A 57,671-nucleotide genomic window follows, 5' to 3' on the forward strand; every position below is an offset into this window, starting at 1 on the left:
ATCTCGTTTTTATTATGATAAAATATTTATAATAAAATGAGCTTATATTAATAAAACATTCTCTTCAGAAATAATCGAATTTTCTGAATATTGTATTGACTTGTCATGAAAGTTTCAGTATATTAAAAAGCATACTTGGAGAGAAGCTCTATTATAATTATTAAGAAAATGGAGGAAATGGGATGAAAAAGAAATTGGCGTTTTTGTTTACCGGTATGCTGCTGTTGTCTGCCTGTAGCGCGGCACCGAAAGGATCAGGCTCTGATACGTCGGGCTCGACTGGTAGTGGCAATACTTCCGGTGATACGATCAAGTTGGGGATGAATATGGAATTGTCCGGTGCAGTCGCTGCATACGGCAACCAAGAAAAAGAAGGCATCGAGATGGCGGTAGAAGAGATCAATGCTGCCGGCGGAATCGATGGGAAAAAGATCGAACTAATCACCAAAGACAATAAATCGGACAGTACAGAAGCAGTCTCAGTAACTACCAGCTTGACTACAAAAGATGGTGTCGTTGCGATTGTTGGGCCGGCAACTTCTGGGGCAGTCAAAGCGTCTCTGCCGACTACGACTAAAGTCAAAGTACCTTTGGTGACACCTTCTGGGACGGATGACTCTATTACAGTTCAAAATGGCAAAGTACAAGAATATGCTTTTCGGACTTGTTTCCAAGATAGTTTCCAAGGAAAAGTACTGGCAATCTATGCCCATGAAACGCTGAAAACGGATAAAGCAGCGATTTTGGGAGATAATTCCAGCGACTATGCCAAGGGACTGACCAAAGCTTTCAAAGATGCCTATGAAGGAGAAATCGTCGCCGAAGAGAATTTTACCAAAGGAGACAAGGACTTCCAGGCGGTGCTCACCAAGATCAAAGATAAAGACTTCAATGTTTTGTATCTGCCAGGTTATTATGAAGAAACTGGTTTGATTACCAAACAAGCCCGTGAAATGGGTATCGATGTGCCAATCCTGGGGCCAGATGGATTTTCTGATCCGAAATATGTTGAAATCGCCGGTAAAGAGAATGTGAATCAAGTCTATTACGCTTCTCATTTCTCCACCAAAGTTGATACCAGCGAAAAGGCAAAAACCTTTATCGAGGCTTTCAAAAAGAAATATGACAAAGAACCGTCGTCTTTCAATGCCCTTAGCTACGATGCTGTTTATATGGTAAAACAAGCCATCGAAGATCAAGGGTCCGCTGATTCAGCAGCCATCACAAAAGGGTTGTCAGAGCTGAAAGATTTCGAAGGTGTAACCGGAACAATGACCATCGATAAAGAACACAATCCGGAAAAATCTGCTGTTGTATTGGGTATGCAAAACGGTGAGGAAACAACTGCCGACGTGGTTAATCCTTGATAAATACAGATTGCAAAGGTGGAGCGTCCGTAACGGGCGTTCCTCCTTTTAGGCTTTGAATGAAAGGGCAGTGACGCTATGGAAATGATCGTACAGCAACTGGTGAATGGGCTATTTCTAGGTTCAATCTATGCTTTGTTGGCATTGGGCTACACGATGGTTTACGGGATTATCAAGCTAATCAACTTCGCACATGGTGAAGTCTACATGATTGGTAGTTTTATCGGCTATTTTATTTTGAATTATAACGCGAAAATCGGCTTCTTTCCGGCGATGCTCATTGCGATGGCTGCCTGTGCCTGTCTGGGAGTTGTGATCGAATTTTTGGCATACCGGCCGCTGCGTAAGGCGACACGGATTTCTGCCTTGATTACAGCCATCGGAGTTAGCTATTTGCTACAGAATTTGATGACCTATTTCTTTAAATCGGATGCACGGCCGTTTCCGCAGGTTATTGCACTGAAAACCTATGATTTAGGTATCCTTAAAGTCAGCAATATCCAGCTGATTATTTTATTTGTTTCTCTGCTTTTGATGGTTCTATTGCAACTGATTATTCAAAAGACCAAGATGGGAAAAGCGATGCGGGCTGTCTCAGTGGATGGCGATGCCGCCCAATTGATGGGGATTAATGTCAACCGAACGATTTCCTTCACCTTTGCCATCGGTTCTGCGCTGGCGGCTGCTGGTGGGATGTTGATTGGCTTGTATTACAACTCTATCGATCCTATGATGGGGGTTGCGCCGGGGTTGAAGTCCTTTGTCGCTGCGGTATTGGGAGGAATCGGGATCATTCCTGGTGCGGCACTAGGGGGATTTGTTATCGGGCTGATTGAGACTATTGCCACAGCGTTGGGCTTTTCAGCTTTCAAAGATGCCTTGGTATATCTGGTTTTAATCATCATTTTGCTGGTACGTCCAGCAGGTATATTGGGTAAGAATGTCAAAGAGAAAGTGTAGGTGGCAGTCATGAAAAAGACATTAAAATACAATCTAATCTGGCTGGCACTGATCGTCGGCTGTTACTTTATTTTATTTATGCTCTACAATCTGGGAATCATTGATCTGTTTTTGGACAATGCCATCGTCAATATTGGAATCAATGTGATCTTGGCGGTAGGATTGAATTTGATCATTGGTTATTCCGGTCAATTTTCATTGGGACATGCAGGATTTATGGCTATTGGTGCCTATGCGGGCGCAATTTTGGGTATGCAACTGCCCACATATGGTGGCTTCTTTTTGGGCATGCTGGCCGGCGTCGTAATTTCCGGCGTTGTTGCATTGGCCGTTGGGATACCAACGTTGCGGTTGAAGGGAGATTATCTGGCGATTGCCACTTTGGGAGTTGCTGAAATCATTCGTATTTTGATTGTCAACATGGACGGAATCACTAATGGACCGGCAGGGATTTTTGGAATTCCGCAATATACGACATGGGAAATGGTCTTTGCCTTTGCTGCATTGACGATTCTGATTGTGGTGAACTTTATTCACAGTGGGCCGGGACGAGCGGTTCTGTCAGTTCGAGAAGATGAAATTGCAGCGGAATCCATGGGTGTTAACACTACAAAATACAAGGTAATGGCTTTTGTGATTGGGGCCATGACTGCCAGTGTGGCGGGCACCTTGTTCGCCGGTTATAAGCAGTCAGTTTTTCCCGGTGACTATGGCTTTATGAAATCAGTGGATATTCTGATTATTGTGGTATTCGGTGGCATGGGTTCGACTACCGGTGCTGTTTTGGCAGCAATTGTGCTGGGGGTAATGAACACGTTGTTGCAAGATACCGGCTCTCTTAGAATGATTATCTATGCGCTGGCTTTAATCGTAATTATGATCTTCAAACCTGGAGGACTCTTAGGTACTTGGGAATTTTCCGTAAAAAGGCTCTTCCATAAATTTACTAAGAAAGGAGCGGATGCAGATGCCTCTGTTGACCGTTAAAAATCTGACGAAAAACTTCGGCGGCCTGGCAGCCGTCTCCCATGTGAATCTAGAACTGGACACAAACGAGTTGGTTGGACTGATTGGACCAAATGGCGCCGGTAAGACGACGCTATTTAATCTATTGACTGGCGTATATGAGCCTTCCAGTGGGGATGTCTTGTTTTATAATCAAGGAAAAGAAGAACGACTCAATGGCATGAAACCTTATAAAGTAGCTACTGCCGGATTATCCCGTACCTTTCAAAATATTCGTCTCTTTAAAGAGCTGACTGTGATGGACAATGTCTTGATTGCCATGAATGCCAAGCATAAAGAAGGTTTTTTCAGTAGTATTCTGCGTCTGCCGAAGTTTTATAAAACAGAGGCGAATTTGCGGCAAAAAGCGCTGGAATTGTTGGCAATTTTTGGCTTGGAAAATAAAGGAGAGACCTTGGCAAAGAATCTTCCTTATGGGGAACAGCGGCGTCTGGAAATCGTACGGGCATTGGCAACCGATCCCAAACTGTTGTTTTTGGATGAACCTGCAGCGGGAATGAATCCACAAGAAACTGCCGATTTGACACAGCTGATTCGCAAGGTCCAAAAAGATTTCCAGATTACTATCCTGTTGATTGAACACGATATGAGTCTGGTGATGGAAGTTTGCCAACGAATCTATGTTTTGGAATACGGGCAATTAATTGCTCACGGGACGCCAGATGAGATCAAAAACAATTCTCGAGTTATCGAGGCGTATTTGGGAGGCGAGATGTGATGTTGAAAATTCAAAATCTAGCCGTTCATTATGGTATGATTCAGGCGGTCCACGACGTTTCCTTTGAAGTCAACCAAGGTGAAATCGTGACCTTGATTGGTGCGAATGGTGCCGGCAAAACAACAATTCTGCGAACAATTTCCGGACTAATTCGACCTTCACAAGGATCGATTACTTTTGAAGACAATGAAATCACCAAGACAGCACCGCAAAAAATTGTAGCTAACGGGTTGTCACAAGTCCCAGAAGGCAGGCATGTTTTTTCCGGCCTATCGGTGATGGAGAACCTGGAGATGGGGGCGTATCTGCGAAAAGACGGGGAGATAAAGACAGATTACGAGCAGGTATTCCAAAAATTTCCCGTCTTGAAAGAGCGGAAAAATCAAGATGCAGCCACATTGTCCGGCGGCGAACAACAAATGTTAGCCATGGGACGGGCCCTCATGTCTAAGCCCAAACTATTATTGTTGGATGAACCATCGATGGGATTGGCACCAATTTTCATCAAGGAAATTTTTTCTATTATTCAGGAAATCAATCAACAAGGAACAACAATCTTGTTGATCGAGCAAAATGCCAAAATGGCATTGTCAGTGGCTGACCGCGGATATGTGTTAGAAACAGGAAAAGTCGTGCTTTCTGGTACCGGACAGGAGCTATTGGAATCTGAAGAAGTCAAGAAAGCTTATTTAGGAGGGTAAACCATGAGCGTACGTGATTTTATGACTAAAAATGTGATCGCCGTCAGTCCCACAACACCGATTTTCGATGCGGTAGATCTGATGAAAAAAAACGACATCCACCGGCTGCCAGTTTTGAAAAACGATAAGTTAGTCGGGTTGATTACAGAGGGGATCATCGCAGAAGCCATGCCCTCAAAAGCGACCAGCCTGAGTGTCTATGAAGCCAACTATTTGCTAAACAAAACAACGGTGGCTGACGTTATGGAAAAAAAGGTGCTAACAATTGCACCGGATGATCTTTTGGAAGATGCGATTTATCGCATGCGTCAAAATAATGTAGGGGTTCTGCCTGTGCTGGAGAAAGATCAGTTGGTGGGGATGATTACCAATAACGATATTTTTGATGCTTTTCTCAAAATCACCGGCTACAATGATGGCGGAGCTCGTGTCAGCCTACAGATTACTGAAGATCACAAGGGAATTTTGGCAGATATTGCCCGGCTGCTTTCTGACAATGATCTGAGCATATTGACAATTGTTGTTAATCGCATGGAACTGACCACCATTGTCGAGATTCAAGTCGAATCTCGCAATACCGAAAAGATTCGGGAATTACTCACTGGTGCCGGGTATTTGGTGATTGATGTAGTATTGACCAAAGGCTGAGGTTAAAATATTGAAGGAAACGACAGAAGACTTCGAAAAAATGAAGGCTTCTGTTTTTTGTTTCGTGCCCGACAAAAGATTGCTACAATAAGAGTAAACTCAATAAGTTAAACTGGAGAAAATCGTCGCCTGCGGGGTGTCTGCTGAGGAAAAACCGACAATCAGCAAGGGCTGCACCTCTCTGTTGCGGCAACAAAAGCTGGCGCAGCAAATTGGTGCGACGAATTTTTTGGTATCTGTCATCGAAAGGAGGTAGTCTGATGCTGACGATAGGAAGTCGTCTAAAATCATTGCGGCAGCAAAGAGGCTGGTCACAACTAGAGGTTGCAGAAAAGCTGCGAATTTCTCGCCAAAGTATTTCAAAATGGGAGCTGGATAAGAGTTTACCGGATGTTGGAATGCTAAAAGAGTTAGCGATGCTCTATGACTTTTCTCTAGACGAGCTGCTGCAGCTACAGGAGGAACGTATCATGGCATTGAACAACTTGAAAACAGAAGAGCTGGTTGCAGACAGCGGGAAAATTTTATGTCGAGATCAGGCACCTACTCAAGAGCAGCAAGATTTTCTGGCAACTGAAATTTTTGAACCCATTGCCACCAAACTTTTGCCGGAAAAGATTTTGTGGCAGACAGTTTTGCTAGCAGTACCAGTGGGCGTGAGCAGTAATTTATCCAGTGACAAGGCAGTGACAAAAAAAGCGACCCACAGCTATCAAAAACTTTTCGACTACGATAATGGCATCTATTTGTTTATGACTGAGAGCGGTTTGTGGCGAACGACAGCAGTGGACTGGCTCGAGACAAGCAAACTGATTGGCGTGCCGTTTTCAGCGATGGATGTGTTGGTCATTGCTCCTTTCTTTGAGGCAAGACTCAAACAGGGAAACTTACCGGGGCTTTTCTATGGGAAAACAGATGGGGGATATGACATGCTGGCTATCAGTAAGCAAGCCTCAGAAAATTTGGCGCGCCTCTTAAAAGTGTTAGATCCCAAACAGCACCTTTATCATTCTTATCAAAATCATTCAACCACAGAGATCCTCAAGCTGTGGCGTAAAAAGAAACGACTGCCAACGGAATAGCGAAAAGCAGTAAAGAAAAGCAGTAAAGAAAAGCGTAAACGACGGGAATTTTGAGGAAAGCGAAAGAGAATTTTTCGTAAGAACAACAATGATCACAGAAGGAGGGTACGTATATGAACCTCATCAGTTTCAAAGAATTTTTAGCGAGCAATCAGATGTTGTCAAAAGAGTGGGGAGAGTGGATGCTGTCTCATATCGGGGATTTAGATCCTGATCTTCGGGACGAAGGCATTTACAGTGGCTGGTGTCGCTTGTTTGAAGAAAGACGAATCCCACTTTCGCTTCGGAAGGAACTTTTGGCTCAGGTTTTGAATGATGAGCTGTTGTTCACTGACATTGATCAAAGGAAGGGCAACGGCGTGTTTATTCGAAGCTTTACCAGTCTCTTTTTGGCAGTGGTTTTACGCTTTCGAAAACGAGATGGATGGCCAGATGCATCCGAACAGCGGCAAATCATTGAGGCTGCCATTCTTTATTATCAACAGGAAAAGGATAATCGCGGGTTTGTTTCTGAGTATGGTTGGGCTCATTCGTTTGCTCATGGGGCCGATTTGTTACAAGCTGCGGTATTGTCTCCAGCATTTGAAAAACAAGATATTGTCGGGGTATTGAAGGGACTTAAACGAGGATTGGTGGAAGTCGAGGATTTTCTGTTTGGTGAAGAGGATCGAATGGTCAAACCCTATCTTGCACTTTTAACCAGTGGACAACTGACAGATGTGGAATCTGGGGAGTGGCTACAGGTGTTGCAGGCAGCCGTTGAATCCAGAGAAAACGACTTTAATCTCTGCTACACCAAGTTTTGCATGTGCCTTTCTTTTGAGTTGGTCTGTCAGGACTTGAATTTTCCTGTGACACAGGCACAGATTACGACAGCCATGAAGCAATTTTATCAGAAGTATCAGATCGTGTAGTCTGGCAGCTAGTTATGTTATTTGCCGAGAAAGTGATCAGTGAGATTTGAGGAGGAAAAAAGCAGATGGGTTATTTGATGGAACTGCGCAAAGTGATTGGCAATCGAGTGGTAGTGACTGCCGGTGTCTCGGTGATTCTTGTCAATTCTCAAAAAGAGGTGCTGTTGATTCATCGCAAAGACAATAACTATTGGGGATTACCTGTGGGCTCGATTGAAATCAATGAAGATCCTCGTAGTGCTGCGATACGTGAATTACGCGAAGAAACAGGAGTTCAATTGAAAGAAGATAGTCTGGAGCTGGTACAAGTTTTTGGTGGACCGGACTTTTTCTATAGGTATCCTAATGGGGATCAATGCTCCAACGTCGTGATTAGTTATTATGGAAATGCCGGCGATATACAGCTAGTGCAGGAAACTTCAGAAACGGATGCCGCTCACTGGTTTACATTTGAAAAGCTACCGTTAGAAATTGCGTGCCACGAAAAGATAATTCTAGATTATTTTCAATCTTATCGGCTACCAAAGCTTTACCAAAAAATGTAAGGCTAATCCTTAAAAAAAGTCGCAATGAAGTTTTTCTGCAAGTGAAAGGCCTGGTTGCGTTATTCTCGTGCTTTTTTTTGATGGCTGTGGTAAGCTAGTTAGGCGGAATCAATGGCAATAGCCGATTAAGTCGCGAGGTTATCAGATTATCAGTACGAGGTGAAGACCATGTCTAAGAAAAACAAAGATATCGAAGTGCGGGTGGAAGAGACCAAGCGCACCATTAAAGGTACCGACTATACCGTCAATCAACTATTGATTGGCAAAAAAATGATCGGTGAAGTAATGACAGTAGGACCTAAAGAGCATGAAGCGTTCTTGGGAGAAGAGGACTTGGGGGCTTACAAGACTGTCGAGTTGGCGGTAGAAGCGATTTTGATGCAGCATAATCTGCATGATTGAACCTCAAAGGAATTATTTGAATAAAAAAATGACTTTCTTGTAAAAAAATTGAAATTTACACTTGCAATCAAAAAAGGTTTTTAGTATCATAATGAAGTCGGGTTGAGATAACACATGCGACCGGCTCAGATGGAGGAGTAGCGAAGAGGCTAAACGCGACGGACTGTAAATCCGTTCCTTCGGGTTCAGTGGTTCGAATCCACTCTCCTCCACCATTTATTGGGGTATAGCCAAGCGGTAAGGCAAGGGACTTTGACTCCCTCATGCGTTGGTTCGAATCCAGCTACCCCAGTTGCAAACTCTCTGTTAATGGCAGAGAGTTTTTTTGTGCTGTTCATAACAATAAATAACCATGGCGACTTCGATTAAGACAAGGAATCAAGTAAATTATTAAGTAAATATCACTAAAAAAACTTTGACGACTATTCTTGCAGGCCTTATACTGGAAAATGAGTGTAAGGACTTACAATAATTGAAAAAAGGTGGGAACTACAGATGGCAACAGTTCGAGCATTACACAATGATGCCTATCAAGATTATTATCTGGTAGAAAACAAAAACGGTATTAAATTGGCTCTTAGTCCCTTCGGAGCCCGGGCATTGGATTTGATTGTACCGGTAGAAGGCAAAGAAATCGATATCTTGGTGGGCCCGAAAGATTTGGCAGGTTATCAAGAAAATCCCTATTACAATGCAACGATTGGACCAATCGCCGGTCGAGTGGCGGGCGCATCTTTTCAGCTGAATGGCGAAACCTATCATACCGAGGACAGTCAATCCGGCAATACATTACATGGTGGCTTGGCAGGTTATGACAAGCAAACATTTGACGCTACGCCATTTCAAGAAGCAGGGGAAGCGGGCGTGGTATTTACTTTCACTGATCCAGATGGGGCCCACGGTTTTCCTGGAAATGTCAAAGTGAAAGCCACTTATCGTTTGACAGATGAAAACGACTACCGCTTCACATTTGAAGCAGAGACGGACAAGCCAACCATCTTCAATCCGACGAACCATGGCTATTACAATCTAACCGGCAGCCCAGAAAATACGATCGATGAGCATACCTTGCAGATCCGCGCTTCCAAAGTGGGGGAGACCAATGAGGATGTGACAACGACAGGAAATCTATTAGCAGTAGCTGACACAAAATTTGACTTTTTGGCTGGTAGAAAAATCGGGGAGACCTTGTTGGATGACTCATTTGTTTTTGATGACAATGACGGTGTTGTTTTGACGTTGACGGCACCGGATGGCAAGATTGCGCTGGAATTACAAACGACAGAACCTGCAGTTGTCATTTATACAACTCGTGATGCCGAAGCCGGCCTGGCCTTTAAGAATGGGGTGATGTCACAACATGCGGCTGTGGCTATCGAACCCCAGTCCATCCCTGGGACAGAAGCTTACCCACAATTTGGCAGTATCTTGTTGGAGCCGGGTAAACCTTTCTTGGCTGAAAGCCGGTTTAAATTGAAATTCTGATGATTCTCAGAGGGAGCAGAAAAAAATTTTATTTTTCTGCTCTTTTTTTATTGACCTTTATCGATTACAAGTGTAAGCTCATTTGTGTAAGGAGCGATTACGTTTGTAAACAAAGGGGGTGCGACATGGAAAAGACGATCGATACGACAGTTGAGGCAGTGAAAATCTCGGATTCAGAGTGGGAAGTGATGCGAGTCTTGTGGACATTGGGTCAAGCAGATGCCCAGCAAATCGCTGATATTCTGGGACAAACGATGGATTGGAAGCTGGCAACAGTCAAAACGCTTTTGGGACGCTTAGTGAAAAAAGATGCGGTCCGCACTGAGCCTTGTGGGAAGAAGTACATTTATTTTCCAACAGTCGGGGAAGAAGCAACGATGAAAAGTGCCACTGAAAATCTCTTCGCCCACATCTGTGCGAAAAAAGTCGGTATGACGATCGCCGACTTGGTCCAAGAAGCAGAACTTACGGCAGCAGACATCGCAATGATCCAAGAAGCGTTGGCTGAAAAAACACCGGCAGCCGTGATCCACTGCAACTGTGTTCCAGGACAATGTGAGTGTCGGGAACACCAAACAACAAGCTCGAATATGAAATCATAATCATAAAATGGAGGAATTTATTATGAAACAAACATTTTCAATCAAAGGCATGAGCTGCCAACACTGTGTAGCTCGAGTAGAAAACGGCATCAATGAATTGCCGGGAATCCAAAAAGTGAAAATCAATTTAAAAAAAGAAAACGGCGTCGTCAAATTTGATGATAGCCAGGTTTCTGCAGCTCAAATCGCGACAAAAGTCACAGAAGCCGGCTATCCTGCTGAGGTGATCTGATGACTCAGGCACAGACAGCAGGTGAAGAAACGCAAACACAGAGCTTTGTGATTACCGGCATGACTTGCGCCAACTGTTCAGCCCGTGTAGAAAAGGAACTGAATCAACAGCCGGGGGTTCTTTCTGCGAATGTCAATCTGGCGACAGAAAAAGCAACTGTTTCTTATACCGATTTGACGGCTGAGGAGCTGATTGCTTGTGTGGAGCAAATCGGCTATGGGGCCATCTTGGACGATGAAAACCATCAGAAGCAAGTGGCAGAAGAAAAAGCCCGCCATTTACGGAATATGAAGCGGGATTTGATTGTCAGTGCTATTTTGGTAGCTCCATTGATGATTGCTATGCTGCTGATGATGGCAGGTGTTCATCAGCCACTGGTTATGTTCTTTCATGAACCATGGGTACAGCTGGTGTTGGTGACACCGATTCAGTTTGTGGTGGGGATGCGCTTTTATAAGGGTGCCTATCACGCGATTAAAACCAAAGCACCAAACATGGATGTGCTAGTGGCAATGGGGACCACGGCGGCCTATCTGTTGAGTGTCTACAATGGCTTTTTTGCTGGTAAACCCCATGAACTTTATTTTGAATCCAGCGGCATGATTATTACTTTGATTCTGTTGGGAAAATACTTGGAGACTTTGGCTAAGACGAAAACTTCTAATGCAATCAAGCAATTGATGGGGCTCCAGGCAAAAACTGCCAGCGTTTTGCAGGCGGATGGCAGCAGTGTTGAGCTGCCATTAGAACAAGTTACCGTTGGCATGCAGCTACTCGTGCGGCCCGGAGAACAAATTCCAGTAGATGCTGCGATTCTTGATGGTCGAACATCTGTCGACGAAAGTATGCTGACAGGAGAGAGCTTACCTGTTGAAAAAAGTGTCGGTGATACGATTTTCGGCGGTACGGTAAATACAACGGGTACAATCAAGATCAAGGCGCTGAAGGTCGGTAACGAAACCGTGCTGGCCCGGATTATTCGCATGGTAGAGGATGCGCAAGGATCAAAAGCTCCTATCCAACAAATTGCCGACAAGATTTCCGGAATTTTTGTACCAGTAGTGTTGATTGCAGCTCTTGTGACACTGATAGCTACCGGTTTGATTGTCGGGAATTGGCAGGTGGCATTGATTCACAGTGTGGCAGTTTTGGTTATTGCTTGTCCTTGTGCCCTTGGATTGGCTACTCCCACAGCCATCATGGTAGGGACTGGGCTTGGTGCCAAAAACGGTATCCTGATCAAAGGTGGTCAGGCGCTGGAGACGGCTTCACATATTTCCAGTGTCATTTTGGATAAAACCGGTACCATCACTGTCGGAAAACCAGTCGTGACTGATTTACAGCTGAGTGATCCCCATCTTCTGGGAGTAATTGCCAGCTTGGAAAATCAGTCAGAGCACCCATTGGCACAGGCGATTATCGCGTATGCTGAGGAACAGGGGACCGCTTTACAAGAAGTCGGCAATTTTGCGGCAGTTCCTGGTTTTGGGATCACTGGACAGGTTGCAGGTGTGAACTATCGCTTAGGTACACGGAATTTTGTGAAAGATGCTGCAGAAATTTCAGCTTATGATGGGGCAATCAGTCGTTGGGCAGAAGAAGGCAAAACACTGATGCTTTTAGCGGATGAGCACAGTGTCTTGGGGGCCATTGCTGTTGCTGATCAGATTAAAGAGACCTCAAAAGCAGCTATTGCTCAGTTGCAGCAGTCCGGTGTTGCAGTCTACATGTTGACCGGTGACAATGCCAAAGCAGCGCAATATATTGGCAAACAAGTAGGAATTCCAACAGGCCATATTTTTGCGGAAGTTCTACCTGAAGACAAATCGGAAAAAGTGGCACTGTTGAAAGCAAAAGGTGAAGTCGTCGGCATGGTGGGGGATGGAATCAATGATGCACCTGCCTTGGCTCTGGCGGATATCGGAATTGCTATGGGAAATGGCACGGATATCGCCATGGAAACCGCGGATGTTACCTTGATTCACAGTGATTTGACTTATGTTGGCAAGATGATCGAGCTGTCGCAGGCGACGATTCGTAAAATCAAACAGAACTTGTTCTGGGCCTTTATCTACAACACCATTGGTATTCCTTTTGCCGCGTTAGGCTTTTTGAATCCGATTGTTGCGGGTGGTGCAATGGCTTTCAGTTCAGTCAGCGTATTGTTGAATTCTCTCAGCTTGAATCGCAAGAAACTTTGATGTTGAAAAATTCATTTTGTGGGAGAAATGCTCACAAAATGAATTTTTTTTACTTAAATGATACGATTGGATAAAGGAAGTTATCTAAATGAAGGGTGTGAATAAAATGTCCGATAGTAAAAAACAAAATCCATTAGGAAATGACTCACGGGATTCTCAAATGAACCATCAAGAGATGTCCAAGATGGATCATAGTCAGATGGATCATAGTCAGATGGATCACAATCAAATGAATCACCAAGATATGAGTGAAATGGATCACAGTCAGATGAATCATCAAGATATGAGTGGGATGGATCATCAAATGATGGGCCATGATATGAGTCACATGGGCCACGACATGGGGGGGATGGATCATTCCATGCATATGGGAAACTTTAAGCAGAAGTTTTGGCTTTCCCTGGTGCTGGCGATTCCGATTATTGTATTGTCTCCGATGATGGGAATTAAACTGCCATTTCAATTTACCTTCCCAGGTTCGGATTGGATTGTTTTGATCTTGGCGACAGTCCTCTTCTTCTATGGAGGGCAGCCGTTTTTGAGTGGTGCCAAGATGGAGTTGAAACAAAAGAGTCCTGCCATGATGACGCTGGTTGCAATGGGGATTTCCGTTTCGTACGTTTACAGTATCTATGCTTTTATTGCTAACCATTTTCTTCATGGCGAGCACGTCATGGACTTTTTCTGGGAATTGGCGACACTGATTGTCATTATGCTTTTAGGGCATTGGGTGGAGATGAATGCCATTTCTAATGCCAGCAATGCGGTACAAAAACTGGCGGAATTGTTGCCGGATAGCGTGACGCGCATCACTGCTGATGGCGGGGAAGAAAAAATTTCCTTGCAAGCTGTTAATGAGGGGGATCGTCTAATCGTCCGTGCCGGCGACAAAATGCCAACGGATGGTGTCATCGAAGACGGTGAAAGTACCGTAGACGAATCTGCTGTGACCGGCGAATCCCGTGGGGTCAAAAAGCAGGTGGGCGATAACGTCATTGGCGGCTCGGTGAACGGCAATGGCACGATTCGAATCAAAGTGACAGGCACTGGTGAAAACGGCTATTTGGCAAAAGTGATGGAAATGGTCCGCCGTGCCCAATCAGAAAAGTCTAAGTTGGAGGGATTGGCGGATAAAGTTGCAAAATGGCTCTTTTATGTTGCCCTTGCAGCCGGGATTACAGCTTTTGTTGTCTGGCTGATTGTCGGGGATTTGCCAACTGCGATGGATCGTATGGTGACGGTATTTGTAATTGCTTGTCCCCATGCGCTGGGATTGGCGATTCCATTGGTGATTGCTCGCTCCACTTCGATCGCTGCTAAAAATGGCTTGCTGCTGAAAAACCGCAATGCTTTGGAAAATGCCCATGACTTGGATATGGTGTTATTGGATAAAACCGGAACATTGACGGCCGGAACCTTTGCCGTGACCGGATTCGAAAATTTTTCTACCACTGAAAAAGATCAAACGCTGTTGTCTTGGATTGGTGCTTTGGAGTCTTCAGCAAACCACCCAATCGCTACTGGGATTATGAAATATTTGGAAGAGCAAAAAATACCCCCCGCTGCCGGCTCCAATGTGAAAAATATCGCCGGTGTCGGTCTTTCTGGTGAAGCAGACGGGCATCAGCTAAAGATCATCAATGAAAAGGAACTGACGCGTTTGTCAATAACCGTTCCTGCAAAAAAAGCAGCGAGCTATCAAGAACAGGGAAACACTATCAGCTATCTTCTGGTAGATGATCAGCTGGCAGCTTTGATTGCCTTAGGGGACCAGATTAAACCGGAAGCTAAGACGTTTATCGCAGCTCTTAAAACGCGTGGTATCGAGCCGGTGATGTTAACTGGGGATAATCAGCACGCCGCAGAAGCTGTTGCAAAATATCTGGGCTTGGATAACTTTTATGCTGAACTCCTCCCAGACGGAAAAGAAGCCATTGTTGCCAAGCTGACCAAAGAAGGCAACCGCGTGGCTATGGTTGGCGATGGAATCAATGACGCACCTAGCTTGGCTCGTGCCACGATTGGAATCGCGATTGGTGCCGGTACAGATGTTGCCATTGATTCAGCTGATGTGGTGTTGACGAATTCCAATCCGGAAGACATTCTGCACTTTCTCGATTTAGCAAAACAGACCCGCAGAAAAATGATCCAAAATCTCTGGTGGGGAGCCGGCTACAATATCTTCGCCATTCCGTTAGCCGCAGGTATTTTGGCCCCTATTGGAATTATCTTGAATCCGGCTGTCGGCGCGATTTTGATGTCATTGAGTACCATCATTGTTGCCATCAATGCGTTGACTTTGAAGATAAAAAAATAGCTGTCTTTCTGAGCTGTGACTGACTACAGTATTATAAGAAAAGTAACTTAAGCTGTCAGTGACACTGAGAAATCAGAAAGTAGAAGAGAGGCGGACAGTTCCATTTTTGGGGTTTCTATAAGCCATATCAACTTTAAGGAAGCAGACAAGCGTTCTTTTTAGCCGTGAGATTTTTCTCAGTTGGCTGTGGTGAAAAGGTCGGTTTATGATATAATGTGAACGTTGAATAAGACCGCGGCCTTTTAAAGAAAGGATCGCACTTGAGCCGGATACCTGTGTATTTCGGTATCTGCAGACATATTAGGAGTGACCAGAATGGAACTGAAAAAGTTGGAAGTGCCCACAACGTCGATCACTGAAGTTAAAAAATCACCGATGGATGTTTTTGATCAGGCTCGTCAAGCGGGAACCGCCGTCTATGTTTTTAATCGCGAAAAGGTCGCAGGGGTCATGCTGACACAGGAACAATATGAGAACCTCCTGCAAGAACTCCACAATCGACCAGAGCCAGAAGAAACTCAGATTGAAACAGTCGACGGACTAGACGACTTTTTGAATGTCATGAGAGAAGCATTGATCACCGGCTCAACTGTTTCAGCGAAAAACCTGGATGAACGAATGGTGGCTTTAGGATTTATTACTCGAAAGACCGGTTTTGGCGGGGTCGTGGATATGGTGAATGAATTGAAACAGACCGGCAAAATCGTCTATCAGCTAAGAAAGAAACACGAAGGTAAAAATGTGGTAGCAGAAGTGATTGGTGAACAGGATAATCAGACGACGATGTTTGATAAGCTGATTATCAAAAAGATCCATTTAAAAGAAGTTTGATAAGTAACCTAGGAGCTGCTGTGACAATAGTTGAGTCACCCTCCTCTGAAACGTATACGGTCAAACGTGAGACGCAACGAAAAGCTGACGATCTTCCATTAAAATCATTGGATGATCGTCAGCTTTTCATTGCTAAAAATTCCAAACATAGACTTTTCTAGATTTCATGAAGGAAAATCAGCGTCATTCGTTTTCTCTCTTTCCCTGTGTGGTCATGTTCTCTCTTTAGATTAAGACACAATGATTGTCACAAAATTCTTCATCCGTTTACTCTTTATTCACTATGATTACATATAGTATGATACTTACAAATCCAACAAGTGTCTGCTGACTTTTATCGTCATTTACATGAAAAAACTCCTTTCGATACGATGAGCGGTTGGTCGCCACTTACTAGTATTTCGAAAGGATTTTTTATAGCCAAAGCTATTTCATCCACGTATAGAAATGCCCAGTTGGCTTTTTTCGCAAGCTTTACGCCCGAAATTGACTAAAGTCATAAAAAATACACACTTAAACTTCACAGTAAAAGTGTGTATGGAAATCATATCTTCTGTTTTTGATTTTAAACTCTTCAGTAATTATTCTATTTACTAAACCATTCGGGATTTATTATATCGTTTAAAGCTTCTATTCCATCAGCACTTAAGAAAGGATACATTATACTCCAGGCTTGTATTAGAAAGTTATCTTCTGTGGTCTTTTTGAGAAGTCCAAACTGAACCCAATATATGCATGAGAGTAAAAGTGTATCTATCAGACGATTATATTCTCCGATGTACTGTTCTTCTTTTACTAGACCAGCTTCATTTAATACAAGGATTGTTTTCTCCAACAAAGACTGATTTTCATTGAGCGTTTCAAACTGCATATTTTGAATAGTTGATGATATTTCTGCAAATTGTGTGTAATGCCAAAAATAAAAAGCATTTTCCTGCACAGTTTTTTGCATATCCTCAAAGAAAAAATTTAGTTCTTCTAGAGTTTTCGGTGCATTTTTCACTCGTGTATTAGGTGTTTCAGTAAGGAGTGCTTCTATTATGTCTTCTTTCTTCTTGAAGTAATAAGTAAGATTTCCTTTGCTGATATTAAGCACATTAGCTATGTCTCTTGTTGAAACGTTATTGTACCCACGTTCGTTAAAAAGCTTCTTTGCTACACCTAATATTTCTTTTCGAGTATCATTTCTCATATATTTACCTCTGTTTTTATTTAGTTGAATAGTCTGCTATTTTAGTTTTTCCAAATAAAAGAACTATTAACAAAGCGATAGCTGGAAATACAGACATTAATAAAAACATTATACTATATCCAAAAGCCCCCGCAAGTGCTCCAGAAATTACGGCTCCCAAAGCAATACCAGCGTCTACTCCAAACAAGAAAGTCGATGTGGCTACACCTCGTCTTTCTGTTGACACAGAAGAGACCGCCATTGTTTGAAGCGTCCCCATAATTGTACCAATCCCCAGGCCTCCAAAAATTCCCGCGAGACAAAACATAGTAATATTTGTAGAGAGAGAAATAATAATCAGCGTCATTACGACTCCTAATAAAGATAATATAGATGGTAAGTAAAATCCTACTTTATCAATAACTTTTCCAACAACTGGTCTGCTGATAATTGTAACAATAGCATATACTGTAAAATAGAGAGAAATATTTTGAACACCTTGAGCTTGTCCATGAAGAGCAATAAAAGTTGTTACTGATCCAAATGCACAGTTAACAAGAAGCATAAGACCAGATGGCAGCAAGGCTTTTCTGTCAAACATATTAGTAAAGCTGAATTTTTGCTTATGAGCGACTTTGGTTTGTTTTGGGTAATGTTCATAGAATGATAGGAATATTGCTAAAATGGTACATCCACTAGCAATGATAATTACAGGTAACATTCCAATATTTTGAACAATTGCAATAGCAAGAGCCGGTGCTACGGCTACCGCAAGAGAAGAGGTAAGGGCGAAATAGCCGATGCCTTCAGCAAATCGCTTTTTTGGGATGACATCTGAGGCAATGGTTGATGTTGATGTTGAGCTAAGTCCCCAACCAATTCCATGTAATAAACGGATTGCTAAAATCACACCCACAATAGGGAAAACAGCATAAGCAATTGTGCTGGCCGCCATTATTCCGATACCAGATATAAGTATTGCTTTAAATCCGAATTTGTCTAAGAGTATGCCAGTAAAGGCTCTGATGATCAAAGCAGAAGCAGTAGCAAAAGTAGTAACAAGTCCGGTTAGGAAGTCTGCTCCTCCCAAGGAAGTGACGTACAAGGGCATGGCTATACTTATCATGTTGAACCCGGTAAATATAGCCATGTTTATTATCGCAATAAGTATAAAATCTCGTGTCCATATTTTACTGCTAGATTCTAATGATGATTTGTATTTTTCCATTGAAAATACCTCCTAAATATATCTATAGCCTATCGTATAATGGTTTTAGTACGATAGGGCTATTATAGCCCTATCGTACTAAAAAGGTCAATCAGATAGTGGCGGATTATTTCCAAATACAATCACTACTAACCGTGATACAGGCTATGGGAAGTGTGACTTAAGTAATTTCCAAGTACTAAACAGCGTATGTTTAACTACAATGAAAAGGATACGGATGAGGAAAATTTGTGACATTCTTGATGCCTTAGTCCAAAGAGAGAACACTGCCATTCCTGTAAAGAAAAAAAGTGAAGGGCGCTGACTTGACTTGGCTTGATGAAATCTAGGAAAGCCTACAGTTGAAATTTTTAGCAATGAAAAGCCGACGATCTTCCAATGATTTAATGGAAGATCGTCGGCTTTTGGAATCTCATGTTTGGTGTTCTTCGGTTTGTTGGCTGGTGACCCAACTATTATCACAGCTCCTATAGTCTGATTGGGTCCGGTTTTTCCTATGATTGCAACAATCAGCGGCCGTTTTTATGAACACTGATTTTTCGATCGTCTTTGGAGATCCTGATGTTCAAGAATGCGGCCCAAAAGATGCCGAACAGCTGCGGGATTAGATACAATAAGGAGAGCCCCAAAACTAACCAAGAAGGATTGAAGGGCTGGTAGTAAAAATGCCATTCAGGATGCTGATGTTGTAAGACAAGCGAAATCAAGGTACTGACGATATTGCCTAAAACCCACAGTCGTAGTTGACCTGAAGCTTTGAAATAAAAGCCCAGTAAAACGGCTAAAACCAGTGAAAAGAAAAAGCCCAGTACAGATTGAAAATATGTGTCCAGCCAAAGAGATAGGTAGACAAAAGGGATAATAGATAACATTAAAGGTAGCCGATATAGTTGCTTGTTCATAGAACACCTCCTGAATATATGTTATTTCATTTTCATTTTACGTTCATTTATCAAGGGAAACAATGCAACTGTACCGATTTCTTTTTTATATGAGATTTTTTTTAGTTGATTCTTTTAAAAATGAAAGATAACTGTTCTGATTTAACCGAGAACTGTTTCGGACATTCGGTTATAATAGATGGACGTTTAAAATCATGAAGCAGGAGGAACCCCAGAGCGAGATGAAAGCACTTGAAAAACAACCGTTAAAAACAAAAGTAAATTACGATAAATTGTTATTGGGATTAGTTGAAAATTGGCAGAATAAAAAACAGCGACCTAAGATTTTGATCCATAGTTGTTGTGCACCTTGCAGCACCTATACCCTGGAATTTTTGACGAGCTATGCCGACGTTACTATTTATTTTGCAAACTCGAATATCCATCCAAAAGCAGAATATCAAAGACGTTTATTGGTGCAACAGCAGTTTGTCGAAGACTTTAATAAACAAACGGGTCAACAAGTAGGCTTCATTGCTGCTGATTATAAACCAAATGAATTCGTTGCCTTAGTTCGTAGAAGCCAGCTTCAGGATGAGCCTGAAGCTGGCAAACGCTGCAGCGCCTGTTTTCAAATGAGACTGGACTTGGTGGCAGAAGCCGCGGTTGCGCTGGGGTTTGATTATTTTGGCAGTGCCTTGACGATTTCGCCAATGAAAGATGCCCAATTGATCAATGAGATTGGGCTGGATATCCAAAAGATATATGATGTAGCTTATCTGCCTTCCGATTTTAAAAAACGGGGGGTTATCAACGGTCGATTCAAATGTGCAAAGAATATGATATCTATCGCCAATGTTATTGTGGTTGTGTATTTGCCGCCAATCAACAAGGCATTGACCTCAAGAAAGTCAAAGAAGAGGCAGAAGCATCTTTGGCAGAAGTGGCAAATCAGCCTGAATCTGATCCCGTGGATGCTTAGTCCTTATTTTGATCGCAGTTATTTACAAAAGCCGGATAGAAAACGCTGCTTTGCGTTTTCTATCCGGCTTTTACTTTTTCGTTGAAGGAAATTGTGATAGGATGTAGGATAAACAAACGTCTGTTACGCTGTGAATAAAGCAGCCAGAGTGCCATTGGCGGCAAAACAGATTTTTTGAGAGGAGTTTTTCGATGACGAATATGAATGAACGTTTTAATAAGCAAGTCTATAAAATTGCGGTATCACTCATCCGACAATTTGATGAGCGTGTTTCCGGGATTGAAGGTATGTTGAAACTGACTTTGGGAGAGCCGGATTTCAATACGCCGGAGCATGTCAAAGAAGCTGGGCGTCAGGCGATTACCGACAATTTTAGTCATTATAGTGGCATGGCAGGCTTGACAGATGTTCGGGAAGCGGCTGCTTTTTTCATGAAGGAAAAATATGGTTTGACCTTTGATCCTCAAAAAGAAGTATTGGTGACCGTCGGGGCAACAGAAGCCATCTCTGCTTCATTGCTGGCAATGCTGGAAGCTGGCGACAAGGTGCTATTACCCGCACCAATTTATCCAGGCTATGAGCCGGTAATCACTCTGGCAGGCGCAAAACCAGTCTATATTGATACGACTGACAACGGGTTTGTATTGTCACCAGAGCGCTTGGAAGCTGCCTTGCAAGAACATGGCGAGCAGGTCAAAGCAGTTATTTTGAATTACCCCAGCAATCCTACAGGGGTAACTTATAATCGGCAGCAAGTGCAAGCAATCGCTGATGTTTTGCGAAACTATCCGGTATTTGTCATCAGTGATGAAGTGTACAGTGAGTTGAGTTACGATCAGACCCATGTCTCCATCGCAGAATTCTTGCCGGAACAAACAGTGATGATCAATGGCTTATCCAAATCCCACGCCATGACCGGCTGGCGGATTGGCTTTATTTTTGCGCCGGAACAGCTGACTGCTGAGATTATCAAAGTCCACCAATATCTGGTTACTGCTGCTTCAACAATTTCACAAAAAGCCGCGGTTCGTGCTTTGGTGGAGGGCTTGTATGATGCAGATGTGATGAAGGAAGAATACCGGCAACGTCGCGATTTTGTCTACGGAGAAATGACGCAGATGGGCTTTACGGTAGCCAAACCATCAGGCGCTTTTTACATCTTTGCCAAGATTCCAGAAGGCTTCAGCCAAGATTCGATGGCCTTTTGCATTGATTTGGCAGAAAAGAATAAATTGGCTGTTATTCCGGGAATCGCTTTTGGTCCGGAGGCAGAAGGCTATGTCCGTATCAGCTATGCAGCTGGCATGGAAACACTACAAGAAGCAATGAAGCGACTATCAGACTATCTGAATCGCCAACAATAGTCAGCAGACTTTTTTTGGTAGCTTGAAGAAGTGAAAGCGCGGTTAAACAGGCGGCAGCTATGACAGCGTCACAAATTGGCTGTGTACTGAGGGCAGAAATCACGCCGCCAAGTAACCGCTTTTTCATGATTTACAGCAGCTGCAGTATTGGAAAATGGTCGATTATTGAACTATTTTCATTCTGCCAGAATCGTGTTCTCGCTATGTTTTCACAGCTTATGAAACAATTTTGCTGTTATTTACGGAACTTATCCACAAAGGCGTATTTAGTAATCCATGCCTGTTTGTGCGCCTAAAAAAACCGAACCAAACGCATATTCCAACAACTGGGAAAGAATGTGCGGCTGATTCGGCTTTTTTTATGGTAGAAAACTTATTTTACTTATTCAAATAGGCGAATAAGCCAGCGATGGTTTTGTCACTGAGTTCGATTTCTTTTCCGTCCACCAAAGCTTTGGTCACGCGGTAATTGTCTTGCAAGTCAGGGACTTCTTTGTATTGGGCTGCGACAAAGTCACTGGCCTTGTCATAAGTTGCCACTGTTTCTTCGTCACCGATGGGAATGTAATGGATCTCTAACATAATCATGACCTTCTTTCTTTTTGATAGTCTCAGTATACGACTTTTTTTCGGATAAGGGTTGCCGGAGCACTTGCTGGATTGTGGGTTACCATCGTAGGTTAAGTTTGATAGAATTGAAGGTGACGTGGGGTTCACACAGGAGCAAAAATGTAGAGAAACGGGGCACAGTAAATGAAAATTTTTTTGATTGAAGACGATGCTGCCTTAGCAAAAGTGGTCAAAGAGGCGATTGCGAAATATGGCTTTACCGTCACTGCTGCCCAAGATTTTGCAGACTTGACAAAAGAGTTCGCCCAATTATTACCGGATTTGGTGCTGATGGATATTAATCTCCCCTATTTTGACGGGTTTTACTGGACCAGGGAATTGCGTAAACTTTCCAATGTGCCAATCATTTTTTTGTCCGCCCGAGATCATCCCATGGATCAGGTGATGGCGATGGAATACGGTGGGGATGATTATTTAGTGAAACCTTTTGCCAATGAAGTACTGATTGCCAAAATTAAAAGCCACTTACGACGAGCCTATGGTGAATATTCTGTTGCCGGTGAACGGATCTTCAACTATCGAGAGTTGCAATATTTTCCGGAGCGCTTTGAGATTCGTTATGGTCAAAAGCGTGAACTTCTAACCAAAAAAGAAGGGGAATTGATGGAGCTGTTGATCCAAAACGCGCCTACGATTGTGAAGCGAGAAACGTTTTTGATGAAATTATGGGACGATGAACGCTTTGTCGATGACAATACGTTGTCGGTAAACATGGGCAGGTTGCGAAAAAAGCTTGAAGATATGGGACTTGTAGGTAAAATTCACACGCTGAGAGGGCAAGGGTATCAGCTGGACTGGGGGGAAGAGTGATGAGGCTGTATTGGAAAACTCATCGATTGCAGTTTCTGCTGGTTTTTGGTGTTCAGCTGTTCATAGTTTTGATTTTAGGATTGGCAAAATGGGAGAATTGGCGTCTATTAAGTTATTTGCTTTTTTTGGGTTTGGTGCTTTTAAGCGGCTGCTTTTTCATTGACTATCTGCGAAAACGCCACTGGTACGATTTTCTATCCGGCAAGACCCGCACGATTTTGCCCGGAGATACCGATGGTGAGAGCCAAATTATCAGCTACAAAGTAAATGGACTATTGCAGCAACAAGAAGACCAGCTGATGCAAAGTACCCGTGCCCGGCAGCAGCAGATTACTTTTATGAATTTGTGGACCCACCAGATGAAGACGCCCATCAGTGTATTGGAAATGATGGCACAAGAAAACAAAATGGATTCCGTAGAGGTTTTGAAAGAAACCCAGCGACTGAAAAGTGGCTTGAATTTGGCTTTGAACGAAGCGCGCTTGAGCGATGGCTTTGGTGGGGACTTTGTTTTGCAACAACTCTCCTTAGCAACAATCGTCAACAAAACTGTGAACCAGCAGAAGAATTTCTTTATACAGCATCAAGTATTCCCTGAAGTCAGAATCCAGCCAGGTCTGCAAGTGATTTCTGATGAAAAGTGGCTGCAGTTTTTGATTGAGCAGCTGTTGATCAACAGTATCAAATACTCACTGCCACAAAAAAGCGTTTTGCTAGAAGGCGCGGTTTATGATGGCAGTGTTGTTTTGCGGATTATAGATCGCGGAATCGGTATTCCCGCGGGGGATCTGCCCCGGGTCAAAAGGCCTTTTTTTACTGGAGAAAATGGTCGTAAGCAAGGGGAAGCCACCGGAATGGGGCTCTATTTAGCAGATCGAGTAGCTTCTGAATTGGGTATTGATTTTGAAATCACTTCTGAGGTGGGAATTGGAACAACAGTGACATTGGTGTTTCCTGACAGGATAGTAGACGCCGCTGACTAAAACACAAATTCTATAGCGCAAAGATTGCAGCTATTAGCCGAAAGATTCCTCAAAGAATTGTCGACTTCCTTGTTAGAAGTTCGCAACATGAGGCATGTTTTTCGGCTTTTTTATCGTCAAAAAATCCGCTTTGGCTAGTTTTAATAAAAGCGCAGCTGTTTATAACTGGATATGAAAGGCTGGCTCTTTTACCAGTTGTCTTACGAAATTGTAAGAATCTCGTCAACTTAACAAATAGGTAAAAAGGCTGTCCCTTGATAGACTGGAGTCAAAGAATAACTCATCAACCAACAGGATATTGATTGCTCAGTTTCCTATTATCAACTAGAGAAATTCAATAGTTCTCAACAGTAAACTCAAGGAGGAAAGTGCCATGGCATTATTAGAAATCAAGCAGTTGGTGAAAAACTATGACGGCGAAGTTACCGTCGAAGTCTTACGAGGAATCGATTTAAAGATTCAAAAAGGGGAGTTTGTTGCCATTATGGGACCATCAGGTAGTGGCAAGACGACCTTATTGAATTGTGTCGCGACCCTCGATCAACCAACATCTGGCAGTATTGTATTGGAAGGAGAAAATCCTCATCAGTACAACAAGAATCGTTTGGCAGATTTTCGCCGGACCAAGTTGGGCTTTGTCTTTCAGAATTATAACTTGTTGGCGCCGCTAACGGTGATTGAAAACATCGTGTTGCCCTTGACATTGGATCGGGAAAAGCCCGCTGTAATGCTTAAAGAAGCCGAGCGTTTGATGGGGGAATTGGGGATCGCCCACCTGAGAAACAAGCGAATTTATCAGCTTTCCGGTGGGGAGGCACAGCGAGTGTCCATCTGTCGGGCATTGATTCATGACCCTAGTCTGATTTTGGCGGACGAGCCCACGGGAAATTTGGATTCCAAATCAGCCAATTCCGTGATGGAGCTCTTGACGACTATGAATAAAGAACGTCAAGTAACGACATTGATGGTAACTCACGATGCTTTTTCGGCAAGTTTTTGTAATCGAGTTATTTTTATCAAAGATGGCCGCTTTTATAATGAAATCTATTTAGGCGATGACCGAGAAGAATTTTATCAAAAAATATTGACTGTTTTGAGTCACTTGGGAGGGCGGTCTCATGAGCTTCTTCAAGCTGATTATTAATAACGTTCTCCGTTCTGCTCGTACCTATGGCAGCTATTTTTTAGCCAGTACGTTTTCGGTCTTCGTCTTTTTCACATTTGCCATGCTTACTTTCCATCCGCAAATGGCCAACGGAATTAACGGCTCCAGTGATAACGTAAGTCAACTGGCTAATCTGGGAATGGCTGCTAGTCAGGTGTTAATCGTTTTGCTGTCTATTGTGTTTTTGTGGTATTCCTTTTGGACATTTGTGAAAGCCCGCAAACGAGATTTAGGCATTTATTTGATGTTGGGAATGAAGCCTAAAGACTTGCGGAAAATTCTCTTTGGCGAAAATATGCTGCTGGGTGTCGCCTCCATATTTACTGGTGTCAGTTTGGGAGTCTTATTCACCAAAGTTATTTTGATCGTCATTCAGAATTTGCTGGGGATTACAACGGGCTTGGCTTTTTATTTTCCTGCAAAAGGGATTCTACTGACGATTAGCATTTTTCTTCTGCTGTATTTATTCATTAGTACGGTGATGACCTTTCGCATTGAGACTGAAAATCTTAACCAACTGGGAAAAAGCGATGAAACTCCGCAACCATTGCCGAAAACCCATCCTGTATTGGTGGTTCTGGCCTTTGTTGCTTTGGTAGCCGGCTACGGATCATTGTGGGCGTTTGTCCACAATATTAACGGCTATGCACTGACTTGGATTTTAGCTTGTGTTTTGCTGACGGTTTTTGCGACCTTCTTATTCTTTCATCAAGTGGTGGTCTATTTTTATAAATGGGCACAACACCGAGGTTCTTACTGGCAGGGGGAAAAGCTGCTGGGAATTGCAGAAGGCATTTATAAAGCCAAGGAAAATGCTACCATGTATGCGCTGATTGCCTGTACCGCTTCTGTCGCCTTGGTAGGAATCAGTGTAACCAGTGCGTTAGGCAGTTCTGAGACCGGTAGTCGCAATTCGGTTTCGGCAGCTTATGTTTTGGATGATTCTGTAGATAACGACGGGGATGGTCAAGCTTCTTTGGAAATGGGAGAAAAAATCGTTGATACCATCAAACAGGCGGGACACGAGGTGGTCTATGAAATCGCGGATACTTACCCGACCCAGTATTTTCCAAAAGGAATTGATGAAGAAGACGGTACCTATATGATTTACGCCATGAAAGCCAGTGATTACAATCGGGTAGCAAAAGCGCTGGGAGGACAAGAACTGCATCCGGCAGTCGATGAGTTGATTTCACCAGCTTCCAGTGCAGCGGAACAGACAGAAATCAAGAACAAATCGGCTGCTGAGCGTCAGGAATCCATGACAATTCTGACCCGCGGCAACCAGAAAAAGCAGCTCACAGTTACCCAGGTGCCGACCCGCTTTCGAATTGCCACCATGTATCGCTTTTTGGTAGCACCTGACGAATTGGTGGCTGACTTTGCAGTTCCAGAGGAATATTACGGGAAGACAAGGTTCCAGATTATCGATTTCAAGGAATGGCAATCAGATGAAGAAGTCAATCAAAAGATTTTGACCCTGTTAAACGAGCGCCAAGAGCAATTTACGTCTAGAATGAAGGAAATAGAAAGTGATGATACGCTTTCGACAAAAGCACGAGAAGCAGCCTATGAAAAGAATTTTTCAGAAAACTATATCAGCTATCAGTCTCGTTTCGAAGTGTGGCAAAGACAGCGGCAGGACAACGGCTTAATTTTGATGATTGGTGTTTTGTTGGGTGGCGTTTTCTTTATCTTTACCGCTTCAATTATGTATTTCCGCTTGTTTGGTGATCTGGACAAAGAAGGTCGGTACCATCGTAGTCTGTATCAAATCGGTCTTCAACCTAAGCAACGCCATCAAATTGTGACTAAGCAGATGATGGGGATGTTCTTTATTCCAATGATCGTGGCTACCTTGCATTCAGCAGTTGCCTACTGGGGAATCGTCCAATTGGCTTCTTTGAGTATTTGGCATTACTTTTTCATCATCATTGCCTGCTATGTCGCTTTGATGGCTGTCTTATTTTTGATCTGTCGTTGGCGTTATCTTGTCCACTTAGACAATCGCGCGGAAAACCCGCAAGCCTTTTAACAAGAAGCACTTCCTTTATGCTATGATTGACGCAACATAAAATAGGGGGGATTACGATGTTCATCGGTATGAATTTGTTGGTCAATTTGTTGTTTTTTGCACTGGGATTTGTGATTCTTTATTGGGTCATCCGTCTGGCGGTGCGAGATGCTTTGAAGGATGTGGAAGGACAGAAAAATTCGTTGAAGTAAAGCACGCAGGTCAAAGGACTGGCGGCTGGAAAACGGTCTATTCTATGAAAATAGCTATTAGAAAATAGCTGTGATTTTCCTTCGTGAAAGGAACAGGTCTTATCATACGTACAAAGGGTCGTCACCATTTGGCATGTGTGACAAATAACAGACAAGTAACTTCCGGTTCTTTAATGGAAGTTACTTGTCTGTTTACTGTGTCTCACGTTTTGAGTATTTTACTACTGGACAATTTACGAAATCTTTACAGGGCTTTATCCAAACTTTACATACTTTTGGCGATAGTTTTACATCCTGTTGCTAAACTGGGTTTGTAAGTTAAAGCGTACCACTGATACAGGTGCAACCATATTTTTACAATCTGGCAAGGAGCGTAAAAGGCAAATGGGAAATGGTTGCCGTGTCATCAAAGGTACTCGTTACAAAAAAGGAGAGAGCAAAGTGAAATTGAAAAAAATGGGTATGATCGTACTGGCCGCAGGATTGTTATTAGCCGGTTGTGGCAACAATGAAAGCAAAGCAGATACCAAAACCGGGGATACCGCTAGCAAGGGTGGCAAAGTGGAAATCTTAGCAGTTGGCTCAACAGCCTTACAGCCGCTGGTAGATGCTGCTCGTGAATCATTTGAACAAGAAAATACCAATTATCAAATCACCGTGCAAGGTGGTGGCAGCGGTACAGGGCTTTCACAAGTAGCTTCTGGTGCGGTACAGATTGGCAACTCGGATGTCTTTGCCGAAGAAAAAGAAGGGGTACCGGCGGCTGAATTAGTCGATCATAAAGTGGCTGTAGTAGGAATGGCACCGGTAGTCAACAAAGAAGCTGGCGTCAAAGAGTTGACCAAACAGCAGTTGGTAGCTATCTTCACCGGCAAGGTTAAAAATTGGAAAGAAGTCGGCGGCAAGGATCAAGAAATTGCCGTCATCAATCGAGCATCCGGCAGTGGTACCCGTGCGACTTTCGAAAAGTGGGCATTAGACGGAGCGGAATCTGTTCAATCACAGGAGCAGGATTCTTCAGGAACCGTGAAAAAAATTGTTGCAGAAACACCAGGGGCCATCAGTTATTTGGCATTGTCTTACTTGGATGATTCTCTTCAAAGCTTGTCGATTGATGGTGTGGCACCGACTGCAGAAAATATCGCCACCAATGATTGGAAAATCTGGTCTTATGAACACATGTATACCAAAGGCGAGCCAAGCGGTGATGTGAAGAAATTCTTAGATTACATGCTGGAAGATACGGTCCAAACAGGGCCTGTAAAAGATCTGGGCTACTTGTCGATTAAAGAAATGAAAGTTGAACGCGCAGCAGATGGCCAGGTCAAAAATCTTTAAGCTGCCATTGAAGACGCTGTGATAATAGTTGAGTCACCGTCCTGTGAACCGAACAATATCAAACGTGAGACCCCAAAAGCCGACGATCTTCCAATGATTTTAATGGAAGATTGTCGGCTTTTCACTGCTAAAAATTTCAAAGGCTGACTTTCCTTGACACGTATGGTCATGTTCTTTCTTCGGACTAAGACATCAAGATGGTCATAAATCTTTCCCATCCGTATATTTTTTATTAATTGTGGTTAAATATCCGCTATTTAGCACTTGGAAATTACGTAGGTCACATTTCCTTGCATGCGGCTCACCATTGGTAGTGCTGACTTCGCAGTAGGGTGACTAGATTTATTCGTTGTTAAAAATTCAAACGCTGATTATTGCTTAGCGATACCATTCCGGCTTGTCTCCAGCAGTGCCTGGTTTATCCACACCTAGGGAACTGCCGATGTGTAAAGCTGGGTCCGAAATGAGGTTTACAATCAAATCGGCAACACTTGCTCGTGAAACTTCAGTCCCTTTAAAAGGAGACCCTTTTTCTGTCAGCTCGTAATCAATTTCTTCTTTGTTGCTCAGCCAGGCTGGGCGAATGATTGTATAATCCAACCCCGATTCTTCAACGATTTTTGCCGCAGCAGCGTAAGTTTCCAGATAGCCGCCATCCAGCATCTGATGATTCCATTTCCCGTAGTTGCCAGGAACTTCATCGTAAATTCCCAAAGTTGAAATCCAGATCAAGCGTTTGACACCTGCTTGTTTCATAGCAGTAGTTACGACTTTTGCTTGGGTTTCGATAGTATCTCCTGCCAGATTGGCGTAGACGATGTCGCTTCCTGGTAAAACTTTTGCCAGGTCAGCAGGATTATCGGCACTTCCTTCGATGACGGTTGTTTGCGTCTTTGCGCTGTGCTCCATGCGAGAAGCGTGACGTAAAAATAAGGTCTGCTCTAGGTTTGGCACTTCTTTGGTTAGACGAGCCTCCACAATCTGGGCGATTTTTCCGTGAGCACCTAAAATTAAAATTTTCATGACAACTTCCTCCTTGTGATGAGACGAATGTTCTTCTTACGCATTGGTTATACAACTGAGAAGGTAGAAAATGAAACCATTTGACTTCAAAAATAGGAAGTCTGCGACAAACTCTGCCTTCTGTCGTCTTTCACTCATTCAAGAGTACGAAGCGCCACATGAATATAGCTGGTGGAAATTTGGCACTTCTTTGCCAGCTGATAAGACCAAACAGCCGAAGCCTCTGTTGTGTCGACTAAACAAATAGTCGTCTACAAGGAGGCTTCGGCTGTTTCAGTTCATGGATAGGGAGCAATTGTCGCTACTTACTGGTGAGGCACATTTCGCGGCAAAAGGACAGTAAAGCGCGAACCCACACCGGGATGACTGTCTAATTTGACACTGCCGCCTAGAGATTCGGTGTAATCTTTTACGATTGCTAAGCCCAAACCAGTACCACCAGAATGACGGGCGCGAGCTTTATCAACACGATAAAAGCGCTCAAAGATTCGTGCTTGGTCCTCTTGTTCAATCCCAATTCCCTGGTCCTGAACACTGAGCTTCAAGGCACCTGTCGGAGTTTCTTCCCAATGAAGAAGTACTTCGCTTTTTTGCGGAGAATACTGGATGGCATTTTCCACTAGGTTTTTGACAATGGGGTAAAACAATTCCCGACTGGTGTACCAGGTTTCCGGAGCGTCCCCTTCAAAGCGCAGCTGAACCTGTTTTTCCGCTAACAAATGCCGAAAACTTTCCTGCAGCTGTTCAAAGATCGTCGCTAACTTCAAGGGCTGCAGTTCATAGCTCGGCGGGTTATCGGTTTTAGACAATTGAATAATTTCTTTAATCAGACGCTCCAAACGCCGGGCATCCTGTTGCATGATTTGCAAAAATTCGCGGGTGGTGTCAGGGTCTGCCATTGCGCCATCCAGTAATGTCTCCGTGAAGCCAATTAGTGAAGTGACTGGCGTTTTTAGTTCGTGAGAAACATTGCCCACGAAGTCTTTCTGCATTTTTTCCAGTTGACGAATGCGAGTCAGATCATAAGAAATCCCCATCAACTGTTGCTGCTCGTTGAATAGACGCAAATTGATATCCAGTACTTTTTCTTCTGGTAACTTCAATTTCAGTTCTTCTTGTAGTACGGGCTGTTGCGGGCTTACTCTGTAAATCAGTTGAATCAAAGAAGGGTCCTTGATAATTGCCGCAAATTCTGAAGGCAGTTGCAGCTTTCCGTAAAGTCCCAATTGTTCTTTCATCGTAGGATTCATCATGATTAGCTGTTTTTGATCATCTAAAATAAAGACGCCAATCATCAATTCATTTAACAAGGTGTGCAACTGATTTTCAGTAGCTGTGTAAGCTTGGTAGGTCTCAGTCAGCTGTTCACTGAGCTTGTTGATGGTTTGATACAACTCTTGCCATTGAGGCGAAGTCTGCATAATCAGTTCAGTCTTTTCCGGTTGAGCTACCATTTTTTTTAGGACAGGCAGGATTTTTTCAATTGGCCGATTTTTCTGTCGTAAAAAATGCAAAATCAACAGTGTAATCAGTAGGCAGAGGACACTATAGACGACAAAGATAGAGCGGCGTACCCCGCCAGATGCGGCCATGAAGCCAGCCGTGGGTTCAGCGATACGGAGAATCTTGTCTAATTGGCCGTCTACTGTAATCGGGAGTGCCACATACAATAGTTCCTGATCCAACGTATCACTTTCTCGTAAGGAGACGCCCAGTTTGCCACCTTGCAATACCGTTTTGACTTCCGGTCGATCACTACGAGTGCCTTGCAGGGTTGGATCAAAGGTATCGTGAAGGATGTTTCCCTTCCCATCCAGAAGGGTCACTCGTTCACCAGAGGCCGTTACATAGTCTTCGCTGAGGTGTGCCAAGTCTTCTTGGCTGACAGGGGTTTTTGCCATTCGAATCAGCAGTTCCCCTTTTTTTTCCAGATAATCTTGTTGTTGACTTAAGACCTGTCGTTGGTAAAAACCGCCAATCAACTGCCAAGCACCAGCAAAGATCAGCAATAGGACTGTCAGCCAGGCCAAATATTCACCGTAGTGCTTTTTCATGTTCATAGACTCGCTTTCGGTTCTTGAAACTTGTAACCGAAGCCGCGAACCGTCACCAGGTATTCCGGATTTTTAGGATCTTTTTCAATCTTTTCCCGTAAATGTGACACATGGACATCCACGATTCGGCTCTGTCCGGCAAAATCGAAATTCCAGATGCGATCTAAAAGGGTATCCCGATCAATTACCCGATCTTTGCGCTTCATGAAGTAGACCAGCAATTCGAACTCTTTGGGGGTAAGGAAAATCGGCTCATCGGCTACCCGTACTTCGAAATTATCGAGATCCGCCGTGATGGCACCAATGGTTAGCTGTTCATTTTTTTCATCAATCATTTCTTTCTTATCGGCGTTGTCGCTTTCTGCAGCTTTTCGAGGTTGCAAACGGCGAAAAATGGCTTTCATCCGCGCAGAAACCTCTCGTGGACTGAACGGCTTGGTCAGGTAATCATCAGCCCCGATTTCAAGCCCTAAGATCCGATCGATGGTATCATCCTTTGCTGTCAGCAGCAGAATCGGTGTTTCGACTTTCTCCTGCCGCAGCTTTTTGGTAATCTCCATACCATCTAGGCCCGGCAGCATGATATCTAATATAATAAAATCAAAATGATTGGTGAGAGCTAGCTGAAGACCGGTGGTTCCGTCGGTGGCACTAGTTACTTGATAGCCCTCTTTTTCCAAATTGAAGGTCAAAAGGGTCACGATTGAGGGTTCGTCGTCTACGATCAATACTTTTTTCATAATTGCTCCTTTAAAGATGTTCTTATGGGCGCAGCAACCGGTCATTACCGCCAGTAGTATAAAAGTACAAAGAGGTCAACAATGGCCGGAATTGTTTGCTTTCATTCTAGCATAGAATCCAGACTGCTACTATTTTAGCCGCTGAAAAAATGCTATAATGGCAACTGAAGTTTCGTGTTTTTGAAAGTATGTTGAAGGGTATCAATGTAGTAGACAATTCAGAAAAGGAGCCGATGCAATGATCGGAATCAGCGCCTGTCTTGGTGGAATCTGTTGTCGCTATGACGGTGGCACACAAAAAATCAGCGAGTTGGCCGCATTGGTGTCAGAGCAAAAAGCCCTGTTGATTTGTCCAGAGGTTTTAGGCGGCTTGTCCACCCCTCGCCAGCCGGCAGAGATTATTGGTGGGGACGGTTTTGCGGTCTGGCAGGGAACTGCTAAAGTCGTCGATACGGCGGGAAAGGATGTCACCGAAGCCTTCAAAGCTGGCGCCGTCAACGCACTCGCTCAGTTGCAAAAACTGGGAATCAATCGACTTATTTTAAAAGAACGCAGCCCTTCTTGCGGTAGTCAGATGATCTATGATGGGAGTTTTTCTGGAACCAAGATCACTGGTGTGGGTGTAGCCACCGCATTGTTTCAACAAAATGGGCTGCAAGTTTATTCAGAAGAAAATTGGCAGCAGGCTTTGACAGAAAGCTGAGACTTCCCAATGCACAGCGGCAAGTATCAAAGAATTCACTTAAGGAGTTGGCGCAATGGAAATTGAGAAAACCAACCGGATGAACGCGTTGTTTGAGTTTTACTCCACGCTCTTGACGGAAAAACAGATGAACTATATGGAACTGTATTACGCCGATGATTTTTCATTAGGTGAGATTGCGGAAGAATTTCAGGTGAGTCGGCAGGCGGTTTATGATAATATTAAAAGGACCGAAAAAATTCTGGAAGACTATGAGCGCAAGTTGCATCTCTTCTCAGATTACATCGTACGAGGAGAAGTCTTGGAGGAGCTGTCCAGCTATTTGCAAGAGCAGTATCCCAATGATGCGACCTTGACCAACTTTGTGGAAAAGATTCAGGAAATCGACGAATAAAGGAATGAACACACTATGGCATTTGAGAGTTTAACAGAACGTTTACAGTCGGCCATGAGCCGTTTACGTAAAAAAGGAAAAGTAAGTGAAGCTGACGTTAAGGAAATGATGCGGGAGATCCGCTTGGCATTGTTGGAAGCCGACGTCAATTTACAAGTAGTCAAAGAATTTACTAAAAATGTTCGGGAGCGGGCAGTCGGTTCGGAAGTATTGGACAGCTTGTCCCCTGCACAGCAGATTGTCAAAATCGTCAATGAAGAGCTGACTAAGACATTAGGGGAAGAAACAGTTCCGCTGAATAAATCACCGAAGATCCCGACAGTCATCATGATGGTGGGGCTGCAAGGGGCCGGGAAAACTACCTTTGCCGGGAAATTGGCTAATCAGCTAATCAAGACAGAAAATGCGCGTCCGCTCATGATTGCAGGCGACGTATATCGTCCGGCGGCCATTGACCAATTAAAAGTATTGGGCCAGCAACTGGATGTGCCCGTCTTTGATATGGGAACCGAGGTCAGCCCGGTGGAAATCGTTCGCCAAGGGATGGCTTTGGCTCAAGAAAAGAAAAATGACTATGTCTTGATCGATACGGCAGGACGACTGCACATTGATGAAGCTTTGATGGATGAATTAAAGCAGATCAAAGAAATCGCTCAACCGGATGAAATCTTGTTGGTAGTTGATGCTATGACCGGTCAAGATGCGGTCAATGTAGCCGATAGCTTCAATCAGCAGTTGGGGATTACCGGGGTTGTCATCACCAAATTGGATGGTGATACCCGAGGCGGTGCGGCTCTGTCCATTCGTCAAGTCACCGGTGCGCCGATTAAATTTACCGGTACCGGCGAAAAACTCACCGATCTGGAAGTGTTCCACCCAGACCGGATGGCCAGCCGTATTTTGGGAATGGGGGACATGCTGACCCTGATCGAAAAAGCCCAACAAGAATACGATGAAAAGCAAGCGGAAGAACTGGCCCGCAAAATGAAGGAAAACTCTTTTGACTTCAATGACTTTATCGAACAGATGGATCAGGTTCAAAACATGGGCCCGCTGGAAGATTTGATCAAGATGATTCCGGGAATGAGTCAGATTCCAGGTATCGAGAATGTCAAAGTCGATCCGAAATTGCTGGCACGACAAAAAGCTATCGTGTTGTCCATGACCACAGCAGAGCGGGAAAATCCAGATCTGTTGAATCCAAGTCGTCGCCGACGGATTGCTGCCGGCTCAGGCAACTCAGTGGTGGATGTCAATCGTTTCATCAAGCAGTTCAAAGAAAGCCAAAAAATGATGCAGCAAATGTCTAAAGGGAGTATGCCAGCAGGAATGGATCAAATGTTTGGCACTGGTGTTAAAGGCAAGCTGGGTAAAATGGCCATGAACCGCATGGTGAAAAAGAACAAGAAAAAGAAAAAACGCAAATAAGCAAAGGTAGGGGCTGTGACAATAGTTGTGTCACTGTCCTGTGAACCGAACAATACCAAACGTGAAACGCAAGCAAAAGAGAAGTCACTTCCATTATTTTTAATGGAAGTGACTTCTCTTTTCATTGTTAAAAATTTCAAAATACTTTTTTATTAATTGTGGTTAAACATCCGCTGTTTAGCGCTTGGAAATTGCTTAGATCACATTCCCTTTGTTGTTAATGTGACAATTTTACGCTAGTCCTGCCTTGACTGCAATCTCTAATCTGGAGATGAAAAGATTCCACGGACAACCTGAAAATTTAAACGGAGTGGCAGCCATAGTTGGGCCGATTTCATTTGTTTGTAAGATCATTTTATTGATGATATGCTCGATTTAAAGGGGGCTTTATAATGAAGAAAATGATTCGAAGGTTAGGGAAAATTCTTTTTGCCGGAACACTTATCTTACCCATTTTCTTATCTGTTGTTTTTTCCAGTTCTTCGTGGGCTGCAGACGTCGGGTTAAAACTGGCCTTTGACCCGCTACCAACCAACGTAGCCGACCAAGGAAAACTAGTGATTTCTGCTACAGATCCTGAAGCGGTGACGGTTGAAGTAACACCTGCTACCGGATTTGATTTACAAAAAATGAAAGCTGAGGCGGGAACTGTAACTTATCAGTATCTAGCAAAGAAAGCCGGAAAATACACTGTGACAGCGATACAAAATATCGCAGGTAAAAAAGAGACTAAGGCCGTGACTGTGACTATTGCAGCAGTTGCTTCTCTGACTACAGCAACAATAGAGTCGAAAATGTCTGCTGCTTCCACGACTAAAACTACTGGAACGGACACTAGCGGGACAACTTCGAGTGTGTCAACCACAGAAAGTACCGCCACTGAGACAAGTAAAGCTGTGGTGCCGCAAAGAGCTAGTAAAGCTGTCAAAGGAAATCCAGTGTTGGAACTGCCGGCAGAAGACGACGACAAGCTGGGGAATCTTTGGGACTATAATGCGTATCTAACCGGGCAGCATTCTGCTAACCTTGCCGATACAGAAGGAGCGCTGGCTGTTAAAGGAGATAGTGTTTTTCCCGATGATTTGCAAACTTTTACTTACGGCGCTTCGTTTCGAGAAGTAAATACAACCATCGGGGACCCCATTAGAGATGACCAATACGTAAACGTCTTAATCGGTGGAAAAATTGACAACCGTGCCACTAATGACTGGGTAAAACCAGTAGTAGAAAACCGAACCACCAACGGAAAGACACAAGGTTGGTTAGTCGGGCGCATGAATATGAGTGATTGGATTTACAAAAATTTAGGCGAGTGGTTCTCTGCTATCGCCTATAAAGCAAGTGATGATCTCATTGATGGTGCTTTTGCCAAATTACAGGAACAAGAAGATCAAATGGTAAAAAAACTCGATTACTTGACCAGTGAATTAGGGGAAAAGGTTTATGATAAAGACAGCATCCAGCTATATGCCTCTACCAATGATCCAAAAGTGCTAGTGTTAAAGCTGGCCAATGAACAAGATCCTCTAGAAATCAAGACATTGCCGATTCCCGCAGAGTTTTTGCAAGGGGATCGCTACAAGCAGATTATCGTTAATTCCAATGCAACAAAAATCGTCATGAATGGTACTAGTATCGCCGGAGCTGTCCAACAGGATGCCAGTACTTATAGCCAATTGGCAAGCAAAGTTTCTTTTTACTTACCAAATGCGCAAAGTATCACCAACTATGTCGAAGATGACGGCAGCTATCCGGATACTTCATTACCTGGAATCAATGAAAATGGCGCCGATAATTACGGAAAAGACAATGGAAAAAACTATTACCATAGCTTTACCATTGGCAGTGTTATCGCACCACAGGCAACTGTTGTTTACCATTCAGGAAGCATTAATGGCTATGTTTTCGTTAAAAATCTTCACCAACGAGACGGCATGGAAATCCACAATTTCTACAATCCATGGCTACCAGAAATCGATCAAGAAAAAGATGGCGAAGTGCACTTGTACAAAGAAGACAGTGAGACAAAGGACGCATTGGCTGGTGCCGAATTCGGTATTCGTGCCAAGGGAGAAACCAACTTTATCGCCGTACAAGTAACGGATACCAAAGGGAATTTAACTTTTAGCAACCTTGATTATGGAGAGTATGAGATTATTGAAACGAAAGCGCCCACTGGCTACGAGTTATCCAGCGAAATCCATGAAGTAACGATTGATGAAGACGCTCCCTCCTTTAGTATAACCTTAGAAAATCAGCAAAAAGCAGTTGAAAAAGTGGCAATTACTATCCATAAAAGTGATGCCAATAGCCACAATGATTTAGCTGGTGCAGTTTTTGGTTTGCGAGGCTTACGAGAACACGAATTTGTCAAAGTAAAAACAGACGCAGAGGGCAATGCCCAATTTGCCGGGCTTGATGCGGGCTACTATGAGGTGGTCGAATTAGAAGCACCGGATGGCTACCAACTCGATCCCCATACTCAAATTATCTATGTAGGCGAGCAAGGAGAAAGAAAAGTTGTCGAAGTTACCAATCAACCACAGGAAACCAAAAAAGGAACGATCCAACTAACCAAAATTGATGGCGAAACTGGAGAACCCTTAGCCGGTGTGGAATTTGGCGTTAGAGAATTTGGTCAGCATGAATTTGTCACGAAAAAAACAGACAGCAATGGTATCGTCAAATTTTCTGATCTAAATGTCGGGGCTTTTTATACTGTCGCAGAATTAAAAACATTGGCAGGTTACGAGTTGACACCAAGACCCATAGTGGTGAAAGTCAGCGAAACTGGTCAAGATATCAATTTAGGAAATTGGAGCAATCAAAAAGGAGCAGTACAAAAAGGGGCACTGGAAATCGAAAAGACCGATCAAGACAGTGGTGCTGCCTTGAGTGGGGCCCTTTTTGGTCTACGTATGCTGGGACAAAAAGAATATATTGAAAAAGAAACCGACGCTGCAGGAAAAGTTCGTTTTGATGACCTGACTCAAGGCATTTATGAAGTTCGTGAATTGCAAGCGCCGGCTGGCTATAGTACCACTAATCTGGTGAAGAAAGTCAGCGTCGGTTACGATGAGGAAAAACCAGTAACCATAGAAAAGTGGGTCAATGTTAAAACAGCAACGCAACTGGGCAGTGGAAAGATTATTAAACTTGATGAAAACGGCGTGCCTTTAGCAGGTGCCGAATTTGCTATTCGAAACGATCATGAACAAAAATTTAGCCAAAAATCGGTAACAACCGATCAGGGAGAGGCCTATTTTGAAAACCTGCCATTTGGTAAATATGATGTTATTGAAACCAAAGCACCAAACGGCTACCAGCCTGATGGAAAGCTGTATCATTTGTATGTCAGCAACAAAGAAACTGATGAAGAAACTATAACTGTGATCAATCACAAGAAGACCACCGCCACGGGGCAAATCGCCCTTGAAAAAAGGGACAAAGACACAGGGAAAGTGATGGCCGGTGTTGTTTTCTCTTTGGAAAAAAGTGATGGTACACAAATGGCTACTTACAAAACGGATAACAACGGTCGTATTTTTATAAAAGGACTTCCTTTTGGCAGCTATCGACTGATTGAGAAAGAGACATTACCTGAGTATCAGCTGGATCCAACACCTTTGGAATTTACCATCAAGAAAGCCAATGAGACACAGGTGCTGCAGCTGCACATGGTTAACGTTAAAAAAACGTCGTCATCTTCTTCAGATACGACTGAAAAAACAACCGGAAGAAACAGCGATTCTTCAACAAGCGATAAGCCCTATCCGAAAACCGGTGAAGGCTCCACATGGTATCTCTCACTTAGCGGTATCGGCTTTTTAGCAGCCGCTCTTTATCTTTTCTATCGTAAAAAGAACAGTTAAGAGAAAAAAGAGGAAATGTGACATAAGTAACTCCCAAGTGCTAAACAACGGATATTTAACTACAATCAATAAAAAATATACGGATGAGGAAATTTTGTGACTCTCTTGATGTCTTAGTTCGAAGAGAGAACATGATCATACGTGTAAAGAGAAGTGAATGAGGCTGACTTGGCTTGATGAAATCAAGGAAAGTCAGCCTTTGAAATTTTTAGCAATGAAAAGCCGAGTATCTTCCAATGATTTTAATGGAAGATACTCGGCTTTTGGGGGCTCACATTTGGTATTGTTCGGTTCGTAGGACGGTGACTCAACTATTGTCACATTTCCCTTTCCTGAAGAAAATCTGGATGCTTCTTGCAACGGTTATTTTCAGCTTGTGAAATTTAGAGATAATTCGCTGTACATTATACTTGTGAGGATGATTGACCATCCTTTCCGAAAAATATTTTAGTAAAAATATCTCTATTTCGTAAAATGAGAAACAGATTGTAAAATGAATGTGCTATAATTTATTTATAAGAAAATGGCGGGCAATTTTGTATGCGCTTGCCAGTGGAGTGTTGATGATGAAATTCTGGCGATTAGCAAATATTTATTGGTGTGTACTGTTTTTGGCACTGGGATTTTTTGTAAGTGAATGGGACTTTGCTGAGACGGCCGCAAGAAGCAGCCAAACTTCCCGAATGTTGGCCTATGCAGTGTTGGGAATCGGTGGGGTATTGATTTTGTTTATCCAACTGGCATGGCGCTATTATTTAGCGGGAAAAGAAAAAGACAAAGGCCAAAAACAAGCTAAAGCACATTCGCTGAACCAAGGACCTAGCCACTAAGCTTTTATTAAAAGGGGTGGATACCATGCCAATACTACTGACAGCAACGGGATTTTCTACGAAAGCTGTCGCCCGTAACCTGCAACTATTTCGTTTGAAAGATGGCGAATGTTGTCTGCTACCGTATCGGTAAAGTTGGTGGATGGTGCTTGGGGGTTGTCAAATGTGTTGTTGCGTGCTAGTCTGATTACAATAAATTCGAAATGAGGGATCTTCCGTTGAAAAATTGACCAATCTGTTGAAGCTGCATTAAGACTGAGCACTTGTAAGATCAAGGACTCAGTGTGCAGATTTTCGGGATTGGCAGTGTTTTTACGGCAGGTCTTTTTTGCTTTTTTTGTGGGCAAAATAGTTGTGCCGGCCTTTCCTGAAAATAGGAAGGGCCTTTTTCGACGCTGGAATCGTCAAAAGGTCTCGTGGTGCATTAAAGAAGATGCACGTTAAAAGAGGTGATACGATGTCGACGATTGAAATCAAACATCTGACATTTGGCTACGACAATCAAGGGCAAAATATTTTTGATGATGCACAATTAGTAATCCAGTCAGACTGGAAGCTGGGGTTGGTTGGACGTAATGGCCGGGGAAAAACCACGCTGCTGAATATCTTACAAGATAAACTGCCTTATAGCGGCACAATCCGCCATCAGCTGAGCTTTACTTATTTTCCCCAACCGGTAAAAAATAAGGGGCAGCTAACTTATTACCTGTTACAAGAGTTAGCGGATTTTGAGGATTGGCAGATTCAACGGGAACTGAATCTGCTAAAAGTAGATCCGGATATTTTGTGGCGAGAATTTGCGACACTATCCGGTGGGGAACAGACAAAGGTGCTGTTGGCGCTGTTATTTGTGGATGAGGTGAATTTCCCACTGATTGACGAGCCAACCAATCACTTGGACATTGAAGCTCGAAAACAAGTAGCCGATTATCTAAAGCAAAAAAAACAAGGTTTTATTCTGGTGAGCCATGATCGGGGCTTTGTTGATGAGGTAGTGGACCATATCCTAGCCATTGAGAAGAGTCGTTTGCTGCTATATCAGGGGAACTTTTCGGTTTATGAAGATCAAAAGCAGCTGCGAGATCGCTTTGAACAGGACCAAAACCAAAAATTGAAAAAAGAAATTGGCCGTTTGAAACAGACAGCTGCGGATAAAGCGGAATGGTCCCGAGGTCGAGAGAAGGACAAATATGGCAAGGCGAATGTGAAAGGCAGCGGTGGAATTGGTGACACCGGTTTTATCGGTGCGCGAGCTGCTCGCGTGATGAAAAAAGCGAAGAATCTTGAGCGGCGGATGGAACATCAGATTTCAGAGAAAGAAGAGCTGCTGAAAGATATTGAATACATCGATCCACTAAAGATTAACTATCAACCTACCCACCATGACTTGTTGCTGAAAGTAACTGACCTGCAGCTTTCTTACGAGGAAAAGCCGTTGTTTGCACCGATTTCTTTTGAGTTATATCAAGGGCAGCGTTTAGCCATCCAAGGCGCAAATGGTTCCGGTAAATCTTCCATCATCCGCTGGCTTACAGGAGAATTTACTGGAAAAGCTACTGGCGAAATCATAAGGCCTCAACAATTAGCAATCAGCTATGTCAGACAAAATTATGAGGACAACACTGGCACGTTGCCAGAATTTGCTGAAAGCCATCAACTCAGCTATCAGGATTTGTTGAACAATTTGAAAAAGTTGGGTTTTGAACGAAGTGTGTTTCAAAATCGAATTCAGGAGATGAGTATGGGGCAACGAAAAAGAGTGGAGTTGGCCAAGTCGCTGGCAACTCCAGCGGAACTTTTCATCTGGGACGAACCATTAAATTATTTGGATGTTTTTAATCAAGAACAGTTGGAAGAAATGATCAAAACGACACAGCCGACGATGCTGCTTGTCGAGCATGATGAGGTGTTTTTAGAGCAGGTAGCGACAGAAGTTATCTATTTGAAAACTGCGGATGAATGTGAGGAGGACGTATGATGCAGGGAACAAAAATTGATCTCACCGAGTATCGGGAGGGAGACGGCAGTGATTTTGCAGTGTGGCAGTGGGATAAAAAGATGATGGCAGGAATCCCGGAAGACATCTTCCATCCTTTTCAAGAAAAAGGCTGGGGGGCGATGTTTGAAGATACCCAGAGCAACAGTGACTTTAGTTTTGTGATCCGGCGTATTGAAGATAGCCAGGCGGTAGGATTTATCACATTATCTGGTATAAAAGTCAAAAATCGCAACGGAGAGATTGGTCTGGCTATTTTAGATCCCACTAGTCGCCACAAGGGTTACGCCAAAGAGGCAATGACATTGCTTCTTGCTTTTGCTTTTGATCATATCGGATTGCACAAAGTTCGGCTGTCTGTCCATGGGTATAATGAAGAGGCGATTGCCCTTTATGAGAAACTGGGATTCATTTTGGAAGGAACAAATCGCGAGAGTATCTACCACGAAGGCAACTGGTATCCTCAGTATGATTATGGATTGCTACAAAAAGAATGGCGATCACTAAAGGGAGGCATGCAACTATGACACTGATTTTAGAAACTCCCCGCTTGCGCTTACGAAAGTGGCAACCCGGTGAAGAAGACTTGTTAGCAACATTTTTAGGGGACGACCAGGTGATGTATGCTTATGAAGGTGCCTTTAACGAAACGAAAATCGCTGAGTGGCTTCAATGGAATCTCCAGAGCTATGAGAAATATGGCTACGGACTTTGGGCAATTGAGCACAAAAGCGATGGTGCGGTAATCGGGGAGTGTGGCATCACCATGCAAACTGTAAAGGGACAAGAATTTCCGGAAATCGGCTACCATCTGATTTCCAGCGCTTGGCACCAGGGGTATATGACAGAAGCGGCTCAGGCTGTCAAAAAGTATGCGTTTGAAACACTGCAGCTGCCAGAGGTGTGTTCGACAGTCCGTGATACAAATCTGGCCTCGATGAACGTTGCTATTAGAAATGGTATGACTATCCGGGATCGCTACGTCAAACACTATCGGGGCATCGAGATGCCTCATTACTTGTTTGTTGCAAAACGAGTGTAAATGAATGATTTTCTAAAGCAGGCAGGAAATCGTCTTAATGCTGTTTTATGAAAAAAACAACCGAATACAAGCTGCAAAAGACGGCCCTCTTCCAATAATTTCAATGGAAGATAGCCGTCTTTTCATGACTAAAAAACTTCAGATACGGAGTAAGACATAACGATTGCCTTGTTTAAGATACTGAACTGTTGGCCGGTCACCATTTTGTTTTTGATTGTTTATCCGTTCCTGCGGGAAAGTGGCAATTGGCCGCTTTTAGTTCAGTCTTGCAGTGACAAAATTTGTTCGATTGTTGTCAATACGGCGTTCTCTGCATTGCTACCACAGATGTAGCGGGCGACAGCCTGAGTCTCGGGAAAACCATTACGCATGGCAAAGCTGAACTTGCCACAGGTCATCAATTCGAGGTCGTTGTAGCCGTCACCAAAAACCATCGTTTCTGCCGAGGTAACTCCTAGGATTTCTTGTAGTTTGGCAACCGTGGTTCCCTTATGAACCTGGTGATTTGTGATATCAATCCAGGCCGCTTCTGATGCAACGATGTAGGCCCGATCATCAAATTCCGCTAACTGTGGCCGAATTTCAAAAGCCCGCTCATAAGGATCAAAGAGTGTAATTTTGACAAAATCATCCGTAATTTCTTGATAGTCTTTGATTTCAGTCACATTGGTGTAGGAACCTCGAATTTTTTCTCGGCAGTTTTCTGGAGTGTCGGCAGCGATGTAAGCTGTCTGGTCTGTTCGCGCGATGATCCCGTAATCTTGATGCAAGGCGCGTAGCTTGGCGATGATGACCAGTGCCGTCTGATTGGAAAGAAGCGATTCATAGACAAACTGGCCGTTGTGCTTAATGCGGCTGGCGCTGTCACCTAAGATCCACAGGTCATCTGAGCCAACGTTCGCAAACAGTTCTTCGACTCGTTCACTTTGCTTTCCTGTGCAAGGGGCAAATGCTACCTGCTGCTTTTGCATAAGTTCACGAACTTTTTGGTAATAGACTTCATCGAAACGACTGTTAGGATCCAAGAAGGTGCCATCCAAATCGGTTATGACTAATTTAATCATGTCTTGTCCTCGTTTTTTTCTTTTATTGTAACAGCCAATGCTGCTATCCTCAGTGAAAATCGTAAAGCTGCAAGGAGATTTACGATTTTGGCAGGAATTGTTCAGTATTTTGTGAATGCGCCCAACTTGTCAGCAATTCATCGTGGCGAAAACAGTCAATCGTATGGTCATTGATGATACCGACTGCCTGCAAAAAGGCGTAGATGATGGTTGTTCCAATAAATTTGAAGCCGCGGCGTTTTAAATCTTTGCTGATAGCATCGGATAAGGGGCTATTGGCGGGTACGTCAGCTTCGGTTTCCCAATAGTTGACCTGTGGCTGACCACCAGCAAATTTCCAGAGATAATTGCTGAAGCTACCGAATTCTGCTTGGAGTTGTAAAACCTTTTGGGCATTGTTAACAGCGGCTTCAATTTTACGACGATTGCGAATGATGCCGGGATCTTCCATCAACGCGGCCACTTTTTCCGGCGTAAAAGCTGCCACCTTTTCGATTGAAAAGCCATCATAGGCGCTCTCAAAGCTTTCCCATTTGTTTAAAATCGTGTTCCAACTCAAACCAGCTTGATTCATGTCTAAGATTAGCTTGGTAAATAATTTCTGATCGTCAAATTCCGGCACCCCCCAGATCTCATCATGATAGCTCATCATTTTTTCACTGGCAGTTCCCCAGCGGCAGCGTTTCTTTTCCGTCATTTCAGTTCTCCTCCTCGGGTGGTTTTCTATAGTCTAACAAACTTTTCTCAAAAAAGATTGCAGCTTTTTTGTGTACTGTGTATAGTAGTACACGTAGAACAGTTGAAGAAAGGAGCAAGCCGATGGTGACAATCGATAAACGATCCAGTAAGCCTTATTATGAGCAACTGGTTCTGGCGGTGAAAGAAGAAGTCTTACAAGGTGTCTTAAATGCCGGCGACCGGCTGCCTTCTGTCAGAGAGATGGCAAAAATTCTCTTAATGAATCCGAATACAGTCAGTAAGGCTTATAAAGTGTTGGAGTCTGAGCAGGTGTTGGTCACAATTAAAGGCAAAGGAACTTTTGTCAATAAAGTTAGTGATCAGCCGCGGGATGAATTCAAGATTCGGCAAGTCAAAGAAAACTTTGCAGAACTGATCGTGGAAGCCATCCATTCTCAAGTGACTGAAAAGGAAATGACCAGCTGGATTCGAGACAGCTATGAAACTTTGGGAGGGATGGTGCAATGAAAGTAAACAATCTCAGAAAGCAGATGGATGATCGAATCATCATCAATCAAATTAACTTCGAGTTGTACGACAACGAAATCGTCGGGCTTATCGGTCGTAACGGCTCGGGGAAGACCACTCTTTTTCGTACTCTAGCTGGTGATTACCTGCCAGAAGCCGGCGATATCCTCATTGACGATGTTTCCATCTATCATGAGGTTTCCAAAAAAGGTGAGATTTTTTATATTGATGAGCTGGACAACTTTTTGAAAACCTATAATTTGAAAAAAATCAACAGCTTTTATCGCGCAGCATACCCTATGTTTAATCAAGATCTTTATCTGCAACTGATGAAGGAAAACCAGTTGCCGGATCATTTGAGCTATCGTCGAATGTCTAAAGGGATGCAAGGACTCTACCAGATGATTTTGGCGATTTCTTCTAGCGCAAAGTATCTGCTATTGGATGAACCTTTTGATGGGCTGGATGTTATTATTCGAAAAAAGGTCATCGGTATGTTGTTGGGACATATTGCTGGTGAACATGGTCGCTGTGCACTGATTGCTTCTCACAATTTAAAAGAGCTGGAAGATATTATTGATCGCGCCCTACTATTGAAGGGCAAAACCATCATTCGCGACTATCGTCTGGAGTCGATGCGAGAAAATGCTCGTAAGCTGCAGTTGGTTTTCAAAACCAAGAAAATACCAGATGTCGTCAAGGAAAACTCCAAACTGCTTACGCTTCAAGGCCGAGTGATTACGGCTGTTTTTGAACGTTTTACACCAGATTTAGCTGCGGCACTTCGAGAACAGGACCCACTGCTGATGGAAGAATTGCCATTGTCTTTGGAAGATCTGTTTGAAGCCAATCTCAGCAGGGAAGGTTTTATTCAATAGAAGGAAGTGAAAAAAATGGTCAAAGAAATCTATATGAAGCGCTATGGCAAAGCGCTAATTGCTATGCTGGTTCTCGTTTTAGGGTATTTCTGTTTGATGAGTTTTTCGGCAGTCCATAATTGGCATCAAAATCAAAACTGGCTTCGTAGCGAGGAACATAAAAAAGAATTTCAGGAATATCCCGAGAGTTATTCTTACAGTGATGACAAAGGAAATATCAAAGAAGTGACATTGACTTTCGATGAGTCAGTCGAGCTTGCTTCCTATTTTTTTCAAGCAGGGTACGGGAATGAAGGACCTCATGAACGACTCAAAAAGATGGCTTCAGGAAAATACGACTCCCAGGACGATTATTACAGTCAATACTTGGCAAATACAGGAATTGTCATTGTCACTCTCATCGCAATCAGTGGTTTCCTCTTGTTTTTTATCGATCAGAAGACGGCCTTCAATCGGTTTTTGTTCAGCTTGCCGGTTAGCCGGCGTCAGCTTTTTTTAGGAAAGCTGTTTTATGTCGGGCTCCCGGTACTTGCGGCCTTTCTTGTCGGCAGTCTGCTTCTAGTAGTCACCGTGAAATTAGGAATTCCGGCACCGTATATGAATGCCAGCTGGGGCGAGCTGTTCATCTCAATGGGAACCAGCTTCATGACGTGCCTGTTTGCTTTTTTGATCAGCTGCTTTATGGGGACGATGGTAGGTAACTTAGTCTTCGGACCATTGACCTATGTTGTCTTTATGTGGACCTTAATTTATCTACCACAAGGTTTTTCTCAAGTGGCGGATCTAATCAGTATGATGCGCCACGGGATTGACTATAGTTCAGAGGATATAATTTTTGGGTATCAGCAGATGCTTCCCTTTGATATCGGGAAAAATTCGGGAAACTGGCTGTTAGGAATTATAATGGTTTTTGTTGCACTATTGTGTTTAGTCTGGGCCTATCGAAAATATCAGACATTGTCTTTAGAACATGATGGTGAATTTTTATTGTATCCCGAATCTCGTTGGCCAATTTGGTTTGTGATGACTTTCTACTCAAGCTTTTATATGTTGACGGTCTTCAATCCTGTCTGGAACACATATCTCTATTCAAACTTATTGCAAGACAGCGACAGTGAAGTGGTGTGGCGCTACCCATTAGGAAGTGCCATCCGCACGACTATTCTTGTACTTGTGATTGCCGCAACGATTGCGACAGTGTTGTTGTTCTTTGGTCAGATCAGACGATTCTGCTCAGAAAAATGGCAAGCCCATTTGGAAAAGCGCGCTTTGAAAGGCCGAGGATAGCAGATAGGCAGTAATAACTGCTAGTGGCTAAAGACAATTGGTTATGGATTAAGTTCAGGATTTGATATTTCGAAAGTTTTTTAAAGCAGTGTAAAAGAGGCCGCTCTTTATGCTGCTTTTTTATTTAGAGAATAGACGTATTGAGTAGTCAATGCAGCAGCCTAGTGCCAAAAAAAATCCCACACAGTCGATCAACTTTTACATATTGAGGAAGAACTCGCATTTCTTTAAAGTGAAAATGTAATCGCTTAAAAAAATGGCATGGCCGATTTTATTGGAGGATTTATGAAAGAAATTATTGCTTATTTAGACGACAACAAAGTATGGGAGAAAGAAGACATTGCAGCAGAAAAACTGACGATCATCAACTATGCCTTTGCAAACATCATCGAGTTGGAAATCGTCCGCGAATTGAAAAAGATTCACCTGGTTAATGAATTAAAACAAGAACATCCTCATTTGCGCAGCTGTATCAGTATTGGCGGTTGGAGTGCCGATGGTTTTTCTGATGGAGTGGCGACTGCTGAAAATCGTCACGAATTGATTAAAAACTTAATCGCCTACATGGAACGCTATGATTTTGACGGTATCGACCTGGATTGGGAGTACCCGGGAATGGATCTGGCGGGCATCAAAGCATCACCGGGGGATGCCGCTAATTTTTTGAGCTTTGTCAAAGAGCTACGGGAAAAGTTAAACGAGTTGACGGCAAACAATGGGCGCAGCTATCTTTTGACAGCAGCTATCGGAGCAGCCAAACCGCTTTTGGATACCATGAGCCCTAACGAAAAGTATGAATATATTGACTATCTGGATTTTGTCAATGTGATGACTTATGACATGCGGGGGAGTTTCACTAAAATCGCCGGTCACCATACCAACTTAGCTCCCTATCAAGGTCAAGAATTGAGCGTTATGGAAGCGGTAGAAAATCTGCGGGCAAAAAATATTCCAAATGAGAAAATTATTATCGGCTGCGCATTTTACAGTCGTATCTGGCGAGGCTTCGCAGATACCCAGCATCCTGTAGGAGCCAAAGCGCAGGCAGCTGGTGGCGAGACCAACAACTACAATCAATTGAAACCTCTGTTTGACGCCCATCCGGAAAACCTTTATTGGGATGAAGAAGCCCATGCGCCGTATTATTTTGATGGGGAGCAGTTCATGTCTTTTGACGACGAACGTTCGATGAAGGAAAAAGCGGAATATGTAATGACAGAGGAGCTGCGAGGATTGATGTTCTGGGAGTATTCATTGGATTTGACAGGGGATTTACTGCGGGCTGCAGCAAACGTAATACAAGAATAATAAAGGACGATGACAGCCTTCCTGTCACCAGTTCTCTAACGATAACTTAGCAAAGGTGCACTATAAGTAAAAGACAAGCAGCTTTCCATCAAAGCATGGAAAATTGCTTGTCTTTTCGCTTGGCAATAGTTATTCGACGGACGCTAACACCACTAGTTTCTTGTTTACTAAGTTGAGGGATTTTCTTGCTGTCACTTAGAAATGAGCTGTGTCTCCGCTTTTTTTATCTAGCTTATGCTTTCAGCTTGTTGTAAAAATCAACATATTTTGTAATGATTGTGCGGAAGAAGTTAACGGTACCTTCTGCAATTACACCGTTTTCATCTACCAAATTAACGATACCGCCGATATAGGCTTCCGGCTGTTGTAAAGTTGGCATATCCAAGAAAACAAGAGATTGGCGTAAATGATGGTTGGCACCAAATCCACCGATACCACCTGGAGAAACGGAGACCACCAAGGCTGGTTTGCCGCCCCAGACGCTGGCACCATATGGGCGAGAACCCACATCCAACGCATTTTTCAGTGCAGCTGGAACCGAACGATTGTATTCAGGGGTGAAGAAGAAAATCCCATCCAGCGGAGCTACTTGGTCACGAAATGCTTGCCATTCCACCGGTACATTGTTTTCTGCATCCAGATCTTCGTTGTATAAAGGCAGATTACCAATTTCGATAAATTCTGCTTCAAATCCTGCAGGTAACAGTTCTGCAAATTTTTCTGCTACTTTTTTATTATAAGAAGCAGTGCGCAGGCTACCGACGATAAAACCGATTTTCTTTGTCATAAATGGTTCCTCCTATGTGTTTATATTTAAACAAAAAGCTTTACATTATAACTAAATTCTATCGAGATTGGAGTAAAAAAACAAAAGATATGCCTAACTGGGGTCAATGAAGATTTATTTTTCTTCATTAATAGGCGAATCAGGAACATATTCCAGGATATCTCCTGGTTGGCAGTCCAATACCCGACAAATGGCATCTAATGTAGAGAAGCGCACCGCATGGACGTGGCCGTTCTTGAGCTTTGATAAATTGACATTGGTGATCCCTACTTGCTGCGAAAGTTCGTTCAGGCTGATTTTGCGATCAGCCATCATTCGATCCAGACGAGAGATAATCATAACTTTTCCCTCCTAGACTGTTTCTTCGACTTCCTGCTGCAGATCGGCGCCATAGCGGAAGATTTCGATTAGAATAGTTAGCACAATCGCCATAAACAGTGTATTTGATAAGACGAGGGAGATGTCCAAGCCGCCGGTAAACAACCAATAAATCAGCGGCCAGACCAACAATGGCAGAAGATCAGCAACATATAGGAGTAGATTCACTTGGCGCATTTTTTTGATTAGTGGAGCAGCAAAAGGGGAGGCTCCTTCTGAAAGCAAAGCAAAATAAGAACCCGCTTGGTAATACAGAGCCATCCAAGGAGGAAGTGTAAGAATAAGTGCAAGTAGATTAGCGATTTTGTTGGTTTCGACACTACCCTCACGGAGCGGGCCAAAAGACGCATGAAAAAAGACGATACCCTGCGAGTGGGGCCGCTGGACGTTAAAACTGCTATTTTTGACAAAAAGGCTGCCAATTCCTAGTAATAGCACCAAGCAAGCAAGTGCCAATAAAACGAATAACAGAAGAGAGAGGACCTTTGACAGACGAATAATCCGTTTTTTCTTCATGAGGATCTTCCTTTCAGTACCTGGATTTTTAGATGAAACGATTGAAAGTTAAGCAGAAATTTAGTTCCTTATATCTTTAAGGATAGCTAGTCATTTTATTTTCGTCAATAATTATTTATCGATAAATGATAATTTTTGTTGGAGTTGCAAGGCAATAAATTCTAAATCAAAGCCGCTTTTTTTACCTGTAAAGAAAAAACTCTTTACACCGTCGTGAAAACCTGATAAACTACCCATTGTGAGAAAATTATATGGAGGTGTAAGTAATGGCAGTAAAAATCCGTTTGAAACGTATGGGTTCTAAAAAGAAACCTTTTTACCGTATCGTCGTAGCAGATTCTCGTTCTCCTCGTGATGGACGATTCATCGAAACTGTAGGGACCTACAACCCGTTGGTTAACCCAGCAGAAGTCGTGATTAAAGAAGATCTGGTTTTGGATTGGTTGTCTAAAGGTGCGCAACCTTCTGACACAGTTCGTAACATCTTGTCTCAACAAGGCGTTATGAAAAAACATCACGAAGCTAAGTTTACGAAATAAGGTGCCGGCCTATGACTGATTTAAGAGATTTAGTCTTGACGATCGTACGTCCGCTGGTTACTGAACCGGATCAAGTGAACCTGGAAATCGTCGAATCCGATGAATTTTTCGAGTATAACTTGACCGTCGCGCCGGAAGATATTGGTCGCATCATTGGCAAACAAGGTCGGGTCGCGAAAGCCATTCGGACAATTGTTTACGGTGTGCGGACAGACGGCCCCAAAAAGGTTCGTCTGAATATCCTTGACGGCAAATAATACTAATGAACACCGCTCTTCTTCGGAAAGCGGTGTTTTTTTGTTATCAGATTCTTATCCAACTACAACTTCTCAGCCTATCGGGTTGCCAAGGAATACTTGAAAATCCGCAAAAAACGCCGAGAAATTTCTCATAGTCTTGAAGAGCTGTTTTACTCAGTCGCGACTTGTGGTAATCTAGGAAAAGATTTAGGAAACCTGCGTCGATTGGGGAATTGCGGGCGCTTCTGTTGCAAGTGAAAGGTTCTGGAGAATAAGGGGGATAACGGATGTTAACTGTTGTTTTGGTCATCCTCATCGTCTGTGCACTGGTGGCAGTGATGAAGTATGCGAAATTTTTATGGCGTATGATAGGATTGGTTGCCGCAATCCTGCTGATCTGGTTGTATAAAGAAGATATCGTGACTTGGTTCAGCCAATCGGTGGCTGGGGATGGCTTGATGAGCTTTATGACAGATGTTTCGACTACCACCAAGCATGTTTTGGATAAAGTACTTTATGGACTGGGCGATCTAATTTGATCCCCCGGTTTTTTGTTGAGAAAAAGCTTCCTGAGGCGATCCTGTTCAGCTTACCTGCTGATTTTCAGTCTTAGGACCCATGAAAGCCGCAGCTTTTTACGAGATAATTAGTGAAGACAGCGAGTCTCAGTAAAAAAGAGGAAGTGAGCTCATGGAACAGATTATCGCAGTAATCGTTATTCTGGCTATTATCATCGGTATCATTAAAGTTGGCTCATTTTTGTGGCGACTAATCGGCATTGCTTTTGCACTGTTTTTAATTTGGATCTATCGTGACGATTTGAGCAACTGGTTCAACACAGTAACCACTGAAGGGAATTTGCAGCAGTGGCTGACACAAGCTGGTAATTTTGTGAAACAGACCATCCACACTGTTGGTGACTGGTTTGGGGAACTCTTGTAAGAAGCGCATTCTATTTGTCTTTTTTTCTTGTAAGGATTACCCTTAAATAAAGAAAACGAGGTGAAGGGTAATGAAAAAGAGTGTTTTTTTATTAATAGGGGTGCTCCTCTTGTCCGCCTGTGGTCATCCAGGGGAAACCGCGAAGTCTTCCGCGAGTTCAGCGACAGAAACGACCAAATCCCAAGCTACCGGCTCCACGAAGCAGACTACTGAAAAAACAAGCAGTGACATGGCGACAGCTAGCAGCACCACCAGCTCTACGACAACAAGTTCTGGTAAGTCAAGTACCGCCAGTTCCAGCAAGTCTTCAGAAGAGAGCTCAGCTGCCAATGCCACACCGGATGCATTCAAGGAGCTAAAGCAGCACTTTGCAGACGTCGTCATGCCTTCTGCGATTCCTCATGCTGGCGGCAGCTATCTGAATATTGCCAGTACCGGCGATAAAGATAATTTTAGTATTCTGTATTATGCGATGGACCAGCCGCTGATCATGAATCACAAGGACCTCAACCATGAGAAACCCTTTGCGTCTTTCAAGAAGACCACCTATCAAACTGTCGGACAGGCCAAAGATGCGGTCAATTATGTCTATGACGACGGCGGTAAAAAGGTCGATCTCGGACACAATATCGCCGGTTATATGCAAGGTGCAGCAGGCTCTTCTTACCTCAACTGGAAAGAAGGCAATTGGGCGCTCACCGTTCGAGCCAGCAATGTAGAAGGACAAGATCCCGTTCCCACTGCCAAAGAAGTCGTCGAATACCTGGAAAAAGCCTTTTTGCCGGTACCAAAATCAGTGGGGATGATTACTATTGATTTGGCTAATGAAGAATATGATGCAGTTAGTGTGATTTGGCAGAAAGATGAGATTGTGTACACAGTCACCAATCAGGAACCATTGGCAGCAGTACAAATGGCGGTTTCTACTACCCATTGAATTAGAATATTTTTTTAAAGTTACAGAAAACCTTAAAAATTTAAGGTTTTCTGTTTTTTTATTTTAAATATAATTGAAGGAATTTGATTAAAAAATAAAATAATGATTTTTTTCTATTAGTCAAAAAATAATGAGAAAAAATGAAATGGATGTTTATAGAATAACCCGTAGTCTATTCTAAAACATCTAAATTAGCTAAAAATTTACCGATATATAATGGTTTTTAGGATAAGAAAAGTCATGACTATAGATTAATCTAGAAAGAAAAAAATATTAAAAAAAACATTTTCTCTGTTTATCATGAACTGCGTTTTTTGTATCAAAATGTGAAAAAACGTTTTTTAAAAACAAGCCTTTTTTGTGTTTTATTATAATCTAAAGTAATATTGCACATGCTAGGGAAATTGTATAAAAGGGGGAATAAGTGTGGGAAAAAATCGAAAAAAGTTTTTGTTAGTTTCAGCACTATTTGTGTTACTTACACAAACTTTAATCGGGGCGCTGAGCGGTATCTCTGTTGTAGCAATTACTCAGCAAGAAACTGAAAAAGAACTGTTTCAAAAGAATGATTACGTACAAAGTACAGCTAGTTATTCACGGATCAATGAAAACAAAATTAAATGGACTGTTGTTCTGAAAAAGAGTGATAATGAGCAACGAACGCGATTCTCAGTTGAGCTGACAGCCGACGGAAATCCTGTGATTCCAGAAAATATCCAGACAGAAAATGAAGAAAATTCAAATTTAGCATTTTCTAACGTATTAGATGAAAGTAATCAAGCGAGCAATCGCATCTCAGAATCTAAAGAAGGCACAAATTTAGGGTCTGCAAAGCTGACATTTGAAACAGCAGCGAATTTTAAAGAAATGAAATTTAGTCCTAATCTGGTTAAAGTTGGTCAGGAAGGGGAGAACACTCTGGGGCAAATTCCAGCCACAATTTTTAATCTTGCTCCAGTCCAAACGACAGATGACAATCAGGCAGCTACAGGTACGGAAAATCCAGAGGAAACGATTCAACAACCTGTGGACCCAGAAAAACCAGAAATAGATGAAAATAGTAATTCAAGTAATCAAGAATCCTCAGAGAAATCATCTAATCCAGCGAAATCAGCTACTATGACTGAAGGCAAAACTGGGAATTCAAATGAATTAAAAACATTTTCAGAACCGCTATACAATATTCAAGCGAATGATGTTACAAGAGCAAGTAATCCAGAAAACAGTATTGGATCTACTGAGCCTGGGATAACTACCGGCATGAAAAATCAAGGCAAAGAATTTAAGTATAGAACTGATTCTAATGGGAGCTATCCGGAGTTTAATGATGCCTCAAATCATGGGGAGAACGTTCGGAATTATAACTATGGATCAAATGAAGATCCAAATTCTAGCCAGAACGCGACAGCTGTTAAACCTGGGATTGTAACGGGAGATCAGAATTTCAGTAATGGCTTTTTAGACTATGGTGATGCTGGACTAAGAAAGTGGGTAACCCAAGTACCTGGTAATCCTAATCAATTTGATATCACATTGGAAACTATTGGAAATGATATTTTTCCAATCCCAACTGTTAATATCACATTGGTGTTGGATGCTTCAATAAGTATGGGGGATATTGATAATAGAAATTCGAACTTCTATGCCCTAAATGGTGCTATTACTAATTTTGTTGATAGTGTGACAAAAGATACAGGGATAAATGCAAATGTAAGTGCTGTTTTCTTTGGTGGTTATCGTAGTTCTGGTACTGACATCAATGACGGGATAGTAGCAGATAGTAAAAAAAAGGATTCGGTTATTAAAGTTCCTTTTTCAAAAGATGGTAAACTCATTAAAACTGCTTTAAATAGGTTCAAAAGAAATAGCAATCCACAATATGCAACAAATTACACACCCATTCAGCAGGGATTGATTTCTGCGACTAACCAACTGACAGAACAAGCTAAAAATCAGCCTGGGAAAAATTACTTGCTATTCTTCGGTGATGGCACAGCAAACATTGCACTAGATACTGATGGAAACATTTTTCCTGCTGATAAAGATCAAGTCAACGGAAGTCCGGAAATAACGAATTACACAAACGAGTACATTAATAATACGCTAAAAGAAATTTGGGACGCTAACGGTATAGCTAGAGAGGCGGTTTTATATAACTACAGCTCTGGGAATGAGGCTGAGGCGCGCGCTAAGAGTACTTTGAAAGCAATTGTTGGAGAGAATAAAGCTGTTTATGAAGCTGGACAAAGTGATCAGTTGACTCAACTATTTAAAGGTTTAGGCGCATCGCTTTCAAAAACCATTCAAAGTGCAAACCTGGCAGACCCTCTGAGTGAATACGTAAGTTTTGTGAAGGGTTCACTGAAATCGGAAGGACTTAAACTGACAAGCTCTGGACTAGCGGGGTTACAAGCAGGTGACTATAATGCTGCAACCAATGCGAAGATTAGTTTTAATGAAAGAACTAAAACTATTGAAGGCTCAGGGATTTCTGTGGGGAAAAAGGATGGTTTACGAATAACTTATCAAGTTGAGTTAAAGGAACAATATCGTGACGGTAAATTTTATCTAGCAAACGGCCCCACATATCTAATGAATGGAACAGATAATCCTAATAAGGATAAAATTCATTATGCAATTCCCGCAGTAAGAGGAAATCCTAAAGTATCAACACTAAACATTCAGAAAACCAGTAACATCGAAGGTGGGAACGTTAAAGGTGCTGTTTTCAATCTGTATGTGAAGGATAGTCAAGATGCCGTAGCAAGTGTAATCTCTGATGAGACTGGGAAAGGCGCGTTTAAAACCAACGGGACTGAATATAAACTCGTTGCAAATACTTCATATGTGGTAAAAGAATTAACTGCACCAACAGGACATATAAAGACTGAAGCTGATTATGAATTTAACGTGCTACCAAATGGTACTGTCACTTTTACTGAAGGCCATGGCTTCTCATATGTTGATGGAAAATTGACATTAACAGTTGAAAACAAGTTTCAAGAGCTCACTTTGAAGCTCAAAAAAGTTAATGAAGCTGGTAAAAATCTTCCAAATGCCAAATTTGGTCTTTATCATGATGGAGAGAAAGATCCCATTGAAAGTAAGGAAACTAATGATAGCGGAGATATTGAATTCGAATATAAACTATCTCCTGGAACGTACTTTGTAAAAGAAGAAAAAGCTCCTTTAGGCTATCAAATTTCTGATGAAACGTGGACGTTTACAGTTCTAGAAGACGGAAGCTTATCTACTAAAGATGGATTTATTTTAAACGAGGGAGTCGTCTCTAAGGAAGTAAAAAATAGTCTGAAGGACTTTGATTTAACTGTAAATAAAGTGGATGAAAACAGTACAGCTTTATCCGGTGCCAAATTTGAACTGAAGCAGGTTAATCCTACCGGTAATACACCAGTGCCTGAGTCATCTAATGATGATGGAACATCCTTTACATTTGAAAAGCTAAGAGCCGGAGAATATGAATTAACTGAGACTGAAGCTCCTGAAGGATACGTAAAAGGAAAAACAGTAAAAATCATCATCAAAGAAGATGGTAATGTTTCTGTTTCGGGAGATTCTGATAATGATTTAAAGGTTGTGATCAATGCAGAAGGCAATAACACTATCTCCTTTAATGTTGTTAATAAGCCAAAAGTCCCACTCCCAGCGACAGGTGGTTCGGGTATCTGGCTGATTCTTCTGACTGGTGGCATTGCGGTGACAGCAGCGGGGATCTACTTCCTTCGTCGTAAAGATCAGGGGGTGGCATAAATGAAAAAAGTGATGAAAATTGCGTTATTTGCTCTCTTAGTGATTCCAACGTTACTGATTGCCGGTGGACGCGCAGAAGCAGCTGGTGAAGAAAATGTTGACTTTATTCTTCACAAAATCGTCTTTCCAGATGGTCAGCTACCTGAAGATCTTCCAAATATTGGTGATACGACAGGCGAACATGCTGATTTGTTGAAGGAATATCGCGGGTTAAATGATGTGACTTTTGCAGCCTATGATGTGTCAGAGGAGTTTTATCATTTGCGAAAAGAGGGGCAGTCTGTTGAAGATGCCCAAAATATTCTCAGCAATATGTCTGAAGACAAATTGGAAACATCCGCAGCAACGGCTGTCACACAAACTGTTGCAGGGGAAGAAGGTACGGCTCAGTTCCAGCTGCCTGCAAAAGACTCTCAAAACAGAGATGCTGTTTATCTGTTTCACGAAGCAAAAGCGCCAAGTGTCGTGAAGGAAAAAGCGAAAAATATGGTGGTTGTATTGCCGGTGTACTTGTCAGAGAATCAACCCCTGACTACGATTCATCTCTATCCGAAGAACGAGGAGATTCCTCATGAAAAGCCGAACTTCAAAAAAGAAGTTATTGGCAAGAATGCAAGTTATGAATTTGGCGATATCATTCCCTTCGAGGTAACCACGGAAATACCTTTGGACATTTTGGATTATAAGAAGTTTGTGATCATGGATGATTCTGATTCTGCCTTGCATTATCAAAAAGATAGTTTGAAACTGACACAAGAAGGCAACGAGCTTTCCGGTCTGTACAATGTCTCGACACGAGCAAACGGCTTTACAATTGACTTTACAGATATTAAAGCCCTCGGTGCATTTGCCGGTAAGACTGTGACAGTCAGTTATGAGATGCAGCTTGTCGCAGAAGTTTCGAAAACCGACCTATTTACGAACATAG

Annotated in this window: 54 protein-coding genes, 2 tRNA genes and 1 pseudogene (1 of these 57 running past the window's edge); 45 read left to right on the forward strand and 12 right to left on the reverse strand. The window is 42.9% G+C overall.

What is annotated here, in order from left to right:
- The first annotated feature begins 182 nt into the window (after positions 1-182).
- The 18 genes from ACOMA8_RS08945 (at position 183) to ACOMA8_RS09030 (ending at position 16,031) form a co-directional block, all read left to right on the forward strand.
- Positions 183-1,367, forward strand: a complete 1,185-nt coding sequence (locus tag ACOMA8_RS08945) for an ABC transporter substrate-binding protein (RefSeq protein ID WP_161900170.1) — start codon at positions 183-185, stop codon at positions 1,365-1,367.
- Between the two features lie 78 nt (positions 1,368-1,445).
- Positions 1,446-2,327 (forward strand): branched-chain amino acid ABC transporter permease, encoded by an 882-nt coding sequence (locus ACOMA8_RS08950; protein WP_421370146.1) that lies wholly within the window; start codon positions 1,446-1,448, stop codon positions 2,325-2,327.
- Between the two features lie 9 nt (positions 2,328-2,336).
- Entirely contained in the window at positions 2,337-3,314 is a 978-nt protein-coding gene (locus tag ACOMA8_RS08955) for a branched-chain amino acid ABC transporter permease (RefSeq protein ID WP_421370148.1), read from the forward strand.
- A complete protein-coding gene (locus ACOMA8_RS08960; RefSeq protein WP_421370150.1) occupies positions 3,295-4,071 on the forward strand; it encodes an ABC transporter ATP-binding protein in 777 nt (258 codons plus the stop codon). Before ACOMA8_RS08955 ends, ACOMA8_RS08960 begins: the two co-directional genes overlap by 20 nt.
- A complete protein-coding gene (locus ACOMA8_RS08965; RefSeq protein ID WP_161900166.1) occupies positions 4,071-4,772 on the forward strand; it encodes an ABC transporter ATP-binding protein in 702 nt (233 codons plus the stop codon). Before ACOMA8_RS08960 ends, ACOMA8_RS08965 begins: the two co-directional genes overlap by 1 nt.
- 3 nt (positions 4,773-4,775) lie before the next feature.
- Entirely contained in the window at positions 4,776-5,420 is a 645-nt protein-coding gene (locus tag ACOMA8_RS08970; RefSeq protein ID WP_421370152.1) for a CBS domain-containing protein, read from the forward strand.
- A gap of 260 nt (positions 5,421-5,680) precedes the next feature.
- Entirely contained in the window at positions 5,681-6,502 is an 822-nt protein-coding gene (locus ACOMA8_RS08975; RefSeq protein WP_421370154.1) for a helix-turn-helix domain-containing protein, read from the forward strand.
- A gap of 113 nt (positions 6,503-6,615) precedes the next feature.
- Entirely contained in the window at positions 6,616-7,416 is an 801-nt protein-coding gene (locus tag ACOMA8_RS08980; protein ID WP_421370156.1) for a DUF2785 domain-containing protein, read from the forward strand.
- A 65-nt stretch (positions 7,417-7,481) separates the two neighbouring features.
- Positions 7,482-7,961 carry an NUDIX domain-containing protein gene (locus tag ACOMA8_RS08985; RefSeq protein WP_421370158.1) on the forward strand — a complete coding sequence of 160 codons (480 nt, stop codon included), beginning with the start codon at positions 7,482-7,484 and terminating at the stop codon, positions 7,959-7,961.
- A 168-nt stretch (positions 7,962-8,129) separates the two neighbouring features.
- Positions 8,130-8,363: a DUF2969 domain-containing protein gene (locus ACOMA8_RS08990; protein ID WP_161900161.1), complete on the forward strand. Its 234-nt coding sequence runs from the start codon at positions 8,130-8,132 to the stop codon at positions 8,361-8,363.
- 131 nt (positions 8,364-8,494) lie between these two features.
- Positions 8,495-8,578, forward strand: a tRNA-Tyr gene (locus tag ACOMA8_RS08995).
- 5 nt (positions 8,579-8,583) lie between these two features.
- Positions 8,584-8,655, forward strand: a tRNA-Gln gene (locus ACOMA8_RS09000).
- A gap of 203 nt (positions 8,656-8,858) precedes the next feature.
- Positions 8,859-9,848, forward strand: coding sequence for an aldose epimerase family protein (locus ACOMA8_RS09005; protein WP_421370160.1), 990 nt, complete (start codon positions 8,859-8,861; stop codon positions 9,846-9,848).
- 125 nt (positions 9,849-9,973) lie between these two features.
- Positions 9,974-10,450 carry a CopY/TcrY family copper transport repressor gene (locus ACOMA8_RS09010; RefSeq protein ID WP_421370162.1) on the forward strand — a complete coding sequence of 159 codons (477 nt, stop codon included), beginning with the start codon at positions 9,974-9,976 and terminating at the stop codon, positions 10,448-10,450.
- Positions 10,451-10,472: 22 nt separating this feature from the next.
- Positions 10,473-10,682, forward strand: a complete 210-nt coding sequence (gene copZ, locus ACOMA8_RS09015; RefSeq protein ID WP_161900158.1) for a copper chaperone CopZ — start codon at positions 10,473-10,475, stop codon at positions 10,680-10,682.
- A complete protein-coding gene (locus ACOMA8_RS09020; RefSeq protein WP_421370164.1) occupies positions 10,682-12,883 on the forward strand; it encodes a heavy metal translocating P-type ATPase in 2,202 nt (733 codons plus the stop codon). Before copZ ends, ACOMA8_RS09020 begins: the two co-directional genes overlap by 1 nt.
- Before the next feature lie 88 nt (positions 12,884-12,971).
- Positions 12,972-15,200 (forward strand): heavy metal translocating P-type ATPase, encoded by a 2,229-nt coding sequence (locus ACOMA8_RS09025; protein ID WP_421370166.1) that lies wholly within the window; start codon positions 12,972-12,974, stop codon positions 15,198-15,200.
- 315 nt (positions 15,201-15,515) lie between these two features.
- The gene (locus tag ACOMA8_RS09030; protein WP_161900156.1) at positions 15,516-16,031 is read left to right on the forward strand and encodes a type II toxin-antitoxin system Phd/YefM family antitoxin; all 516 of its coding nucleotides are present in this window, start codon (positions 15,516-15,518) and stop codon (positions 16,029-16,031) included.
- A gap of 586 nt (positions 16,032-16,617) precedes the next feature.
- Here the strand turns inward: ACOMA8_RS09030 and ACOMA8_RS09035 are convergent.
- The 3 genes from ACOMA8_RS09035 to ACOMA8_RS09045 form a co-directional block, all read right to left on the reverse strand.
- Positions 16,618-17,223 carry a TetR/AcrR family transcriptional regulator gene (locus ACOMA8_RS09035; protein WP_421370168.1) on the reverse strand — a complete coding sequence of 202 codons (606 nt, stop codon included), beginning with the start codon at positions 17,221-17,223 and terminating at the stop codon, positions 16,618-16,620.
- A gap of 16 nt (positions 17,224-17,239) precedes the next feature.
- Positions 17,240-18,430 carry an MFS transporter gene (locus tag ACOMA8_RS09040; protein ID WP_421370170.1) on the reverse strand — a complete coding sequence of 397 codons (1,191 nt, stop codon included), beginning with the start codon at positions 18,428-18,430 and terminating at the stop codon, positions 17,240-17,242.
- Positions 18,431-18,939: 509 nt separating this feature from the next.
- On the reverse strand, positions 18,940-19,332 hold the full coding sequence (locus ACOMA8_RS09045; protein WP_161900153.1) for a hypothetical protein: 393 nt from the start codon (positions 19,330-19,332) through the stop codon (positions 18,940-18,942).
- Positions 19,333-19,526: 194 nt separating this feature from the next.
- Between ACOMA8_RS09045 and ACOMA8_RS09050 the strand changes: the two are divergent.
- Positions 19,527-20,293 (forward strand): annotated as a pseudogene (locus ACOMA8_RS09050) (epoxyqueuosine reductase QueH).
- 191 nt (positions 20,294-20,484) lie between these two features.
- Positions 20,485-21,657, forward strand: a complete 1,173-nt coding sequence (locus tag ACOMA8_RS09055) for a pyridoxal phosphate-dependent aminotransferase (RefSeq protein ID WP_161900152.1) — start codon at positions 20,485-20,487, stop codon at positions 21,655-21,657.
- Positions 21,658-22,035: 378 nt separating this feature from the next.
- On the opposite strand, the gene ACOMA8_RS09060 is transcribed toward ACOMA8_RS09055, so the two are convergent.
- Positions 22,036-22,239, reverse strand: coding sequence for a hypothetical protein (locus ACOMA8_RS09060; protein WP_202622213.1), 204 nt, complete (start codon positions 22,237-22,239; stop codon positions 22,036-22,038).
- Between the two features lie 171 nt (positions 22,240-22,410).
- On the opposite strand from ACOMA8_RS09060, the gene ACOMA8_RS09065 reads away from it, so the two are divergent.
- The 6 genes from ACOMA8_RS09065 to ACOMA8_RS09090 all read left to right on the forward strand — a co-directional run bounded on the left by ACOMA8_RS09065 (position 22,411) and on the right by ACOMA8_RS09090 (position 28,809).
- Complete coding sequence (locus ACOMA8_RS09065; protein WP_421370173.1) at positions 22,411-23,097, forward strand: response regulator transcription factor; 687 nt, start codon at positions 22,411-22,413, stop codon at positions 23,095-23,097.
- A complete protein-coding gene (locus ACOMA8_RS09070) occupies positions 23,097-24,080 on the forward strand; it encodes a sensor histidine kinase (RefSeq protein WP_421370175.1) in 984 nt (327 codons plus the stop codon). Before ACOMA8_RS09065 ends, ACOMA8_RS09070 begins: the two co-directional genes overlap by 1 nt.
- Before the next feature lie 373 nt (positions 24,081-24,453).
- On the forward strand, positions 24,454-25,224 hold the full coding sequence (locus tag ACOMA8_RS09075; RefSeq protein ID WP_421370177.1) for an ABC transporter ATP-binding protein: 771 nt from the start codon (positions 24,454-24,456) through the stop codon (positions 25,222-25,224).
- Complete coding sequence (locus tag ACOMA8_RS09080; protein ID WP_421370179.1) at positions 25,199-27,280, forward strand: ABC transporter permease; 2,082 nt, start codon at positions 25,199-25,201, stop codon at positions 27,278-27,280. The genes ACOMA8_RS09075 and ACOMA8_RS09080 overlap by 26 nt, the downstream gene beginning before the upstream one ends.
- A gap of 56 nt (positions 27,281-27,336) precedes the next feature.
- A complete protein-coding gene (locus ACOMA8_RS09085) occupies positions 27,337-27,471 on the forward strand; it encodes a hypothetical protein (protein ID WP_421370181.1) in 135 nt (44 codons plus the stop codon).
- 456 nt (positions 27,472-27,927) lie between these two features.
- A complete protein-coding gene (locus tag ACOMA8_RS09090) occupies positions 27,928-28,809 on the forward strand; it encodes a phosphate ABC transporter substrate-binding protein PstS family protein (RefSeq protein WP_421370241.1) in 882 nt (293 codons plus the stop codon).
- Between the two features lie 378 nt (positions 28,810-29,187).
- On the opposite strand, the gene ACOMA8_RS09095 is transcribed toward ACOMA8_RS09090, so the two are convergent.
- The 3 genes from ACOMA8_RS09095 to ACOMA8_RS09105 all read right to left on the reverse strand — a co-directional run bounded on the left by ACOMA8_RS09095 (position 29,188) and on the right by ACOMA8_RS09105 (position 32,626).
- Entirely contained in the window at positions 29,188-29,832 is a 645-nt protein-coding gene (locus ACOMA8_RS09095; RefSeq protein WP_421370183.1) for an SDR family oxidoreductase, read from the reverse strand.
- A gap of 305 nt (positions 29,833-30,137) precedes the next feature.
- Positions 30,138-31,886: a sensor histidine kinase gene (locus ACOMA8_RS09100; RefSeq protein ID WP_421370185.1), complete on the reverse strand. Its 1,749-nt coding sequence runs from the start codon at positions 31,884-31,886 to the stop codon at positions 30,138-30,140.
- Between the two features lie 2 nt (positions 31,887-31,888).
- The gene (locus ACOMA8_RS09105) at positions 31,889-32,626 is read right to left on the reverse strand and encodes a response regulator transcription factor (protein WP_161900145.1); all 738 of its coding nucleotides are present in this window, start codon (positions 32,624-32,626) and stop codon (positions 31,889-31,891) included.
- A 238-nt stretch (positions 32,627-32,864) separates the two neighbouring features.
- Here ACOMA8_RS09105 and ACOMA8_RS09110 point away from each other — a divergent pair, with 238 nt between their 5' ends.
- The 8 genes from ACOMA8_RS09110 to ACOMA8_RS09145 all read left to right on the forward strand — a co-directional run bounded on the left by ACOMA8_RS09110 (position 32,865) and on the right by ACOMA8_RS09145 (position 42,891).
- The gene (locus ACOMA8_RS09110; protein ID WP_161900144.1) at positions 32,865-33,329 is read left to right on the forward strand and encodes a 2-thiouracil desulfurase family protein; all 465 of its coding nucleotides are present in this window, start codon (positions 32,865-32,867) and stop codon (positions 33,327-33,329) included.
- Positions 33,330-33,384: 55 nt separating this feature from the next.
- Entirely contained in the window at positions 33,385-33,723 is a 339-nt protein-coding gene (locus tag ACOMA8_RS09115; protein ID WP_161900143.1) for a putative DNA-binding protein, read from the forward strand.
- A gap of 15 nt (positions 33,724-33,738) precedes the next feature.
- Positions 33,739-35,151, forward strand: a complete 1,413-nt coding sequence (ffh, locus tag ACOMA8_RS09120) for a signal recognition particle protein (RefSeq protein WP_421370188.1) — start codon at positions 33,739-33,741, stop codon at positions 35,149-35,151.
- A gap of 392 nt (positions 35,152-35,543) precedes the next feature.
- Positions 35,544-39,023 (forward strand): SpaA isopeptide-forming pilin-related protein, encoded by a 3,480-nt coding sequence (locus ACOMA8_RS09125; RefSeq protein ID WP_421370190.1) that lies wholly within the window; start codon positions 35,544-35,546, stop codon positions 39,021-39,023.
- 566 nt (positions 39,024-39,589) lie between these two features.
- The gene (locus ACOMA8_RS09130; RefSeq protein ID WP_421370192.1) at positions 39,590-39,853 is read left to right on the forward strand and encodes a DUF3923 family protein; all 264 of its coding nucleotides are present in this window, start codon (positions 39,590-39,592) and stop codon (positions 39,851-39,853) included.
- Positions 39,854-40,310: 457 nt separating this feature from the next.
- A complete protein-coding gene (locus ACOMA8_RS09135; RefSeq protein ID WP_421370194.1) occupies positions 40,311-41,831 on the forward strand; it encodes an Lsa family ABC-F type ribosomal protection protein in 1,521 nt (506 codons plus the stop codon).
- Entirely contained in the window at positions 41,831-42,376 is a 546-nt protein-coding gene (locus ACOMA8_RS09140; RefSeq protein ID WP_421370196.1) for a GNAT family N-acetyltransferase, read from the forward strand. The genes ACOMA8_RS09135 and ACOMA8_RS09140 overlap by 1 nt, the downstream gene beginning before the upstream one ends.
- Positions 42,373-42,891, forward strand: a complete 519-nt coding sequence (locus ACOMA8_RS09145) for a GNAT family N-acetyltransferase (RefSeq protein ID WP_202622212.1) — start codon at positions 42,373-42,375, stop codon at positions 42,889-42,891. Before ACOMA8_RS09140 ends, ACOMA8_RS09145 begins: the two co-directional genes overlap by 4 nt.
- Positions 42,892-43,151: 260 nt before the next feature.
- Here ACOMA8_RS09145 and ACOMA8_RS09150 read toward each other — a convergent pair whose 3' ends face one another.
- Both ACOMA8_RS09150 and ACOMA8_RS09155 read right to left on the reverse strand, forming a co-directional pair.
- Positions 43,152-43,955, reverse strand: a complete 804-nt coding sequence (locus ACOMA8_RS09150) for an HAD-IIB family hydrolase (RefSeq protein ID WP_421370198.1) — start codon at positions 43,953-43,955, stop codon at positions 43,152-43,154.
- 79 nt (positions 43,956-44,034) lie between these two features.
- On the reverse strand, positions 44,035-44,652 hold the full coding sequence (locus ACOMA8_RS09155) for a DNA-3-methyladenine glycosylase I (RefSeq protein ID WP_421370200.1): 618 nt from the start codon (positions 44,650-44,652) through the stop codon (positions 44,035-44,037).
- 122 nt (positions 44,653-44,774) lie between these two features.
- Here ACOMA8_RS09155 and ACOMA8_RS09160 point away from each other — a divergent pair, with 122 nt between their 5' ends.
- The 4 genes from ACOMA8_RS09160 to ACOMA8_RS09175 all read left to right on the forward strand — a co-directional run bounded on the left by ACOMA8_RS09160 (position 44,775) and on the right by ACOMA8_RS09175 (position 48,634).
- The gene (locus ACOMA8_RS09160) at positions 44,775-45,161 is read left to right on the forward strand and encodes a GntR family transcriptional regulator (RefSeq protein WP_421370202.1); all 387 of its coding nucleotides are present in this window, start codon (positions 44,775-44,777) and stop codon (positions 45,159-45,161) included.
- Positions 45,158-46,039, forward strand: coding sequence for an ATP-binding cassette domain-containing protein (locus ACOMA8_RS09165; protein WP_421370204.1), 882 nt, complete (start codon positions 45,158-45,160; stop codon positions 46,037-46,039). The genes ACOMA8_RS09160 and ACOMA8_RS09165 overlap by 4 nt, the downstream gene beginning before the upstream one ends.
- A 15-nt stretch (positions 46,040-46,054) precedes the next feature.
- Entirely contained in the window at positions 46,055-47,326 is a 1,272-nt protein-coding gene (locus tag ACOMA8_RS09170; protein ID WP_421370206.1) for a hypothetical protein, read from the forward strand.
- 285 nt (positions 47,327-47,611) lie between these two features.
- The gene (locus ACOMA8_RS09175; protein ID WP_421370208.1) at positions 47,612-48,634 is read left to right on the forward strand and encodes a glycoside hydrolase family 18 protein; all 1,023 of its coding nucleotides are present in this window, start codon (positions 47,612-47,614) and stop codon (positions 48,632-48,634) included.
- 232 nt (positions 48,635-48,866) lie between these two features.
- Here the strand turns inward: ACOMA8_RS09175 and ACOMA8_RS09180 are convergent, their stop codons facing one another.
- From ACOMA8_RS09180 to ACOMA8_RS09190, 3 genes are all read right to left on the reverse strand, one after another.
- A complete protein-coding gene (locus ACOMA8_RS09180) occupies positions 48,867-49,421 on the reverse strand; it encodes an NADPH-dependent FMN reductase (protein ID WP_161900130.1) in 555 nt (184 codons plus the stop codon).
- Between the two features lie 114 nt (positions 49,422-49,535).
- Entirely contained in the window at positions 49,536-49,760 is a 225-nt protein-coding gene (locus ACOMA8_RS09185; RefSeq protein WP_421370210.1) for a helix-turn-helix domain-containing protein, read from the reverse strand.
- Positions 49,761-49,772: 12 nt separating this feature from the next.
- A complete protein-coding gene (locus ACOMA8_RS09190) occupies positions 49,773-50,315 on the reverse strand; it encodes a hypothetical protein (protein ID WP_421370212.1) in 543 nt (180 codons plus the stop codon).
- A gap of 266 nt (positions 50,316-50,581) precedes the next feature.
- Here ACOMA8_RS09190 and rpsP point away from each other — a divergent pair, with 266 nt between their 5' ends.
- The 7 genes from rpsP to ACOMA8_RS09225 all read left to right on the forward strand — a co-directional run.
- Positions 50,582-50,854 carry a 30S ribosomal protein S16 gene (gene rpsP, locus ACOMA8_RS09195; RefSeq protein WP_161869595.1) on the forward strand — a complete coding sequence of 91 codons (273 nt, stop codon included), beginning with the start codon at positions 50,582-50,584 and terminating at the stop codon, positions 50,852-50,854.
- 11 nt (positions 50,855-50,865) lie between these two features.
- Positions 50,866-51,111: a KH domain-containing protein gene (locus ACOMA8_RS09200; RefSeq protein ID WP_161900127.1), complete on the forward strand. Its 246-nt coding sequence runs from the start codon at positions 50,866-50,868 to the stop codon at positions 51,109-51,111.
- Between the two features lie 269 nt (positions 51,112-51,380).
- On the forward strand, positions 51,381-51,632 hold the full coding sequence (locus ACOMA8_RS09205) for a hypothetical protein (protein WP_161900126.1): 252 nt from the start codon (positions 51,381-51,383) through the stop codon (positions 51,630-51,632).
- Between the two features lie 151 nt (positions 51,633-51,783).
- Positions 51,784-52,035, forward strand: a complete 252-nt coding sequence (locus ACOMA8_RS09210; protein ID WP_421370215.1) for a hypothetical protein — start codon at positions 51,784-51,786, stop codon at positions 52,033-52,035.
- Positions 52,036-52,105: 70 nt separating this feature from the next.
- Complete coding sequence (locus ACOMA8_RS09215; RefSeq protein WP_421370216.1) at positions 52,106-52,972, forward strand: hypothetical protein; 867 nt, start codon at positions 52,106-52,108, stop codon at positions 52,970-52,972.
- A gap of 426 nt (positions 52,973-53,398) precedes the next feature.
- The gene (locus ACOMA8_RS09220; RefSeq protein ID WP_421370218.1) at positions 53,399-56,743 is read left to right on the forward strand and encodes a SpaA isopeptide-forming pilin-related protein; all 3,345 of its coding nucleotides are present in this window, start codon (positions 53,399-53,401) and stop codon (positions 56,741-56,743) included.
- A protein-coding gene (locus ACOMA8_RS09225) for a SpaH/EbpB family LPXTG-anchored major pilin (protein ID WP_421370220.1) crosses the window boundary here: on the forward strand, positions 56,744-57,671 show its 5' portion. Its footprint extends 626 nt past the window's final position; only the first 928 of its 1,554 coding nucleotides appear in the window; the start codon lies at positions 56,744-56,746; its stop codon lies beyond the right edge, outside the window. It abuts the gene before it with no gap.

The organism is Enterococcus infantis (genome assembly GCF_049166715.1).
In the GTDB taxonomy this organism is placed as follows: Bacteria; Bacillota; Bacilli; order Lactobacillales; family Enterococcaceae; genus Enterococcus_C; species Enterococcus_C leclercqii.

Excerpts from the sequence above, each read along its gene's own strand:
- ACOMA8_RS09020 (WP_421370164.1), top strand. The coding sequence starts at position 10,682 with ATGACTCAGGCACAGACAGCAGGTGAAGAAACGCAAACACAGAGCTTT.
- ACOMA8_RS09055 (WP_161900152.1), top strand. The coding sequence starts at position 20,485 with ATGACGAATATGAATGAACGTTTTAATAAGCAAGTCTATAAAATTGCG.
- ACOMA8_RS09175 (WP_421370208.1), top strand. The coding sequence starts at position 47,612 with ATGAAAGAAATTATTGCTTATTTAGACGACAACAAAGTATGGGAGAAA.
- ACOMA8_RS08985 (WP_421370158.1), top strand. The coding sequence starts at position 7,482 with ATGGGTTATTTGATGGAACTGCGCAAAGTGATTGGCAATCGAGTGGTA.
- ACOMA8_RS09075 (WP_421370177.1), top strand. The coding sequence starts at position 24,454 with ATGGCATTATTAGAAATCAAGCAGTTGGTGAAAAACTATGACGGCGAA.
- ACOMA8_RS09045 (WP_161900153.1), bottom strand. The coding sequence starts at position 19,332 with ATGAACAAGCAACTATATCGGCTACCTTTAATGTTATCTATTATCCCT.
- ACOMA8_RS09210 (WP_421370215.1), top strand. The coding sequence starts at position 51,784 with ATGGAACAGATTATCGCAGTAATCGTTATTCTGGCTATTATCATCGGT.
- ACOMA8_RS09060 (WP_202622213.1), bottom strand. The coding sequence starts at position 22,239 with ATGTTAGAGATCCATTACATTCCCATCGGTGACGAAGAAACAGTGGCA.
- ACOMA8_RS09205 (WP_161900126.1), top strand. The coding sequence starts at position 51,381 with ATGTTAACTGTTGTTTTGGTCATCCTCATCGTCTGTGCACTGGTGGCA.
- ACOMA8_RS09100 (WP_421370185.1), bottom strand. The coding sequence starts at position 31,886 with ATGAAAAAGCACTACGGTGAATATTTGGCCTGGCTGACAGTCCTATTG.
- ACOMA8_RS08950 (WP_421370146.1), top strand. The coding sequence starts at position 1,446 with ATGGAAATGATCGTACAGCAACTGGTGAATGGGCTATTTCTAGGTTCA.
- ACOMA8_RS09200 (WP_161900127.1), top strand. The coding sequence starts at position 50,866 with ATGACTGATTTAAGAGATTTAGTCTTGACGATCGTACGTCCGCTGGTT.
- ffh (WP_421370188.1), top strand. The coding sequence starts at position 33,739 with ATGGCATTTGAGAGTTTAACAGAACGTTTACAGTCGGCCATGAGCCGT.
- ACOMA8_RS09010 (WP_421370162.1), top strand. The coding sequence starts at position 9,974 with ATGGAAAAGACGATCGATACGACAGTTGAGGCAGTGAAAATCTCGGAT.
- ACOMA8_RS09190 (WP_421370212.1), bottom strand. The coding sequence starts at position 50,315 with ATGAAGAAAAAACGGATTATTCGTCTGTCAAAGGTCCTCTCTCTTCTG.
- ACOMA8_RS09035 (WP_421370168.1), bottom strand. The coding sequence starts at position 17,223 with ATGAGAAATGATACTCGAAAAGAAATATTAGGTGTAGCAAAGAAGCTT.
- ACOMA8_RS09160 (WP_421370202.1), top strand. The coding sequence starts at position 44,775 with ATGGTGACAATCGATAAACGATCCAGTAAGCCTTATTATGAGCAACTG.
- ACOMA8_RS09040 (WP_421370170.1), bottom strand. The coding sequence starts at position 18,430 with ATGGAAAAATACAAATCATCATTAGAATCTAGCAGTAAAATATGGACA.
- copZ (WP_161900158.1), top strand. The coding sequence starts at position 10,473 with ATGAAACAAACATTTTCAATCAAAGGCATGAGCTGCCAACACTGTGTA.
- ACOMA8_RS09180 (WP_161900130.1), bottom strand. The coding sequence starts at position 49,421 with ATGACAAAGAAAATCGGTTTTATCGTCGGTAGCCTGCGCACTGCTTCT.
- ACOMA8_RS08990 (WP_161900161.1), top strand. The coding sequence starts at position 8,130 with ATGTCTAAGAAAAACAAAGATATCGAAGTGCGGGTGGAAGAGACCAAG.
- ACOMA8_RS08965 (WP_161900166.1), top strand. The coding sequence starts at position 4,071 with ATGTTGAAAATTCAAAATCTAGCCGTTCATTATGGTATGATTCAGGCG.
- ACOMA8_RS09145 (WP_202622212.1), top strand. The coding sequence starts at position 42,373 with ATGACACTGATTTTAGAAACTCCCCGCTTGCGCTTACGAAAGTGGCAA.
- ACOMA8_RS09165 (WP_421370204.1), top strand. The coding sequence starts at position 45,158 with ATGAAAGTAAACAATCTCAGAAAGCAGATGGATGATCGAATCATCATC.
- ACOMA8_RS08955 (WP_421370148.1), top strand. The coding sequence starts at position 2,337 with ATGAAAAAGACATTAAAATACAATCTAATCTGGCTGGCACTGATCGTC.
- ACOMA8_RS08945 (WP_161900170.1), top strand. The coding sequence starts at position 183 with ATGAAAAAGAAATTGGCGTTTTTGTTTACCGGTATGCTGCTGTTGTCT.
- ACOMA8_RS09095 (WP_421370183.1), bottom strand. The coding sequence starts at position 29,832 with ATGAAAATTTTAATTTTAGGTGCTCACGGAAAAATCGCCCAGATTGTG.
- ACOMA8_RS09215 (WP_421370216.1), top strand. The coding sequence starts at position 52,106 with ATGAAAAAGAGTGTTTTTTTATTAATAGGGGTGCTCCTCTTGTCCGCC.
- ACOMA8_RS09150 (WP_421370198.1), bottom strand. The coding sequence starts at position 43,955 with ATGATTAAATTAGTCATAACCGATTTGGATGGCACCTTCTTGGATCCT.
- ACOMA8_RS09080 (WP_421370179.1), top strand. The coding sequence starts at position 25,199 with ATGAGCTTCTTCAAGCTGATTATTAATAACGTTCTCCGTTCTGCTCGT.
- ACOMA8_RS09185 (WP_421370210.1), bottom strand. The coding sequence starts at position 49,760 with ATGATTATCTCTCGTCTGGATCGAATGATGGCTGATCGCAAAATCAGC.
- ACOMA8_RS09105 (WP_161900145.1), bottom strand. The coding sequence starts at position 32,626 with ATGAAAAAAGTATTGATCGTAGACGACGAACCCTCAATCGTGACCCTT.
- ACOMA8_RS09085 (WP_421370181.1), top strand. The coding sequence starts at position 27,337 with ATGTTCATCGGTATGAATTTGTTGGTCAATTTGTTGTTTTTTGCACTG.
- ACOMA8_RS09070 (WP_421370175.1), top strand. The coding sequence starts at position 23,097 with ATGAGGCTGTATTGGAAAACTCATCGATTGCAGTTTCTGCTGGTTTTT.
- ACOMA8_RS09155 (WP_421370200.1), bottom strand. The coding sequence starts at position 44,652 with ATGACGGAAAAGAAACGCTGCCGCTGGGGAACTGCCAGTGAAAAAATG.
- ACOMA8_RS09025 (WP_421370166.1), top strand. The coding sequence starts at position 12,972 with ATGAAGGGTGTGAATAAAATGTCCGATAGTAAAAAACAAAATCCATTA.
- ACOMA8_RS09170 (WP_421370206.1), top strand. The coding sequence starts at position 46,055 with ATGGTCAAAGAAATCTATATGAAGCGCTATGGCAAAGCGCTAATTGCT.
- ACOMA8_RS08960 (WP_421370150.1), top strand. The coding sequence starts at position 3,295 with ATGCCTCTGTTGACCGTTAAAAATCTGACGAAAAACTTCGGCGGCCTG.
- ACOMA8_RS09130 (WP_421370192.1), top strand. The coding sequence starts at position 39,590 with ATGAAATTCTGGCGATTAGCAAATATTTATTGGTGTGTACTGTTTTTG.
- ACOMA8_RS08980 (WP_421370156.1), top strand. The coding sequence starts at position 6,616 with ATGAACCTCATCAGTTTCAAAGAATTTTTAGCGAGCAATCAGATGTTG.
- ACOMA8_RS09090 (WP_421370241.1), top strand. The coding sequence starts at position 27,928 with ATGGGTATGATCGTACTGGCCGCAGGATTGTTATTAGCCGGTTGTGGC.
- ACOMA8_RS09110 (WP_161900144.1), top strand. The coding sequence starts at position 32,865 with ATGATCGGAATCAGCGCCTGTCTTGGTGGAATCTGTTGTCGCTATGAC.
- ACOMA8_RS09065 (WP_421370173.1), top strand. The coding sequence starts at position 22,411 with ATGAAAATTTTTTTGATTGAAGACGATGCTGCCTTAGCAAAAGTGGTC.
- ACOMA8_RS08975 (WP_421370154.1), top strand. The coding sequence starts at position 5,681 with ATGCTGACGATAGGAAGTCGTCTAAAATCATTGCGGCAGCAAAGAGGC.
- ACOMA8_RS09005 (WP_421370160.1), top strand. The coding sequence starts at position 8,859 with ATGGCAACAGTTCGAGCATTACACAATGATGCCTATCAAGATTATTAT.
- rpsP (WP_161869595.1), top strand. The coding sequence starts at position 50,582 with ATGGCAGTAAAAATCCGTTTGAAACGTATGGGTTCTAAAAAGAAACCT.
- ACOMA8_RS09115 (WP_161900143.1), top strand. The coding sequence starts at position 33,385 with ATGGAAATTGAGAAAACCAACCGGATGAACGCGTTGTTTGAGTTTTAC.
- ACOMA8_RS09135 (WP_421370194.1), top strand. The coding sequence starts at position 40,311 with ATGTCGACGATTGAAATCAAACATCTGACATTTGGCTACGACAATCAA.
- ACOMA8_RS09140 (WP_421370196.1), top strand. The coding sequence starts at position 41,831 with ATGCAGGGAACAAAAATTGATCTCACCGAGTATCGGGAGGGAGACGGC.
- ACOMA8_RS09125 (WP_421370190.1), top strand. The coding sequence starts at position 35,544 with ATGAAGAAAATGATTCGAAGGTTAGGGAAAATTCTTTTTGCCGGAACA.
- ACOMA8_RS08970 (WP_421370152.1), top strand. The coding sequence starts at position 4,776 with ATGAGCGTACGTGATTTTATGACTAAAAATGTGATCGCCGTCAGTCCC.
- ACOMA8_RS09030 (WP_161900156.1), top strand. The coding sequence starts at position 15,516 with ATGGAACTGAAAAAGTTGGAAGTGCCCACAACGTCGATCACTGAAGTT.